This is a genomic window from Weissella cibaria KACC 11862 (assembly GCF_000193635.1).
GTDB classification, from domain to species: Bacteria; Bacillota; Bacilli; order Lactobacillales; family Lactobacillaceae; genus Weissella; species Weissella cibaria.
Map to the genome: position 1 here is coordinate 1 of NZ_AEKT01000029.1, position 57671 is coordinate 57671.

A 57671-nucleotide genomic window follows, 5' to 3' on the forward strand; every position below is an offset into this window, starting at 1 on the left:
TGATCTACAAAGCGGACGACGGGAATCGAACCCGCATTCCCAGCTTGGAAGGCTGGAGCACTAGCCATTGTACTACATCCGCATGAGCGCTTTTTATAACTCGTTGCCTCAACGACATAATTTATAATACACACTCTTATGCAAAACGTCAACCCTTTTGTTCAAGTAAAGTTAAAATTAGTTTTTCCTACTTGTGAACAAACATCGCATCCCCGAATGAGAAGAAACGATATTGCTCTGCGATTGCGTGTCGGTAGGCATTCAGAATGTTTTCACGTCCTGTAAATGCAGCGACTAACATAACCAATGTTGACTTAGGCAAGTGGAAGTTGGTAATAAACGCATCAACAACTGTCCACTTGTACCCTGGCTTGATAAAGATGTCCGTCCAACCAGAATCTTCTCGCAACTCACCATTGAATTTTGAACCAATTGTTTCTAAGGTACGAATTGACGTCGTCCCTGTCGCGATAATACGACCACCGTTTGCTTTAACATCGTTCAACGTTTGTGCTGCCTCAGCTGATAGTTGATAGAATTCTGAGTGCATCTTGTGATCTTCGATATTCTCTTCTTCAACCGGACGGAAAGTTCCTAGCCCAACGTGCAACGTTAACTCAACAAGCTTCACACCCTTGTCGGCAGCCTTTTGCAACAATTCAGGCGTCCAGTGTAACCCAGCCGTTGGTGCGGCCGCTGATCCATTTACCTTTGAGTAAACAGTTTGGTAGCGTTCCTTATCATCCAACTTTTCCTTAATATATGGTGGCAAAGGCATCTCACCTAGTGATTCCAAAATTTCTAGGAAAATACCATCATACTTAAACTCGATCATCCGACCACCGTGTTCAAGTTCTTCCGTCACCACTGCGGTCAATTGTCCATCACCAAACGCAATTTCTTGTCCAACTGGGTACTTTTTAGCAGGCTTCACAAGTGTTTCCCATACCTCCCCATGATCTTGCCGAAGTAGCAACACTTCGACGTGACCACCAGTACCGGGACGTTCGCCATACAAACGCGCTGGCAAAACACGGGAATTGTTCATCACCAAAGCATCACCTGGATTAAGATAATCCAAAATGTCATAGAAATGGCGATCGTGTACTTCACCCGTAACTGCATTTAATTCCAGCAGGCGTGAACCATCACGACGTTCCAATGGTGTCTGAGCAATTAACTCATGTGGTAGGTCATAATCAAAATCTTCAAGTGTGTAATGTTCTTCAGTCATTTATTTCAACCCTTCTTTTCAATATAAGGTAAATCCAAGTGTGCATACGCAGCTTGCGTCACGACACGTCCACGAGGGGTCCGTTGCAGGAAGCCGATTTGCAATAGGTACGGTTCATACATTGACTCAATTGTGTCGACTTCTTCACCAATATTCGCTGCAATTGTATTCACGCCGACTGGACCGCCTTGATAAAATTCAATCATCGTGCGTAAAATTTTGTGATCGACTTCGTCTAGACCGGCTTCATCAACTTTCAGCAAATCTAATGAAAAGTTCACCATATCATCGTCAATATAGTCACGATCCTTAACCATCGCAAAATCACGCACCCGACGCAACAAGCGGTTAGCGACACGCGGCGTGCCCCGTGATCGCCGAGCTAATTCAAACGCCCCGTCTGGTTGAATTTCCGTATCAAATATATCAGCTGAACGCTTAATAATTTCAGCCAACTCATCCGTATTGTAATAGGCCATGTGCTCAACAATACCAAATCGGTCACGCAACGGTTGCGATAACATACCAGCACGCGTTGTTGCGCCAATCAAGGTAAACGGTGGCAACGGGAAGTGAATCGGCCGGGCTGTCGGACCTTCGCCTGCAATGATATCAACATAAAAGTCTTCCATTGCCGAATACAGCATTTCCTCTACCGTTTTCGGCATACGATGAATTTCGTCAATAAACAAGACATCGCCGGGCTGTAATTCATTTAATAATGCTAACAAATCACCCGATTTTTCAATTGCTGGTCCGGAAGTTGTCCGTAACCCGACACCCATCTCATTTGCGATAACCATCGCCAATGTCGTCTTTCCAAGTCCCGGCGGTCCATAGAGTAGCACATGATCCAACGGTTCTTCACGCTGACGAGCTGCTTGAATATAAACCTGTAACCGTTGTTTCAAAGGCTCTTGACCAATGTACTGTCGCAACGTACTAGGACGCAATGATTTCTCAATCGACTCTTCGCCTAATTCCGCACTGGTATCACGCAATATATCATCTGCCATTGGATACCATCCTTTCTATCTCTTACTGCAACAAACGCAATCCAGCACTAACATACTCCGCCGTGGTCATTTGCGCTTCCTTAGTCAACACTTTTTCAACCCGCGTAATGTCCTTCTTCGCATAGCCGAGTGCTTCCAGCGCTAATAAGGCATCCGCTAATTCTGGATTATCGCTCGTTTGCTTTTCAGGCAAAACCAAGTTGATTTCAATATCATTATTAAATGGCAAATCACCCAACTTATTTTGCAAGTCCAACACAATTTGTTGGGCAGTCTTCTTACCAATACCCGGGAATTTCGTTAAGAATGTAATATCGTTATCCGCAATCGCTTGAACAAGCCCCGTATGGTCGGCATTCGCCAAAATTGCTAACGCTGACTTCGGCCCAATCCCCGACACATTTAACAACTTTTGAAACAACAACTTTTCATCGGCTGTCAAAAAGCCATACAACGATTGTTCATTTTCACGAATAATTTGTTCCACATAAACCCGTTCTAACTCATTCATTGGAAAAGCATAGGGGTTCGCCACCAAAACACGGTAGCCAATGCCGCCAACTTCAACGACAATATAATTTGGTGCAACTTCTGTTATAACACCGTTTAAATATTCGTACATTTTCGTCGAACCTCGCTTAATTTCTATTTATTAGTATACCAGAAAATTAGGTTATCTCGAATTCCACGCCAAACCTTACGATGTCTTCAGAATAAGAACAGAAAATTCATATTTAATTCACAACTACTGAATATGATAACTATATCGACTTGATATTAATCAGTTGTTCAACCCACGAACGACTGCAAGTCGATTCGTCACCCACATGGCGATTGATTCAGCTTACCCAAGCGAATCTACTCAATTAATATCTCTTATATAACCTACAACAAAAATGGACCTCGTCTTCGTGACAAGGTCCATTTTTGTTTAGTCAGCGTTGATATCAATAAAGTCCCACTTCTCAAAATCAAATAACCCTTGATCCGTAATTTTAAGACTTGGAATAACAGGTAAGGCCATAAACGATAGTGTTTGAAAAATATCGAACGACACATCACTAATAGCGGCCAGACAAGTGTGCAGTGCCTTTGTTTGGGTCACAATCGTCTCAGCTGATGCTGACGACATCACCCCACCGATATCGAGTGGCAATGACGTAACCGTACCATCATCTGACACGACCACCATGCCACCACCCATCGCGATCAATTCTTCAGCCGCTCGCAACATCAAGTCATCTGTGACCCCCGCAATCACCATATTGTGAGAATCGTTTGAAAAAGTCGTTCCAACCGCGCCGTGACGAAGACCCAACCCCCGAATAATACCGACACCATTTCCCAAATCATGATATCGTTCGGCGACCGTAATTTTAGCAAACTCGGCATTCGCAACAAATTGGCCATGCGCATCACGTGGCACCTCAAGAATTGCATGTGTGGTGTCGATATGACCTGGTTTCACATCAATCACATGGGCACGCCCAGTGTCCAGCGGTAACGCTAAGTCCGATGCCTGCAGTGTGACCGTCATTAGGTTCTCAGCAAATCGATTAGGTGTAATTGGTTCGTCAAATGATTGCCACGCACCGCCAACCATAACTGCCTGTGGCGAAAGCGTTGTTAAATCGGCCGTTAGAAACAAATCCGCCTGGTACCCAGCAGCCAAGGCCCCCACATTCTTTAATTGGTGAGCCTGGGCTGCATATAATGTTGCCAAGGTCAGCGCTTGTGTAAGTGGCATACCATGTGCCACCGCTACACGTACACTATGATCAATCGAGCCATTTTCAACAATATCAACACTTGTCTTATCATCCGTTGCAAAGGAGAAACGCTGTTGATTAGTTGCCGTAATTGCCGGTAGAATCGCAACTTCATCTTGTTCAACCGTCCCTTCACGCACAAGTACATGCATCCCAAGATTGACCCGATCAAGCGCCGAGGCAGCATCCGTTGCTTCGTGATCCGTCGAAATCCCCACGGCCCGATAATCAGCCAGTTGCGTCGCTGTCAAGCCGGCCCCGTGTCCATCGACTGGTTTATGTGCTGCCAAAGCATCGGCAATCTTTTGTTGCATGTCAGCATCATGATTAGCTACCGCCGGATAATCCATCACTTCAGCAAGGCCACCGACAACCGCATCTGCATAAAATGGTCGCAAGTCACTTGCGGTTAATTTAGCCCCCGTGCGTTCGAACGCCGTGGCCGGAACCGAAGACGGCAACATCACGTGATAGTTAAATGGTGTTCGCTTTGCTTCATCAAGCATATATTGCACAGCCGCTGCACCAGCCACATTGGCAATCTCATGCGGATCGATGAACGCACGGGTCACACCATGTTGTAACAACACGGTGGCCAAGGTCGTTGGTGCAAAGGTTGTGCTTTCAACGTGCATATGCGTATCAATCAAACCCGGAATAATAAACTTACCAGCGGCATCAAAAGTAGTTAATGCCTCGTACGCCGTTGTGTCACCCCTAAAAACGATTCGGTCTTGCGCAATCCAAAGCGTTTCGGGTTCAAACGTTTGTGAAAATACATTTAATACCTGACCATTAATAATTTTTAAATCGACTGTCGTCATCTTTTCTTCCTTATATACAATAAAGTGCGGTGTCACCACCGCACGTAACGTCACTTAATTTTTAGCGTAGTTTGGCGCATCTTTTGTCAACTCCACATCGTGTGGGTGACTCTCAGCTAAACCAGCCGCCGTGATTTGCACAAATTGTGCTTCTTCACGAAGTTGATTAATTGTCGCCGCTCCTGTGTAACCCATACCAGAACGCAGACCGCCGGCAATTTGGAAAAGATTATCTGTCAGGTCACCCGTCATGATTTGATCATCAACCATCGTGGCAATCGCCCCAGCCGCAATGGCTTTAACAATATCACCTGAGTAACGAATGCCAGCACCCAAGATGACGGCGGCATCAAATTCGGCGGCCAATTCAGCAAATGCCAGCGTTGTTGTCACTGTATAGACCGGTTGGCCTGGTGTAGGCGCCACAACAAGTGCATCGATGCCTGTCGCCAATACCTGGCGGGCAATCGCTTCATCAGCGACTGGACCGACTAAAATTGTCAACGGCGGCACTTGTTGCGCCAGTAACTTGAGTGATTCAATAGCCAAATCAAGTTGATCATCCAATTCGTAATAGATGACGCTTGCGCCAGCCGCATGTAATGTCACGGCTGTTTCAAACGCGTCAGGCGCATTACGGACCGCCACCCCAATTGTCTTCGCCTCATCGGCAGCTCGTAAATCTTGAACATCTTGTAGTTGCGTTTCCCCCGCTGGCAAAATTGCCAGTGCACCGTTTTCTGAAAATTGTTGTGCAACTTGCTTATCAGTCATCGCCGGTGCCCCAATCACTGGCAATGCCAAGGCAACAGTTGGTGACAGCTGCGTTCCCAATACAACCGAATTTGGTAAGACGTCAGATGCACGAGGCACCAACAACACTTGATCCAAACTTAACCCTGTCGTAACCGTTTCTGTCGTCATTTTGATGTTCCCCCTATTGTTCTGCCACGATGCGTGCGACTTGTGGCAAATGCGTGTAATCGATATCAGCCTTATCATTGTGAAGGTGGCCGGCTGTTGCCGCCTGACGAATTGAATTAACACCTGCAGCGCCAAGACCACGTCGAACATCGACCATCACTTGATTTAGGACATCCGTTAGCGCACCCTTGTATGCCGTACGCGCTTCAATCCCTTCAGGAACCATTTTATTTGCTTCATTAACTTCGCCTTGGAAGTAACGATCTTTTGAACCGTTTTCCATGGCAGCAATTGACCCCATCCCACGGTATGACTTGTATTGATAACCAGTGTGTTCATCAGTAAACACCTCACCTGGTGCTTCAAGCGTGCCGGCCAACATCGACCCCAACATGACCGCATTACCACCTGAAATAAGTGCCTTCACAATGTCGTTGGCATCTTTGATACCACCATCCGCAATAATCGTCTTACCATATTGCTTGGCCACTTCAGCTGCTGCCGCAATGGCTGAAACTTGTGGCACACCCACGCCGGCAACTACGCGGGTCGTGCAAATTGAACCCGGCCCGATACCGACCTTAACCACATCGGCACCAGCGTCGTACAACGCTGCTGCACCGGCTGCCGTCGCAATGTTACCCGCAATAATGTTCAACGCCGGAAAGGCATCGCGGACTTCCCGCACTTTGCGCAGCACCCCTTCAGAATGACCGTGGGCTGAGTCGAGCACAATTGCATCAGCCCCCGCATCAACCAACGCACCCACACGTTTGATCGTATCTGAGGTCACCCCAACCGCACCAGCAACCAGTAGGTGACCATTAAAATCAACTGCTGCTTGTGGGTACCGAGCTGGATCAACAACTGCTTGCTTAACTTTTTGTACCTCAGCTACTTGGTCCGCAATGACCATATTCTTGTGTACCACACCCATACCACCAAGCAAGGCAATTTGGGTTGCCAAACGCGCTTCCGTCACCGTATCCATCGCTGCAGACAAGACTGGCATATGCAACTGTAATGACGGCGTTAAATTGGTTGCCAACGAGACATCATTGGCAGGCACAACCTGTGCGTTCGTTGCTAACACTTGCACGTCCTCAAAGGTCAACCCCATTGGAACAAATTTGTTGGTTACACTAAACTGAGACATAAAACCCTCCAAAATTTTTGTAACAAAAAAGCATTTCTGGATACAGTGATCCACAAATGCTTGCAAAGAGAGTCTCTTATTCAGTCATTTGCGGATTGTCGCCACTTTCGGTAGGCGGTAGAAACTCGCTGGCCATTTTCCAGCAATTAAATCTGCAAGTGCAAAAATGATTTTTGTGTAAAAGTTATTGTTCAATATATTACACGTCTTATGAAGGATTGCAAGTGCTGATGCCGAATAAAATCATTTAACTTGCATTTTAAGTTCGGTTAACAGTTTTACATTAGACAATCCGGGTGCATCTTCCGAAAAATAAGCGTACAATTGTCTCTTGGAATTAAATAACTGTGGAAAAAGGAGACTTCTTTATGACCAAGAAATTAGCCGGTCTCCCAACTTGGCAACGTAACCTATTTGTTTTATGGTTCGGTGTCTTTATGACCGGTATCGGATTTAGTGAAGTCTTGCCATTCTTATCACTCTACGTTGATACGCTTGGTAACTTCAGTAAAAATCAGCTCACCTTTTATAGTGGACTAGCTTTTGCCATCACTTTTTTGATGACAGCGATTGTGTCACCGTTCTGGGGTAAGTTAGCAGATAGCAAAGGACGTAAGTTAATGCTCCTGCGCGCCTCACTTGGTATGGCCATCGTGTTTCTGCTCATGGGACTTGCCCAAAACATTTGGCAATTAGTGTTCCTGCGGGCTTTGCAGGGGTTATTTGGTGGTTTCGTTTCAAACGCGAATGCCATGATTGCAACGCAGACCCCGAAGGAACGTTCAGGGTACGCCCTTGGTATGTTAGTGACTGGGGTAACCGGTGGTCAACTACTTGGCCCATTCATCGGTGGTATCTTAGCATCCGTGGTAAGCTATCGCGTTTCATTTTTTATTACTGGTATTATTTTCTTACTTGTTTTCACCTTAACGTTAACGCTCGTTAAAGAGGAGTTTACACCTATTGAACGCGGTGCTTCACCATCACGCAAAGAAGTTTTCAAACTACTCCCCTTCCCTAAACTGACAGTTGGTTTATTTACCACAACTTTCATTATCCAAACAGTTAATCTGTCAATCAGTCCAATTGTTGCCCTATTTGTACGTGAGTTGAATCACGGGGCTGGTAGTACAACCTTCCTAGCAGGTGTTGTCGCAGCCATGCCTGGTATCGCAACCATGATTGCGGCACCGCGATTTGGTCGTATTGGGGATCGCATCGGTACACACCGTATGATTATGATTGGTTTCGTCCTAGCATTTATCTTTATGCTCCCAACCGGATTTGTCACAACCGTCTGGCAACTTGCCATCATGCGTTTCATGATTGGAATCTCTGATGCCACCATGTTACCAGCGGTTCAAACCATGTTGACGAAATCAACGCCGCGTGAAATTACATCACGTATTTTCGCTTATAACCAGTCATTCCAGTCATTAGGGGCCGTTGCTGGACCAATGCTTGGTACGGTGATTGCAAGTGTGCTAGATTACAACGGGATTTTTATTTTCAGCGCCTTCTTAATTGTGCTGAACGCCATCCTATTCTTTATCCGTACGCGTTTCCTACGCGCCGGTGGCAGTCTAGATGACTAAGTTACTCAAAAAGAGGCTGGGACAGAAGTCTCTGTCTCAGCCTCAAAAGCCGCCAATCTCCCGATTTGAAATCGGAGGATTGGCGGCTTTTAAACGTGTTCCGAAAGGCTGAACCCTTAATATAACGCCATTTGACCCACTCATGCCTCTACGCTACGCTCCAAGGCATAAGCAGGTCAAACAACGTTATCATCGGGTCCAAAGCGCCTTTCGTCTCACTCTCTTTTTGAGTAACTTACATTTTTCGTAAGACGTGATACATCAGCAAAATAGCCAACTGTAACGCACCAAATGACACCACGAAGACCAGACTATGCGTGGTAAACGCCTGGGCAACCTGCGTTAGGACACCATGCATATCCGTGACTAACTCCCAAGAATTTAATCGTAGGAAACGACCCAAATAAATACCAAAGGCCGATAGCAAGGACAAGCCTGCATAAAAAGCCAACGTCTGTAATGATTTTTTCTCACCAAAATACGCGATGGCCACCGCGTGAGCTGACGACATGCCAAACAGCATCCCCATCAAAACACCACTAGCCAGGATTGCATAGTTAAAAAATTGGGTTTCCGTCATTAAACCAGTCCCAATTGATGACAAGTGACTAAAATCAGTCACCATGTACATCGTATTCGGGAAGAAAACCAACCACGCCGCCGTCAATCCCCATTTCAGCCAACGTGTTGATTTTGTTGCGCGAATCCATAACGCCAAATCAAACGGCACAATGGCCAAAAAGACGTTCCAAATTAGAAAATTAAAGTTTGTCGGAAAATACCAAACAACCAGCATGAAAGCCAGTACCAGCACATGGATTTCCAAAATATTCCGCTTCAACACGTTCACCACCTCATGAATTACCTCATGAAAATTATTATACGTCAGCTAGCTTAAATGCGATATAGGGAATTAGTCGCTTACTTCAACGAAGACGTTTGCGCCGTCACCCGTTTATCGTATGGCACTTCGAACAAATCAATTTCACCAACTGTTAGGTCCGCTTGACCCGCCAACAAATCTTGCACTGACGTCTCAAATGCGTCCGTCGCGTCATCAGCCACTGGCACAGTCACTGTTACCCCGGTATCGTACTGCGTATCCAGGATTGTAAACTCATGCTGTTCAAGCCAATACTTGAGCGACTCGTAATTCTTATAGTCGACCCGAATTGACATTTTGTGGCGTTGAATGCGTTCCACTAGTCCCAATTCGGCAATGCCGCCAGCCACCGTACCGGCATACGCGCGGACAAGACCACCAGCCCCTAATTTGATGCCACCGAAATAGCGGGTCACGACCGCCACAATATCATGCACCTCGTTATTTTTAAATACTTCAAGCATCGGCACCCCAGCCGTACCAGCTGGCTCACCATCATCAGAGTAGCGTTGTACTTGGTCGCGCTCCCCCAACATATACGACCAAACATTGTGTGTGGCCTTATTATGCTCTTTGTTAATGCGATCAATAAACGCACGGGCATCCGCTTCCGTTTCAACACGAGCCATGTTAACAATGAAGCGCGACTTTTTAATTGTTTGTTCCCACGTATATTCTGACGCGGCAATGGTAATGTATTGATCCGTATTCACAATATGTTCAGTCTGATTTCCTGCCATAATGATTACCTCGTTATTAAACAATAAAAAGCCAGATGCCGGCATCTGGCTTTTTACTTATCTTACTCTTCGAATTCGAACTGGAAGTCCAAGATTTGAACAGTGTCACCACCACGGGCACCAGCATCACGCAATGCCTCATCAACACCCATAAAGCGCAATTGACGAGCAAAACGCATCATTGATTCCGTGTAGTTGGTATTCGTACGCTTGAACAAGCGCTCGATTTCATCACCGTAAAGTACCCAAACACCATCTTCATCACGATCGATTTCGAATGGTGTCCGTTCCTCAGAGAACTCGTACAAAGCTGACTCCGTATCATCAGGCTCCATGCCCTTAGGAATAAAGGCTGGCGTCTCGTCCAACAAGTCGGCTGTTCGTTGCATGAGTGGCTCCAATCCTTGGCGCGTCAATGATGAAATTGGCATAATTTCAACATCGTCTGGCACATTTGGATCCGCAGCTAACTTCTCTTTGAATGTCGCCAATGTTTCTTCGGCATCAGGCATATCCATCTTCGTTGGGACGATAATCTGTGGTCGTTCCAACAAAGCTGGATCATACTCTGCCAATTCATTGTTGATCTTCAAGAAGTTCTCGTAAGGATCCTCTTCTGGATCGATACCTGACATGTCGATCATATGCAAAATAACACGCGTACGCTCAACGTGACGTAGGAATTGAATTCCCAAACCGACACCTTGTGACGCACCCTCAATCAACCCAGGCAAGTCAGCCATAACAAAGTCACGACCATCTTCCAAACGAACCATCCCCAAGTTAGGGACCAACGTCGTAAAGTGGTACGCTGCAACCTTTGGCTTCGCAGCCGTTACAACTGACAACAACGTTGACTTTCCAACAGATGGGAACCCAACTAGACCAACATCAGCTAGCACCTTCAATTCAAGGGCGATATCCAATTCTTCACCAGGCTCACCGTTTTCGGCGATTTCAGGCGCTGGATTTGTTGACGAGGCAAAACGCATGTTACCACGACCACCACGACCACCTTGGGCAACTACCAAACGTTGACCTTGCTCAGTCAAGTCGCCAATGACACGACCTGTTTCAGCTTCAGTAATCGTCGTTCCTTGGGGTACCTTAATAATCAAATCATCAGATGACTTACCCGTCATCCCCTTAGTGGCACCGTTACCACCAGGAGTTGCCTTAAAGTGGCGCTTGTAACGGAAATCCATCAACGTACGCAACCCTTCATCAACTTCCATTACAACTGATCCACCGTGACCACCGTCACCACCAAATGGACCACCCATATTAATATACTTTTCGTGACGGAAAGAAACGGCACCATCGCCACCCTTACCGGCTTTCACAAAAATTTTAACTTGGTCGACAAACGCCATGGTTTATGACCTCACTTTCTTTTTTAAGCTCTTACTCTATAATAGACCAGCTCACCAGACCGATTCACGCGAACAGGACAAGCTGGCACGCCAAGCACAAATTCCATTGTAACAGGCGTATTTTGTCGCTTATCATTTTACAGTAATTGCGCGGGTTTGACCACCTTTAATCATCAGCATGCTGAATTGCTTGCAACGAAATTTTGATTGCATTAGCCACTTTTTCAGAGACACCCACTTCTCGCAGGTCCGCTATCGAGGCGTTCGCAATCTTATTTAATGAGCCAAACTTAGCCAATAACTTCTGACGTGTCTTTGGACCAACGCCGGCAATTTCATCCAATTTTGAACCCAAAGAACTTTTAGACCGTAATTGTCGGTGGAACGTAATCACAAACCGGTGCACTTCATCCTGAATCCGTTGCAACAAGAAAAAGCCTTGTGACTTTGGATCCAAGTTCACGTGGGGCTCACCCTCTTCACGCAACAAGTCCGCTGTTTTGTGCTGATCGTTTTTCACCATGGCTGCAACCGGAATATCAAGGCCCAATTCGTCCTCAATGACTTCCCGGGCAGCGTTCAACTGAATGACACCCCCGTCCATCAAAATCAAATCTGGCATCTCAGCGTGTTCCTTCAACAAACGGGTATACCGACGCCGAATGACTTCCATCGTTTCAGCCCGTTCATCCGCATGCTCGACTGTCTTGTTTTTGTACTTACGGTACTTATTTTTATTAGGGACACCATCCTCAAAGACGACCATCGCAGATACCATTTCGGCCCCTTGCGTGTGCGAGTGATCGAATGCCTCAATGCGGTGAATTTCAGGGATCCCCAATGCATCCGCAATTTCTTGCATAGCACCACTTGTCTTTGATTCATTCATTTCCATCAAACGGAACTTTTCATCCAACACAATCTTTGCATTCTTCTCAGCCAAATCTAGCAAATCACGTTTTTCGCCACGTTGCGGCGTCCGTACTGGCACGTGCAACACATCCGAAATCATTGCTTTATCAACCCCGGCCGGCACCAAGATTTCTTTTGGCAACACCGCATTTTTCCGATTATAGAACTGCAAAATAAAACTGGTCATTTCTTCTTCAGCTGACTCCACAATTGCAAACGTCCGCTTCTCACGTTTCATCAGTCGCGCTTGACGTACGAAGAAGACCTGAACAGACAACCACCCCTTATCCATATAGAAATTAAACAAGTCTCGTGGTGTACCGTCCTTGGAAATAATCTTTTGTTTCTCAACCGTCGTTTCGATAAACTTCAACTGATCGCGTAAATCAGCCGCCCGTTCGAATTCCAAATTCTCCGAAGCTGTGTTCATCTTCTCATTCAGGACCTTCGTCACTTCTTTTGTATCGCCATCCAAGAAGTGTTGGATCTTTTTAATTTGGTCCAAATACTCTGTAAATGGGACCTGACGATAGCAGGCACCCAAGCATTGTCCCATGTTAGCGTACAAGCAAGGGCGCCCTTGATAACCATTACAACGCCGGAGTGGGTACACCTTTTGCAAGAAGTGTAACGTTTCCTGGGCAGCGTAGACGTTTGGATACGGACCAAAGTACTGCGCACCATCCTCCTTAACATCGTTTGCCAACTCCAATTTTGGATCGGCCTCATGGGTAATTTTAATGTAAGGGTACCCCGTCCCACGCTTCAAACGAATGTTGTAATAAGGTTGGTACTTTTGAATCAAGGTGATTTCAAGGAGCAAGGACTCTTTTTCAGAGCTTGTCACAATAAAATCAAAATCCGCGATATTCTCAACCAACTGCGCCGTTTTACCAGTGTGTTCGCTCTTAAAATACGACCGTACACGATTTTTTAGATTCTTCGCCTTACCAACGTAAATGATTTTGCCGTTGATATCTTTCATTTGATATGAACCCGGCAAATCTGGTAACAAGGCTAACTTTTGTTCAATATGTTCTGACGCCATTCGCTTTTCCTTTCGACAAATATTCCTTTCTTATTATACGCCGACATTCGGTTTAATTTAACCCCAGACATTTGGACAAAAAAACGCACATCCTTGGTTAGGACGTGCGATTAGGTCATTATTTTGTTCGGTAAACGTAAACGCTGATTGCAGCAACCGTCAGTAAAACACCAGCCATGGCAATTAACATATCCGTGTTGCTTGGCGTGGGCATTGCAGCAGTGCTTGCCGCAAACCCTTGTTCCGTCAATCCCCACACGCCAGCAATCGTCGCGACCATCATTAGTGCCATCTTTTGTACAGCCTTCATTATGTTGTTAGTCCTTTTCTTATATAATCATCACTTGCAAGAACTTATCTTACAGGGCGAGTATGATTGAATTATGAATTTGTAACCGTTATCATTTTTGTGAAAAGTCGTTATTTGGCATCCATAAAGTCCCAATTAAGTTAACGTGTTATACTAGAGGTAATATTTTAACTGGGGGTGCTACTATGCCATTGCAAACAAAGCGAACTGATGAACTAAGCAAGCAATTTGATGATTTATTCGTCATGCCTGATGTCAAAGACGACAACAAGGATCGTTTTTTGGGTAAGAAGGACGAAGAACAACTAAAGCGTTAACAAAAAAGGAAGTACGTCAATATTGACGCACTTCCTTTTTTGTTTAATCCTTCGTTTTGACAAACAATCCCTTCAAGCTGCTTAAAGCCGCCTTAGTGATATTACCATCACTGTAAGTCAGCACGTTGCGCTTATAAACACGCAAACCAAACCGGCTTAGGAAAATCAAAACAATTAATTCTAATACCAATGCAATGGCGGCATCCCCCATCGTTGCATATTGCAGTCCCAACCGAGCTGGCATCAAGGTTTGAGAAATAAATGGCACGAATGACAAGACGTTCAAGAACGTATTGTGCGGTTGACCTGACAACGTAAACGTCAAGACGTACCCAATCATGGCGACGTAAGTCATTGGCGCAACAGCTTGTTGCACCTGACTCTGGTCATTAACCATTGCCGCCAGAATCGCCGTCAAAACCATGTACATGAAGATGGCTACCAGAGCAAGCAACAACGACATAATGGCGAAGCCCATATCAACACCGGCCAGTAGGCTCTTAACCATCTTTAAATACTTATAATGTGGCGCAAACACGTTCACAACTAACCCTGCTACCACGTACAAGGCCGCATGAGTAATCGCTAACAAAGCAATTCCGGTTAGCTTACCGAAAAACTGCACCGCTGGTGACGTTGCGGATAGCAAGATTTCCATAATACGTGATGACTTCTCATTCGCTATTTCTTGTGCAATCATGCTGACGTATGACGTCAAGAACACGAAAATCAAAATTCCTAAAGCTGAGGCCAAGGCATAATTAGCTGTATCCGCTGCGGCACCGCCACGGGTTTCACCCTTGTCACTTTGAACTTTCGTGGTCAAAGTTGGTGGCGTCATCAATGTCTGTAGTTCAGTTGGTGACAACTTCATTGCCGACGCTTTCGCCAGCATCGTGTACGTATTCAGTGACGCCTTCATTTTTGTTTCAGAAACAGATTGCCCATCTGCAGAATTCACCAATTCATACTTTTGATTGGCAGTTGCTAAATAGGCATCCAGCTTCCCTTTTGTCAATTCTCGCTTTGCCTGTTTTTCGTCAGTCACATTTTTAACTTTGATGTCAAAGGCATCATCTTTTTTTAAATATGTCGCTAAGGCTGGTTCATTCACTACCCCCACAACAGGTGTCTTATGACTCTGAGTGGCGGTAATAATAAACGAAATACCAGCAATCACTAACAAAATTAGCATTGGTGCTAAGACCAATGACCAAAAGCCGACCGACTTAATCCGCGTTTTATACGTCTGACGGGCGACTAACATTAACTGCTTGGCTGTCATTATGCTTGCCCTCCTTGTACTTCGCGACGGAAAATTTCGTCCAATGTCGGTGGTTGTTGCGCAAAGACTGGCACATACCCATCTTGGGCAACCAACTGAAAGACTTCGCGGCCAACCGCTGCGTCAGTTAATTGCAGATGACGGCCAGGTCCCTGTGGCGTAATACTTTTCACGCCGGCAATCTCACGCAACTCAGCATCCGTAGCCGGTGACTCCAAATAAATTTCAGTTCGCCCAAACGATTCGCGGATTGCATTGGTGTCACCGTGCAACACCGTCTCACCATGACGGAGCATCGTCAGTTGATCAGACAATTTTTCGACACCGCTCATATTGTGTGAACTAAAAATAATCATGGCCCCCTCATGCTTCAGGCGCATAATTTCTTGCATCATCAACTCCGTATTGACCGGGTCCAACCCCGTAAACGGTTCGTCTAAAATCAAAAAATCCGGTTCGAAAATGACTGTCGCAATCAATTGTACTTTTTGTGCATTACCCTTCGATAGTTTTTGCACCTTGTCACTTGGCTTACCCACCACATCAAGACGTTTCATCCAATCGACTAAGGCTGATTTGGCATCAGACCGTTTCATCCCATGTAACTCGGCAAAATACATGACTTGTTCTTCAATCGTCAATTTCTGATATAAGCCACGCTCTTCAGGCAAAAAGCCGATGCGCTGCTTGTCTGTCGCGGTAATGGCATGACCATCCCAGGTCACCGCACCCGAGGTCGGCTCAATAAAATCCAAAATCATGCGAAAAGTCGTCGTCTTACCAGCCCCGTTTTGGCCAATAAGCCCCATGACTTCACCAGGATTCAGACGCATATTCATATCCTGAACCGCAATTTTATCACCAAACTGCTTGTTCAGATGTGTTAATTCAATCATCACTGTCCCCATCCTATATTCTGTTACTGACATTGTACCTAATTTTTATCGCATATGGGCCGTTCTTAATATTTAGTTGAGATTTTCCGAATTTCGGCAACAAAAAAACGTCCACTGTCATCACACAGTAGACGTTTCAAGTTTAACCCCAGTTAATTTCGTCACGTTGGACAAGTTGGAAATCAATATCCGCCATGCGCCCGCGACCGGTTGGGTTTTGACCATGCACTTGCAAGTAGAAACGGGCATCATCATCAGCGCGCATTTCCGTAGCTGGCACAACCACATCGTGATCGTAGTGCAATTGGAACCCATTCAACTCAGGAATAAAAGTATATAAACGACCGACATCAACGTCGAAATCCTTGCGGTACATTGCAACAAGCTCTGTGCCCTGCAATGGCGCTGTTAAATCATAGCGAATCATTGGATTGCCCCCTGATTAATTTTCTTTAGCGCTATTATCACGCGTTTTTACGGAATCGGTCAAGCATTTCGGGTGTAAAACGCAATTCACGTGGCTTAGAACCATTTGCTGGTCCAACCAGTCCACGATCTTCCAACGCATCCACGATACGACCAGCACGATTGTACCCCATGCCAAAGTGACGCTGAATTGATGAAGTTGAGGCACCGCCGGCACGAAGGATAAATTCGAGTACTTCGTCCCATTTTTCATCCAAATCGTCGGCACCATCACCACCATTTTCAAGCGCTTGCACTTCTTCATCGGAAACCGTCATGCTGTCATCGTACTGCGCTTCACCTTGATTCTTAATAAAGTCCGTCAACGCTTCCACGTCTTCATCCGTCAAGAACGCGCCTTGCACACGTTGTGGTCCGTTCGAACCAATTGGCGCGAACAGCATATCACCACGACCTAACAACTTTTCAGCCCCGTTACTATCCAAAATCGTCCGTGAATCAACCCCGGATGACACGGCAAACGCCATACGTGATGGTACGTTCGCTTTGATCAAACCAGTAATGATATCAACGGATGGCCGTTGCGTTGCGACAATCATATGGATTCCCGCTGCACGCCCAAGTTGTGCAATACGCACAATCGCATTTTCGACATCGCCAGACACCGTTGATGTCATCATCAAATCGGCCAATTCGTCGATGATAACAACCAAATAAGGCATCTTTTGCAACACTGTACTTGGGTCGCTCGCATTTTGTTTTTCAACAAACCGATTATACCCATCAATGTTACGAACACCTTCTTCGGCTAACAGCTTGAAACGGCGGTCCATTTCAGCGACCACTTTCTTCAAACCGAGCGACGCCTTCTTTGGATCCGAAATCACCGGTGTAATCAGGTGGGGAATATCATTATAGACTGACAACTCAACCTTCTTGGGGTCCACCAGCATCAAACGGACCTGTGACGGCTTTGCTTGTAGCAAAATTGACGCCAAGATACCGTTAATCGCCACTGACTTACCTGATCCAGTTGAACCGGCGATCAGCAAGTGTGGCATCTTCGTCAAGTCCAACTTCACGACACCACTTGTGACGCCGCGACCAATTGGTACAACCAATGGTTTCTCCGTATCGACACCAGCTTCTTCAACCATGTCCCGGAAACCAACCGTTGCCTGTTGGTCATTCGCCACTTCAATACCAACGACGTTTTTACCTGGAATTGGTGCCTCAATACGCAGTGACTTTGCCGCTAGGGCGAGCGCCAAATCGTCAGCTAAGTTTTGAATCTTCGACACCTTGACACCAACTGCTGGTTTAATTTCATATTGGGTTACCGTTGGTCCCAACACAACCTTTTCAACCGTGGCATTGATGTTAAAGCTCTTCAATGTTTCATGTAAAATACGCGCCTTTTCATTTAGCGCATCACGTTCAGCAGATTGGTCGGTTGACCCAATGTGTTGCAACAACTCAGTGGTTGGTAAGACGTAATCCTTATCATCAATCACCGTCACCAACCCTGACGCATCAACATCTGCCTTGGGTTCTGTGATTGTTGACGGTTCGACGTGCCCGACACCGGCTTGATGCGCTTGTGTCTTTGGTGATGTTGCTTGATTGCTGTGACCCAAGATATCTGCGTGCGTCAATGGCGTTTCTTGTCCCGGTAGTAAGTCGTCATCCGGTAAGTCCGCACCAAAGACAACCGGTGCAATTTCTTCATGTTCTGACTGAATGACCGCATTCGGATCGAAATCAGGGTCAAAACTCATTGACGCCGCTGGTGCATCATCAAGCGATGGTATAGGCACTTGGGTCAAATCAGGTTCAGGCGCTGGCGCAGTTGCACTAGGCGTAACTGGCGCCGGTACCGTTGGTGTCGTTTCATGATGTGGCATAGGGGCCACAATTTCTGGCATCTTGAACTCTGTCGCCGTCGCTTCAGCCTCAGCAGCATCCGCCAACACATCTTGTGGTGACTTTGCTTTCCTCGTTGCCAATTTAACGGGTTGACTAGCATCCGCTTCCGGCACAACACCAGCTAACTTAGCTGCTTTATCACTCTCCGACGCAAACGGGTCATCATTGAAGAAATCATTCATCGCCGTACGCTGTCGATCGCGGAACCCTTCAATTGACTCCGTGACCTTTTCATGTGCTGTCGTCGCCTGCGTTTGCACAAAGTCACCTGTACCTTCAGCTAACTTAAAGAAGTTATCAAAGACCTCGCGCAATGGTAAGTTAAACATCACCACTAAGCCGATAATTAACAACACAATGGCAATTAACCATGAACCAAAATTAGACGATGCTATGTAAGTTGCGCTGTATAACACCGCCCCAATTAAGCCACCACCAACGGGTGTCGTGACAGCATGATTATTGAGATCTTGATTAATCAATGTCTGAATAACCTGCGTATAGTTGTTGTGGACGTTCATCTTGTTGAACAACAAAATTGATCCGACCAACATGATACCTAGATAAAATAGGCCAAAGCCAACATAATGTTGCCACTTAAAACGTCGTGGCCACTGGCCATAGGCAAGCACCACGAGAAATGGCACGAGCAAGACCAGTAGCAAAAATTGGTATGAGCCACCAACAATCAGGCGCACCATATTGGCAATAAACTTACCCACCAAACCAACTTTGGCAATTGCAAGGACGGCCAACAGACTAGCAAACAAGCCTAAGAATTGGGGCCCACGATCCTTCAACCAGGTCATTGTGTCATTACTAGCCTTTTTTCGAGGGGCCGGCTTTTTGCGGGGCCGTGCTTTTGCCTTGGAGGCGGGACGTCTTTTAGTCGTCGCTGCCATCGCAGCCTCCTTTCTTAAGTAAATAATTATTCATTTATTACTTTAACTTGTCGTAATCATATTCGTGCGTCAAATCAAGATTTGGGAAACCTTGTTGGCGCAACGTTTCATAGATAATAATGGCAGCCGTGTTCGACAAGTTCAATGACCGAATATGTTCGTCATTTTGTGGAATACGCAAGGCCTTCTCAGGATGTTGCTTCATGAATGGCTCTGGCAAACCGGTCGTTTCCTTACCAAACAAGAAGTAATAATCGTGATCAGGATTCGTGTAATCTGCCTCGTGATAAGCCCGTGGCGCAAACTTAGAAATCAAGAACAATTCATCCGTGTCCTTAAGCGTTGCCATAAAGGCTGGCAAATTCTCGTGGACCGTAATGTCAACTGTATCCCAGTAGTCCAACCCGGCACGCTTAACGTGCTTATCATCCAACTTAAATCCCAATGGTTCAATCAGGTGTAATTTCGTGTTCGTTCCCGTTGCCGTACGGGCGATGTTTCCAGTATTTGCTGGCATCAATGGCTCAAACAATACAATATGATTCGTGCTCATGATAATCTCCTTTTCTAGGGCGGGTCCTCCCCTCCCCCAATGCGTTATTGCATACAAAAATAAGTATAGCACGGACAAAACCTCGACCGCGCTATACTTAAAAAACCTTATTAATGTCTTTACTGGTTGGTTTCATCTCGAAACAGACCTGAGTTCAATTGCCACCACTTATACAAGCGGTAAATCAGTACTTTAGCAATCGCATAGCCCGGAATACCAAAAACCACCCCGGCCAGGCCAAAAATATTACCCGCCGATAGCAAGATAACCACAACCGTTACTGGATGAACTTTGAGCGAGTTACCAAGCAACTTTGGCGCAATCACTTTTCCTTCCAATGTTTGCTCAATCATAAAGACGATGAACACATAAACCAACATCATTGGCGAAACGAACAGTCCTACAACCACCGCCGGGACCATCGCTAGAAACGATCCCAGAAACGGAATTAAGTTCAACAAACCAGCACTAATGGCGATTAGCCAGCCGTACGGCAAGCCGATAATGGTATAGCCAATTGCAAACATAACCATCACTGCGAACGCCACTGACAATTGCCCCCGAATGTAATTCGAAATTTGCTTGTTAATCTCACCAATGGTATCCAAAAATGAGCCCCGTGCTTTTGGTGGTAAAAACTTAGCCATGTAGTTTGGCATCTGGTGGCCATCCTTTAGCAAATAAAACAAAATCAACGGGAACGTCACAATTGTGATAATGGCTGAAGTCAGTGTCCCAACAACTGAGCTCACACCATGAATGCCTTTTTTCGCATATTCAGCTGAGTAATTTTGGACCCATTTTGAAATATCACTATTCGTCTGATTAAACCACTTATTCACATCAGCAAAGCGCTTGTCAGCCGTTAACTGATCAATCATTTTGACCAAAGCTCGCCAATATTCTGGCCAATGATTGATCAAACCAACGATTTGGTCGCTCAGCCACGGAATAAAGACAGCTAAGCCCCATACAATCAAGACCAACAATACCAAAAACTGCACCGTAATCGTCGCAACACGCGACATTTTATACCGGCGTTCCGCCCAATCCACAATCGGATTCAAGAGATAATAAAACACGCCTGCAATGATGATTGGCGCCCCGACCGCACTGAACAGTGCCACAATCGGTTCAAATATAAAATTAACTTTATCAAACATGTAAATAATCGCTAACAATAGCAATATAATTAGCATACTTGAGATGATTTTATTATTTAATAACCATCGTTGAAAGACAGATTGTTTCGTCTCGCGATTTGTCATCTTTTATCCCCCATATATAAAAAACCAGTACCCCGACTGGTACTGGTTTTATTGTATCAAGCTTAGATGAACAATACACGCACTGATTCAGGAATTTCGAAGTCCTTTTGTGACAACGTTAGCTCGCCTGTTACAGCATCCCGACGGTATACCGTAACATTGTCCGTGTTTTGGTTAGCCGCAACCAAAAAGGCGTCATCTGGGCTCAAAGCGAAATCACGTGGGAAATCTCCTTCAGTTGAAATCCATTGGATATGTGCAACAGAGGCGCCATTATCCTTCACTGCAAAGACTGCGATTGAGTTGTGACCACGGTTTGATGTGTAGACAAACTTACCGTCGTTTGACAAGTAAATCGCCGCACCACCATTGTGCTCTGTCCAATCGGCCGGAATCGTTGCCACAGTTTGCAAATGCGTGAATGAGCCATCCGCATTGTACTTCAAAACTGAAAGTTGTGATGACAGTTCACCTAACAAGTAGGCATATTGACCATCAGGACTGAAACGCAAGTGACGTGGGCCAAAACCAGCCTCCGTCTCATACGTCGCAACTAACGTCAACTTACCGGCATCAGAGACGTCAAACGTCAACACCTTGTCAGCACCCAAATCAACGACCGCGACACGATTGTCCGGCGTTAGATTATTCCAGTGCACGTGTGATGAGCCTTGTTCTGGGCGAGGACCTGACCCTTCAGATTGAAAACTATCCGTCAACGTCAATGAGCCATCAGCGGCAATCGCAAAGACTTCTAACGTTCCCTTGTGGTAGTTACCTGAGTACAACAATTGACGTGCCTCATCAACTGCCACATAAGCAGGTGACGCACCTTCTGCCAAAACTTCTTGGGTCAACGTTGCCGTATCATCCGCGAAGTTAAGGACCGCCAACCCACCTTGATCACCGTTTTTATCAACCGCATACAATGTGTTAGCCTTACTCAAAGCCAAGTAAGTTGGTGATCCAACTTCAGCAACCAACTTGGCATCTTGCAACTCACCAGTCTCCGTGTTCAATGCAGCTTCGTAAATTCCTTTTGAAACACGTCGCGTATAAGTACCAAATAAAATCTTTTCCAATGCCATGGTTGATCTCGCTTTCATTCATTAATAATCTTTTAGTAAACGCTTTCATTGTAACACAAAAGCGACCACACCAACAGATGCAGTCGCTTAATTCTCTTACTTATTTATTGGCAATGACTTCAATTTCAATACGTGCCGCTTTGGGTAACGTTGCCACCGCAACTGCTGAACGCGCTGGTAACACGTCAACGTCCTGAAAGAAACGCGCATAAATATCATTCACCATCGCAAAGTCTGCCATGTCGACTAGGTAAACGTTCACCTTAACAATATCAGCCCGTGTCAACGCAGCTGCCTCTAATAACCCATCAATATTGGCAAAAACCTGGTTAGCTTGGTCAATCGTTGACGCACCCGCAAATTCACCAGTACTTGGTACCAAACCGATTTGACCCGATGCATACAGCGTACCGTTGCTTAAAACAGCTTGTGAGTATGGTCCAATTGCAGCCGGTGCCTGCGTTGTCGTAATGATTCGTTTTGTCATCTTCATTTCCCCAATCTTGTTAATAGCGTCAGTATACGCGCTGTCGACCATCAGCCAATAAAAAAAGGACCTGTCTTTAACACAGATCCTTTATCAGGGTTATGCTTTGAACTTTCGACGTTCTTGGACACGTGAGACAATTACTGAGGCAACAATTGATAACGTTAACAAACCAATAATCACCGATAATGACACCACGTTTGAAATGTGGAAATGCCAGTCCAATGCCTTGGCAGTCTCGTTCAAGACCATCTTGACCCCAATAAAGGCCAAAATAACAGCCAGCGCATACTTAATGTATCGGAACATTGGCAGAATTCCTGACAAAGCAAAGTACAATGAACGCAATCCCATGATAGCAAAGATGTTTGACGTGACCACGATGAACGTGTCTTGTGTCACCGCAAGGACAGCCGGAATTGAGTCAACCGCAAACAATAAGTCGGAAGCTTCAATAAACAACAACGCTAACAAGAATTGGGTAGCATAACGTTTACCATTTTCTTTTACCAAGAAATGTGGTTCCGCAACATCTTCCTTCAAAGGTAGAATTTTACGCAATCCCTTAATAATAAAACTATCATTCAAGTCTTGCGCTTCTTCCTTTTCGAACAGCATCTTCACCCCAGTGACAATCAAGAAGGCACCAAAGATGTACATCAACCACGCGAAGTGATGTAGCAAGGCAGCCCCACCGAAGATAAAAATCACACGCATCACTAAGGCACCGAAAACACCCCAGAACAGCAAACGGTGTTGATACTTCAATTCAATCCCAAAGAAACCAAAGACCAAGATGAAGATAAACAAGTTATCAATACTCAACGACTTTTCCAGCAAGTATGCCGTCACAAAGTCTAGGGCATGATCACCACCCGTAAAGAACCAGAGACCACCGGCAAAAATAAAGGCCAAACCGATCCAAAAGGCGCTCCAAAGCAGTGACTCCTTCATGGTTGGTGCCGCGTTCGTTTTGTGGAAGACTCCCAAATCAAGGGCCAACATGACCAAAACAAAGGCGAAGAAACCAATCCAATAACCTATACTAACTTCCATTTATTTCTCAACTTTCTGATATCTAGCGACGTCACGGCTCAACAATTTGACCCGCAATGACTATAAGTTTATTTTAACTGAATTCTCATTGAAATACTATTACCAACATTTTGGGAAAATATTGCAAATAAGACTGACAGCTATCCGTCTATTAAGGTATGATGAGCCCTAGTTAACCAAAAGGAGTTTGTTCATGAAGTCTACCAAAATCACAAAGCGCCTGCTCATGCTCTTAGGCGTTGTCCTCATCCTATTAGCCGGTTCTGTCGCTTACATGCAAGTATTTGGCCTTTACCGTGCTACTCCAACCGCGCAACGCGCAGCCCATTCAGCCACCGAAACGGCGGACTATTGGGCCTTCAAACCTAAAGCTAATACTGGACAAAAAGATACGGCCATTATTTTTTATCCCGGGGCGTTTGTCCAAAGTGACGCCTATGCCATCTGGGCCAAGGACGTTGCGCAAGCTGGCTACCCCGTTTACGTGTTGAAAACACCGTTATCTTTTTCATTAATCGCCCAAAACAAAGCAGACATTGCTATCAAAAATAGTCATGCCCACCACTTTGTAATTGGTGGCCATTCCTTGGGTGGCGTGGTTGCCAGCGGTTACGTAGCCAAGCATCCAAAGGCTCACATCACTGGTCTATTATTACTTGCCAGTTATCCACAAGAAAAAAACCATTTGGCCAAGCGAACCGATCTTGCCGTTTTGTCACTGACCGCTAGCCAAGATCAGGTATTAAAGCAAGCAAATTATCGCGCAGCTAAAGCCTGGTTGCCAAAAGACACTCGGTATCAAACAATTCGTGGTGGCAATCACGGTGGATTCGGCAGCTATGGGCCCCAAAAACATGATGGTCAGGCGACAATTTCAAACGCCCAACAACAGACAGCTATTGCTGATCGTGTTGTTGCATGGCTAAGCCGTTAGACTGCAAATCAAAAAACACCCTGGACTGTATTAATCCAGGGTGTTTTCATATCATTAATTTGCAGACTTAACATCCAGTTCTAGGAAGTTAGCCACCTTTGTTGCTTCATCTGCAACCGCGTGTAGTGTTGCCAAACGGTTGTTCTTAACTGCTTCGTCTTCAACCATAACCATCGTCTCTTCGAAGTAAGCAGCCACGGCAGGTTGTAAGTTCAACAATGCCGCAAGCTTCGCATCCGTGCCATCAACAGTTGCAACTGGGGCAACCGCTTCAAACAATGCCTTTTCGGCTGCATTCTCGAACAGGGCAACGTCAACAGTCGCATCCGTTGCATTCTTCGTTGTCAAACGCATCACACGAGTCAACGCTTCAACACCCTCACGGAAGTTGGCATCGTTAACGTGGGCAGCCAAGACTTGCGCTGATTCAAACATTTGCGTCGTATCAGCAAAGTTGTTCTTCGTCACCGCGTTGATGATGTCACGACGAACACCCTCATCTTGCAATGCCTTCACAACACGGTCCGTCAAGAAGTTAACGACCGCAGCCACATTGTTTTGCAACTCAGCCATCACTTCTTCTGGCAAACCAAACTTAACTGCATCGGCATTAATGTCAGCAATCAAGTCTGACAAAATACCGTCAATATCCAAATCCCACTTGTTGTCAGCCAAGATGTTCACAACACCTGAAGCGGCACGACGCAAAGCATATGGGTCATTTGAACCTGATGGCACCATACCACCCGCAAAGAATGACAACAAGCTATCCAACTTATCAGCCAAGGCCAATACCTTACCCAAATCTGACGCAGGCAATTCACCATCAGCAGAGATTGGCATGTAGTGCTCACGGATTGCTTGGGCCACGGCAGCGTCTTCACCAAACAAGTTAGCGTACTTCTCACCCATGATACCTTGCAATTCATCAAACTCACCGACCATACCAGTCATCAAGTCAAACTTGTAGATTTCACCAGCACGCGCCAACTTGGCTTGTTGATCATCAGTAAAGGCCAAACGACCAGCAATGATGGCAGCCAAAGCCTTGGCGCGACGTGTGTGGGCGGCAACTGAACCCAACTTAGCGTGGAATGATACCACTTCCAACTTGTAGTTGTAGAAGTCGATATCGTGCTTTTGATCTTCGTGGTAGAAGAACTTAGCGTCTTCCAAACGCGCAACCAGCACCTTTTCGTTACCGGCAATCACATTATCGATGTGTTCAGCGTTTCCGTTACGAACAGAGATAAAGTGTGGCAACAAAGCGCCGTTTGCATCAACAACGTGGAAGAAACGTTGGTGTTCCTTCATTGACGTAATCAATACTTCATCAGGCACTTCCAAGTAACCTTCATCGAAGCCACCAGCAAAGGCTGTCGGATATTCAACGATGTTGTTAACTTCTTCAAGCAAATCTTCGTCAACGACAACGGTCCAGTTGTTATCACTGGCAATCGTTTCGACTTGTGTGCGGATGTTTTGCTTACGTGCTTCGGCATCTGCTTGTACAAAGACTGACGTCAAGGCCTCTTCGTACTGGTCAGCTGATGCAATTTCAACATCATGACCCAAGAAACGGTGTCCACGTGATGAACGACCCGTTGCAACTCCCAAGATATCAAATGGGACAACTTCATCATCCAACAATGCGACCATCCAACGAATTGGACGGACGTATTCAAACGTGTGACGACCCCACTTCATCGTTGTTGAGAACGTCATCGCCTCAATAACTTGCTTGAAGCCCGTCAAAACTTCAGCCGCTGGCTTTCCAGCCTCAAACTTTGTAACGTAGATGTACTCGTTACCGTTAAATTCCTTAAACGTAATGTCATCAGTCGTCAACCCTTGACCGCGGACAAATCCTTGGGCTGCCTTTGAATAGTTACCCTCAGCATCAAGTGCGACCTTCTTAGCAGGCCCCTTAACTTCTTCTTGGAAGTCTTCAGCCTTTTCAGCAACATCAGAAATCAACACTGCTAAACGACGTGGCGTAGAGAAAGGCTTAATTGCCCCGTATGCCAAACGCTCGTCGGCCATAAAGTTTTCGGCACGCTCAACCAATTGGTTAATTGCGGGCGTCACCAAGTGGGCCGGAACTTCTTCCAAACCAATTTCTAGCAAAAAGTTAGCCATCTTAGTTTTCCTCCTCATCTGCAGGCAAGTACTTCGCACGCAAAGCTTCGTCCTTCAACAATGGGAAACCAAGCTTCTTACGCTCATCAATGAAGGCACGCGCAACTGAACGGGCCATGTTACGGATACGTGATAGATATTTTGCACGTTCTGTAACTGACACTGTGCCACGGGCATCCAACAAGTTAAACGTGTGTGATGACTTCAAAATGTAGTCGTAAGCTGGGTGAACCAAGCCCTTTTCCAAAGCCTTCTTAGCTTCAGCTTCGTACTCGTTAAAGTGACGCAACAACATTTCTTGGTCTGATTCTTCAAATGAGTAAACTGAGTGTTCGTACTCTGGCTCCTTAAAGATGTCACCGTACAAAACGCCGTTACCCCATTCCAAATCGTACACCGTTGGGACGTCTTGGATGTATGAAGCCAAACGCTCCAAACCATACGTGATTTCTGATGTTACGGCATCAACTTGGATACCACCAACTTGTTGGAAGTACGTAAATTGCGTGACTTCCATACCGTCCAACCAGATTTCCCAACCGATACCAGCGGCACCCATTGATGGGTTTTCCCAGTTATCTTCAACGAAACGAATATCGTGTTCCAATGGATCAATGCCCAAGGCCTTCAAAGAATCCAAGTACAATTCTTGAATGTTGTCGGGTGATGGCTTCATAACCACTTGGAATTGGTGGTGTTGGTACAAACGGTTTGGGTTATCACCGTAACGTCCATCGGCAGGACGACGTGATGGCTCCACGTAAGCCGCGTTCCATGGCTCAGGACCATTGGCACGTAGGAACGTGTAAGGGCTCATCGTACCCGCACCCTTTTCTGTATCGTAAGCTTCCATCAGCATTGCGCCTTGGTCAGCCCAGAACTTTTGCAACGTCAAAATAATGTCTTGCACACTCATTTTTGCGCTCATATTGACAAATTCCTTTCTCGTGGTTGGCTTCGAGCAAATAAAAAGCCCTACACCAATCACCATAAAAAATGATTGATGTAGGGACGATAATTCGCGGTTCCACCCTACTTCTAGGAAAACTCCTAGCAGCTTCATTGGATTAAATTGTGCTCCAGCAGTGCCCCTTACGCTAATCAGATCACCCTCACATCACCGGTGACTTGCTGGACTGATTTCACGGAATTCTTCTGCTTTCATCGCTTATTACAACTAATAAGTTTATCACTCAGCCGTTGAATGTCAACGAAATTAATCTCAATATTCAGTTGTCTTTGACCACAAGTACATGCCATAAAACGCATTGAACGTTTTCACGATCATCAAAACAAACATCCCTAATGCGCCTGACCCACCGGCCTGGATTTGATTCCACCATAATAACAGGCCAACCGCATCAACTAACAACCAGACAACCCACTGCGAGAGGTAGCCATACGTTGCCAAAATTTGTGCCAACATCCCCAGCGGTAATTGTGAGGAGTCGAGGTAGACTTGATTACCATGTGCCGTTTTGGCAACGGCTAGAACGACACCATAAACCACAACTGCCCCTGCGACAAGGCATCCCATCATTTTAGGGCCGATACGCTTCGCTTGCATCTGACTACTGTCTTGTTGTTGGGCTAGCTGCTTGTACCAGGCAACCATCCCCACAAACTGCATCACAAAAAAGAAGCCTTGATTGAGAATGTCACCGACCAAATGGTTGTGAATGGACATTAATAACCAGATGCCATTGGTCAGGAGCCCCCAGAAAAAGTTCGTTAACCGGCCACTCGCTAACATGATTAAGTAAAAAGCCAATACCAACCCGGTAATTAAACTCGTCCATCCTGATGATGAATAATCACCTGTATAGACGAAGGCCCAAATCGTAACAGCCATAATAATGACCAGATACACCCGTTGAAACCGATTCATCAAGGCTAAATCACGCTTAATATTGGTTGGTGACGTCGCTTCACGCAAAGCTTGTTTAAGATACTGCATTTCTCTACTCCCTCGTTAAACACTAACGAATAGATTACCACATTAACATTCGCTTGTGCGCTATGTCACGTACTTGTAAATATCGGGCATAATAAAAAGCGATATCCCCCAAAAGGGACATCGCTTTCTAACTGATTCATACCGTACTTACTTGCCAAGGAATCCTGACAACTTATCCTTAACGTCATCCATATCAACGTTATCTAAGATGTCCGCCTTGTCGCCTAGCAAGTCACCGGCCTTTTCCTTCAATTCGTTCAAGTCAGCGCCTTCCAAAAGATCACCAGCTTGGTCCTTCAACTTATCCAAATCAAAATCCATGTCAATTCTCCGTTCGCTTCTTTACTATACACTTATTATAAGTGATATTAGCGCTACCTGTCATCTATTTTGACTCGTCAATTGGCTTTTGTTGGCCGCGTTGGGCGAGACGTTGTGACCAGCCGTCTAGTTGTTGAATAAAACTTTTGGCACGTAAATGTACGCCGACTTGGTCATCATAAATCTTATCCATCACGCGTGCCATATCATGCTTAGTCTCTTCTTTTAGCGACAACGAACCTAACTGTTTTAGGTCAATTTTGTTAAGTTGTGATAGCACACGCACAGAACGTGGATTAGCATTCATACGTTGTTCATCTTGATCCCAGTGCAACTGGCACAGTGTCCCGTTTAGCTTCTCGGAGAAATCAAGTGGTAAATCACGTCGACCACAAACAACACATTCACCCCAAGTCGGTTCAAGACCGAATGCCGGCAACAATTTGATTTCAAAAAAATTGGCAATGCCTTGTGGATCCAGACCTCTCTCAATTTTTTCAATCGCCAAGCGGGCCCATTCATACCACTTACCAATCGGCTGATTATCGACAAATGCCGCGTCAATCAACCCTAAGATGTAAGTCATGTAGGCATTCTTTGTGACGTCCATCATCAATTCACGTGATTGGTGGCTCTCTTTAACAGCGTTAATAAAACTCAAACCGGTTGGATTTAAAGTTCCTTCAAACGTGGCGACCGTTAACGGTTGGACATCCGCTGCGAATTGGTACCGCTTTGACTTGCCATTTTTAATGTAAAACATCCGCTTGCCACCCTGCTTGGTCAGCATCTTAACCATCAGATCCTTTTCCTTGCGGTCTTGCTGGTACATCACAATTGCATCAAATACTTCTGCCATACCCATCCCCTAGTAAAAAAGAGACTAGGTAGTCTCTTTCTCGCCAAATTAAATATCTGAATCTTCCTTGTAACCGTAAGTTTGAAGTGCTTGTGGCTTATCACGCCAACGTTCTTCAACCTTAACCCATGTCTCCAAGAAAATCTTATCACCAAGCAAACGTTCGATATCCTTACGTGCCCGCACACCGATTTCCTTGATCATTGCCCCTTGCTTACCAATGACAATGTTCTTTTGCGTTGGTCGTTCAACAACAATCGTCGCTTGCACATGCAAGTGATTTTCATCTTGACGCTCAATTTTATCAATCACCACCGCAACTGAGTGTGGCACTTCTTGACGTGTCAATTGCAAGACCTTTTCACGAATCAACTCACTCATGATAAATCGTTCTGGGTGATCCGTGATTTGATCAGCTGGGTAATATTGTGGACCTTCTGCCATCTTATCCATCGCAAAATCCAACAATTCAGGCACGCCATCCCCCTTCAAAGCTGAAATTGGGAAGATTTCGGCAAACTCCATTTGTTGGCGGTAATCATCAATAATCGTCAACAAATCTGCTGGGTTCACCAAGTCAATCTTATTAATGATCAAATAAACTGGCGTCTTCGTGTCCTTTAAGCGATTAATAATGAAATCATCCCCGGCCCCACGTGGTTCGTCGGCATTCACCAAGAACCAAACCATGTCTGCTTCACGTAAAGCTGACATGGCTGTCTTCACCATAAAATCACCTAGTGAGTTATGAGGCTTATGGATACCTGGTGTATCCATAAAGACGATTTGACCCTCATCGGTGGTGTAAATTCCTTGGATCTTGTTACGGGTTGTTTGTGCCTTAGGTGACATGATGGCAATCTTTTCACCAATCATCTTGTTCAAAAGCGTTGACTTACCAACGTTTGGACGACCAACCAAGGCCACGAAACCTGACTTAAATCCTTGTTCACTCATGTATAAAATCTCTGTTCTTTCTGTATAATCCACGTGTTACCACGCACAACTTTATCCCAGCAACATCTGCAAATTCGGCAAGATGTAAGGCTGGAAAATCAACACACCCACGACAATTGCGAAGGCAACGGCTGCCAAAACAGCCCCAGAAGCCACATCTTTTGCGACTTTCGCCAATGGGTGGTAACTTTCACCGACAATCAAATCAACGATTGCTTCCACCATTGTATTAACGAACTCGGCCATAATCACGGTAAAAACAGCCACCGTAATCCACAGCCAGTCCGACCGTCCTAGCTTAACATATATCCCGACAAGTAAGACGACAATTGCCGCAAAAATATGAAAGCGCATATTTCGTTCGCGAACAAGTAACTGGCCAATTCCTTCGAGGGCATGGCCTAGCGCTTGTAGAAAGTGCGTATTCTTTTCAATTTGTGGCGCCGGTTCGGTCGCCTTTTTCTTATCGTGTAAGTCCATAGCTATCCAAAATCTCGCGTTGTAAATCAAACATAATCTTTTCGTCTTCATCACTACGCATGTGATCATAACCGTTTAAGTGCAAGAAACCATGAACGACCAAAAAGCCAAGCTCACGTTCGTATGAGTGCTCCAAGTATTCGGCTTGTTCACCAATCTTATCCACAGACACGATAATATCACCGATATTTTTGGCCAAATCTTCAGCCATATCCTCATCCATCATCAGTGGCATATCGTCACCGTCTTCTTCAATTGCAAAAGAAATGACGTCTGTTGGCTTATCAAGCCCGCGATACTCACGGTTATAACGTTGAATCTCATCATTGTTAACAAAAGTGACTGACATCTCTGTATCATCTGGCAACTTCATATACTTACCAGCGTAATCTAGCACCTTTTCAACAAGTTCAATTTGCTCTGCCGGTACTCCGGGCTTTGATTGGTCAATAATCGCCAAATCCATAATCTTTAATCCTTCTTCTCTGTTTGCTTATTTTTTGCGGCATCAAATGCGTCATAGGCGTTAATGATCGCCCCAACGACTGGGTGACGTACAACGTCATCCGCGGCAAATTCAATAAATGTAATATGTGAGACATTTGCCAACACTTGCTTGGCTTGAATCAGGCCTGACCGTACCTTTGTTGGCAAGTCAATCTGTGACACGTCACCATTCACAATCATATGCGAGCCAAAACCAAGGCGGGTCAAAAACATCTTCATTTGCTGTGGTGTTGTGTTCTGTGCCTCATCTAAAATAATAAAGGCGTTGTCCAAGGTACGACCACGCATGTAGGCAAGTGGTGCAATTTCAATCGTCCCACGATCCATCAGACGTTCTGTATGTTCCGCGCCAATAATGGCATGCAGCGCATCATAAATTGGTCGCAAGTAAGGATCGACCTTTTCTTTCAAATCACCGGGCAAGAACCCTAAGTTTTCACCAGCTTCAACGGCAGGACGTGTGATAATGATTTTCTCAACATCCCCACGCTTCAGTGCTGCCACTGCCATGACGACGGCCAAATACGTCTTGCCAGTTCCGGCAGGTCCGATACCAAACGTAATGTCGTTATTACGAATCGCTTGAATGTAACGGCGCTGACCGTAATTCTTCACACGAACCGGGTGCCCCTTCGCATCTCGGATCAAAGTCTCAGTGTACATATCGCCAAAGTATTCTAGCGTACCACGTTCAGACATCTTCATCGCTGAAACGATGTCAGTTGCGTTTAGCTTAACACCTTTTTTGATTAAATTCGTCAATTCAACAACGATTGCCTCAGCTGCATCAACGGACTCTGCTTCACCTTTGATGGTCAACTGATCACCAAAGACTGACAAAGACACCCCAACGCCCTCTTCAATCAACTTCAAATTGCTGTCTTGTGGTCCAACCAAGCCAATTTCTTGCTCGGCATTTTCAAAACGATAAATTTTTTCAACTTGTGCTGCCAAAAATGGATTCCCTCTAATTCGCAATATTTTTTATTACAGTACTATTATACCGCAAACATATATGTATCGGGGCATCACCCCGCATTGTGACATAATTAGCCCAACAATGATTGCACCGTTGTGTTAACCAACTTACCGTCAGCCTTACCCTTAACCTTAGGCATCAAGGCACCCATCACCTTACCCAAGTCCGCCTTTGATGACGCACCAACTTCAGCAATCGTTTCCTTAACAATGGCAACGACTTCTTCCTCAGACATTTGTGCAGGCATGTAGCGCTTCAACACATCGATTTGACCTTGGATTTCTTCAGCCAAGTCTGCCCGATCAGCATCCTTGTATGATTCCATCTCTTCGACACGTTGCTTCATTTCGCGTGACAAAACTGCCAATTCTTCATCAGCCGTCAAATCGTGACCCAACTTGATTTGTTCATTTGATACAGACGCCTTAACCATACGGACAACACCAAGCGTTACCTTATCCTTGGCCTTCATCGCTTCCTTCATATCTGACGTCAATTGTTCTAGCAAACTCATGATTATTTTCCTCCAAATAATGTTGTTTGACTTATTTTATGATTATAAAACAAAACCGGACCACCAATAAGGTAGCCCGGCAAGAGTCGAATTAACGGCTCTTCTTGTTCTTGCGCTTACGAGCGGCCTCAGCCTTCAACTTACGTTGTACTGATGGCTTGATGTAGAACTCACGCTTACGGTACTCTTGCAAGGTACCATCCTTTGATACACCACGCTTGAAGCGACGGAGAGCATCATCAAGAGACTCATTCTTACGAACAACAGTCTTTGCCATAATGTTTACCCTCCCTTCCCGTGTGAAGTTTCCAACTTTTATATATGTCGCACACTTTTGTTCTTTAATAGTTTACCAGAATAGGCGCTGTTGTCAACGCTTTGTCGATAATTAGATTTTTTAACCAATTGTTTACAATTTTGGCTCGTAAAAACGGCCAAACGTGCGGTCGATACGCCACAATGATGCCCAAGCTTGTGGGTCGACATCATAAATTGCATCGCGTAGGTCATACTGTTCATACATTGAAATGACTGTAAACAAAACTTCCTTATGGTGGTGATTATAGCCACCTTCGGCATGGTGGACAATGGTGATGCCGCGACGAATATCTCGCTGAATCGCTTCAATCACCAAATCAGGCTTTTCCGTTACAATCATAACCTGCATTTTTTGTTGACGTGTGTAGACCAAATCGATAACGCGCGCGTTAACCACTAGGCCGATCCCGGTATACAATGCATATTGTGGACCAAATAAGAAACCTGACGCCAACAGAATAAAGAAGTTAAAGGTCAAATTGACCGCGCCCATCTTCATGCCAGTTTTGCGACGAACCAAAATCCCGATGATATCCAGACCACCCGTTGATAAGCCATTACGCAAAGCTAAGCCAGTTCCGAACCCATTAACGGCCCCACCAAAGATTGCCATTACAAGTGGGTCATGCGTCCACAATTGTTCTGGCTGACTCACCAAGCGCATCGCGACGGCCGCCAAAACCAGCGCAACGGCCGTAAACATCGCAAAACGCTTACCAATTTTACGATAAGCCGTAATCATCAGTGGCACATTAATCAGCAACAACAACACACCGACAGGCACCTTCCAGCCGACGAATCGTTCTAAGAGGGTATTTAATAACTGGGCTAAACCAGTAAATCCGGATGAATAAATATGTCCGGGCGTCCAGAAAAAATTAAGGGCTACGGCAGACGCAACGGCATATACCATTGCGCTACCAATCCGACTTGAATACTGATGACGATTAAAATACTGTTCTATCTGGTCCATTTTCTCGCTTCTTTCGATTTGTACTTTATGATTTTATCACTTAATTGCAAATCTGCGCCGGATAAACAAAAAAACTTATAAACCAATTGGTCCATAAGTTCCGTCTGCTTTACCGTATTTTCTTAACCAAAATCATGCCTGCTAGCGAAATCAGCATGCCTAACCCAACGACTGTCAAGATTGACTGACGCTTCATCCCAGTCTCAGGTAAGGTTGCTGCTTGATTCGACAGCGCATCAGTCACAGTTGTTGCTGGGGTGTCAGTCCCCAAACTTTGAACCGTTTCATCAGCAACGGGAATACCGTCACCAGACTGAGCCGTTTCTGACTTGTCATCAGTTTGTGCTGCCGGTTGTTCCGGCCCAACGGTCGTCTCATTGTCCGTAGTTGGTCCAATCTTAGCATCGTCCCCATCTGAATCGGTTACTGGTGGCTGTTGCGTTGCATCAGTCTCTTCATCATCAGCTTGCTTAGGCAATGATGTGGCCGGCTGTGTATCAGGTTGACTCCCATCCGTCTGACCGTTAACCGTGATGTCACCGGTATCTGGTGTTGACGGTGCGCTAATATCACCGGTGTCCGTTCCGGATGGTGCACTGATATCACCTGTGTCTGTGCCTGTCGGTGCACTAATGTCTCCCGTGTCTACACCAGATGGCGCGCTAATGTCACCCGTATCTGTGCCAGATGGTGCGCTAATGTCACCCGTATCTGTGCCAGATGGTGCGCTAATGTCGCCTGTGTCTGTGTCAGATGGCGCGCTGATTGCACCTGTATCTGTGCCTGTCGGTGCACTAATATCACCTGTATCCGTACCTGACGGTGGTGCAATTAGGCCCACATCAGGAATTTGAATAGCATCCGCCGGCAAAACTTCCGGCGTTGCGATTGGATCAGCCGGCAAGACATGCGGTGGTTCTGGCTGGCTCGGCGCCGGCGTATCAGTGTGCTGGATGCCAACCCACAAACTCGAGTTAGAATACCAAGATTCCGTTTGATTCGCATTCGTACCGTTGACAAATAACACCGCAAATTGCATGTTATACGCGGAATTCGCGCCCTGACCAAAACGCACATACAGCATTGTGGTTGCCGCCGTCGTTAAATCACGTGATGACTTAAATAACACATACCCATCATACTGTTCATGATTTGGCCCAGTAATTGTACCGGGATGCCAATCGGCCTCGCCCGCCACACGACCATTAAGCGCAAAGTTAGATTTTGAAACGACCTCTGCTCGCAACGTGGCGTCTCCCATATCCAACTTACCGACGTCTTCATTGGTAAACAAAGGCGTATTCCAGCTTACGTCAACCTCTTGTTTACCATTCACCCACAGTGGTTGTGTATGCGTCTCTGTCTGACTTGTTGTAAATAATTGATCAGCGGATGCGGTTATGTTGCCTGCCAGTAGCAGACCTAGCGTAACCCCCGCTAAAGCGATTAAATGTCGCCATTTAAACATAATAAACACCCCAAATTTTTCTCTGTTTCGTGAGGCTAACCTCCTCACCACTTATTAAAGTATAGTTTCATTTTGTGAATAAAATATGAAAGTCTGATTTTTTTGTATCCCATTTTTGAAACAAAAAAACGCCCAGAACGAAAAGTCCCGAGCGTTTTGTGTCGTCATTATTCTTCAGACATGTTAGGCGCTTCAATGTCTGCGTAAACAGGTGCCGTCAAACCAAGATCATCAACGATTTGGGCTTGCGCAACCGGTGTTGGCGCCTCAGTCATTGGTTCAGTGGCCTTTGAGTTCTTAGGGAACGCAATGACTTCACGAATATTGTCACGACCAGCCAATAGCATGGCGAGACGGTCAAGCCCCAAGGCGATACCACCCATTGGTGGGAAGCCATATTCCATTCCTTCAAGCAAGAAGCCAAAGGCATCGTGGGCCGCTTCCTTGGTGAAGCCAAGGGCTGACAACATCTTCTCCTGAATGTCCATACGGTGAATACGAATTGAACCTGAACCCAATTCATAACCATTCAACACAAGATCGTATGATTGCGCGTGTGCTTGGTGCGCACCATCTGTCGTCTCCAACAATGGCAAATCTTCTTCATTTGGCATTGTGAATGGGTGGTGAGCTGCAATCCAGCGATCTTCTTCGGCTTGGTGCTCGAACAATGGCCAATTAACAACCCACGCGAAGGCCCACTTGGTGTCATCAATCAAGCCCATTTCCTTAGCAGTCATGCGACGCAAAGCATCCAATGTTGCTGAAACAACATTTGCTGAATCTGCAGCGAACAAAATCAAATCACCCGCCTGCGCTTCAGTTTGTGCTAACAACGCATCGCCCTTGGCTGTCAAGAACTTGGCGATTGGTCCCGTAATGCCTTCATCAGTAATCTTCAACCAAGCCAATCCCTTCGCACCGAAACGTTCGATGTATTGGGCCATCTTGTCGATATCCTTACGTGAGTAGTTGTCGGCCCCACCAGGCACAACAATTGCCTTAACTTGACCACCATTCTTGACCGCGTTTGCAAAGACACCAAATTCTGAGTCAGCCATCAGGTCTGACAAATCTTGCAATTCCATGCCAAAACGCATGTCAGGCTTGTCAGTTCCGAAACGGGCCATGGCATCAGCATAGTCCAATACTGGAATTTCAGTCGTGTTCAGCTCGACATCAACCGTCTTCTTCATGATTGCGGCAACCCATTCGTTAACCAAAGCCATGATTTCGTCTTGCGTCATAAATGACGTTTCAACGTCAAGTTGGGTAAATTCTGGTTGACGGTCACCACGCAAGTCCTCATCACGGAAGGCACGCGCAACTTGATAGTAACGGTCGAAGCCTGCGCCCATCAACAATTGCTTAAACAATTGTGGTGATTGTGGCAAAGCATAGAATGAACCAGGATACACACGTGAAGGTACCAGGTAATCACGCGCACCTTCTGGCGTTGACTTGGCCAAATATGGCGTTTCAATATCGATGAACCCATTGGCATCCAAGAATTCGTGCGTGGCCGCCGTAATCTTTGAGCGGATACGCAAGTTCTTTTGCATCTCAGGACGACGCAAATCCAAGTAACGATACTTCAAACGCAATTCGTCAGAAACGTTGATGTCATCTTCAATATAGAATGGTGTTGTCTTCGCTTCAGACAAAATGGTTGCCTTGGCCACTTGAACTTCAATCTTACCTGACTTCAAGTGGTCGTTAACAGCGCCTTCTGCACGTGAACGAACCACCCCTTCAATTTCAATCACAAACTCTGAACGCATCTTTTCGGCAACCGCCAATGCATCAGCGTTAATCTCTTCTGAAAAGGCCAATTGTACGATTCCTTCGCGGTCACGCAAATCAACGAAAATCAAGCCACCCAAATCACGGCGCTTCTGCACCCATCCTTGCAACGTGACGGTTTGATCAAGGTAAGCTTCATCAATCAAGCCTGCATAGTTTGTACGCTTCATATCTCTTAATCCTCTTCTGTAACTTCTTCGTCTTCAATAAATTCTGGCAAACCAGTGTATAATTCGGCCAATTTCACCGTAATTTCCTTACCAGTCGTCATGTTCTTCAAATTAGCTGATTGTTCAGCCAACTCACGCTCACCAATCGTAATCATAAAGCGGGCACCAAGTCGATCAGCCGACTTGAATTGGCCCTTTAACTTACGATCTTGGTAGTCACGCTCAGCACTGTAGCCAAATGACCGAACCGCTTGGACCATTTGCATGGCAACCACATCAGTCCCGTCACCCGTGTTGGCAACGTACACATCAAGCGGTGCTTGTTCAGGCAACGTTGCCCCTTCTGATTCAAGCAGCAACATCAAACGTTCCAAACCGATTCCGAAGCCGACCCCTGGCATCTCTGGTCCGCCGAACTCTTCGACCAATCCGTTGTAACGACCACCACCGGTAATCGTTGTCCAACCATGACCCAATGCTTCAGATTGTGTCATCACTTCGAAAATCGTGTGGTTGTAATAATCCAAGCCACGGACCACGTTGGCATCCACTTCATAATCAATTCCCATTGCCTCAAGGTATGTTTGCACCTTATCCCAGTGGGCTTGGGCTGATTCTGTCAAATAATCCAAAATCGATGGGGCGTCCGCAACAATTGCTTGATCCTTGGCATCCTTAGAATCCAATACACGCAAAGGGTTCTTCTCCAAACGCGTTTGTGAATCAGCAGAAAGCTCATCAAAATGAGGCGTCAAGAAATTGATCAACGCTTGGCGATAGTTCTCACGAGACGCTTTATCACCCAATGAGTTAATCTTAACCTTCAAGTTCGTCACACCCAACGTTTGGAAGAAATCAACGGCCATTGCAATCACTTCAGCATCTAGTGCTGGTGAGTCTGACCCCAATGCTTCCACTCCAATCTGGTGGAATTGACGCATGCGACCTGCCTGTGGACGTTCATAACGGAACATTGGTCCGATATAAAACATCTTGTATGGCTTTTGATGTTCAGGTCCAAATAACTTATTTTCAACAAACGCCCGCACAACACCCGCGGTTCCTTCCGGACGCAAGGCAACGTGACGATCACCCTTGTCGTGGAAATCATACATTTCCTTCGTCACCACGTCAGATGTATCGCCAGCTGAACGTGCAAAGACATCAAAACTTTCAAAGATTGGTGTTCGTACTTCTGAATATTGGTAGTCACCAAACAACACACGCGCTGTTTCTTCAACGTAGTGCCACTTAAGTGATTCACCGGGCAACAAATCTGCTGTTCCCTTTGGCTTTTGGAATGATTGCTTAGCCATATCGTAATTCCTCTCAATTAATCCGATGGTGCAAAAACGGAAAAGGCGCCCTCGACGACACACTCGTATCGTCAAGGGCGCCTTTTAAGCGCGGTACCACCTTGAATTTGGTCTCATGCCGTAACGTGGCAACACGCGCATTGCTGCGACCTAAAAAGTGTCCCCTTATCCTAACAATGACAGGCTCTCACCACACCCTGCTCGCTAAACATGTCCAAAATAAGTTTGCTTTCTCATCGGTTCTATCTATGAAAAACATTATCTTATAGAAAGTAGTCAACGTCAAGTTACTGGGCATTTTTCGCCCGTTGATCAAGATAATTTTCCAAACCGATTGGAATTGCCTTGGCAATTTTTTCCTGCGTTTTCACGGACTTAATCTGTTTGAAGTCCGTGTCTGAGTTAATGTACCCATTTTCAAGCAATACCGCGGGTACTGTATTATCTCGAATAACCAAGAAATCACCAAAGTCAACACCCTTATTAGTGAGCGGCATAGTCGGCGCCATAGCTTTATTCAAGGCTGTCGCAAGTTGCTTAGAGCCATTTGTTTTATGGTAATAATAAGCTGTGTACCCGCTCGCTTCGTTCGCTTCTGGGGATGAATCAAAGTGGAATGAAATAAATAAATCAGCATGATTCTTTTCAGCCACTTGCGGAATTTTTGACAGATACACAATTTTATCCGAATCACGCGTCATAATCACCCGTGCCCCCGATTGGCGCAATGTCTTAGCCACCCGCCGTGCCAATTGGAGCGTATAAGTCTTCTCAAATTTGCCAGTATTTGATATCGCACCAGAATCCGATCCACCATGACCAGGGTCCAAAACGATTGTTGATTCCGATAACGGCGTAATCTTGTCTAAGGGTTCATTCCGTTCCAACAGCCAGCCTGCTACCCACCCAGTCGACTCATCTTCACGGCGCACCTCGTACCAACCATCATCCTTGGCTAAAATTTGTAAATGTTCACCTTGTTTCAACACTGATATCGGCGTACCGGCAACTCCTTTCTTCTCTCGAATCGTAATATTCGGGATTTGTACTGTAATTTGTTGTTTATATAGCATCACTGTAGTAACTGCGACTGCGACACCAAGCATCCCCACAGTAATGGCTAGTGGAATCCAAAATTTCACGAGCCACGCCAACAACAACCGGCCAATTTTTCGCATGCGACAATACCCTCTCAAGTTCTGTTTCGTATCTGTTTAGTTTAGCACAGCGGTAATAAGTTCAATGGCTACTGCAAGAAAAAAACGGCCCCCACTTTGCGGTGAGTGCCGTTAATCACTGGTAAGCTTAACCAAATTAGAAAGTCTTACCTTCCCATTCGTTCGCTGGCAAGGCATCGAAGTCGTATGTTGCAACATCTGCAACGTCTGTAATAACAGCGTGAGCAGGAACTGACATCATCAAGTTGATGCCCCCATCCTTCTCTTTCACTAAAATTACGGGCTTCTTTGCCGCTTCTGAGTAACCAATCTCCCAGGCAGTCCCTGGATCAACGTGTTCACCCTCGTAGTCGATTACCGCAATGACAACTTCGGCTGGATCAAGATGATCCTTGTCGCCCTTGTAAATTGCTTTTGCCCATTCCTTTGAACCAAATTCAAATTCATCGTGTTGTTCAGTACGTGGACTGAAGAATTCAGAAACCGTTGGATTTGCTGCAAGTGCTTTTTCCATCCGTTCAATACGATCAATTTGGTCATCGTCAAAAAATGGACCGGCTAAGTAAACGCGCTTCATAATTTTCCCTCTTAACTAATTACAGATTTTTTTGTGTTACCCAATTAGTTTAACCGACAAATGCCGAACAATCAACCTTTCATCGACGGCAAATCCCGCTTATTCATGAACGGTTGCAAAGCTGTCTTGGCAACTCGTTGTTGCGTATGAAGCAATGCGGCATTTTCACGAGTCAATTCCGGAATAAACAAAACTTCCATTTCATAATCGGTTGCGTCACAGCGAATCACTTTACCAATAAACGGACAGTTAATCGCTGCTGAAGCATCACAATGGGCTATATCACCAATCTGTAGTTCATGTCGCTGCATAGGCACTCCCCCTGACTAGTCGTTTGCGATTAGTGTACCCAGTGCGTTTGATGAACCCTCGCACAATTATTGATTTTTTCGCGTTAATTAGTGTGCTAAATACACGCGTTGTTGATCTTTCAAACCGGCCAATACAAACTTGGCTGCATCCTTGGTGATATCAAATTCACGATCAGTTGCGCCGTGCAAACCGGCCATGAAGTTTTCCTCATAGTCTGGAATCGTCATGTATTCACGTGAATCAAACAAGTGATCCATTTGGCCGGTCACTAACCCATCACGGAAGTTAGGTTGCAATTCAACTGAATAAAACTCACCTTCTGCACCAGAACCGTAAGAGAAGATGCCCAAACGATCACCCGCCGTTAAAGTCGTTGAATTTTCTAACAGTGAATACAAACTCAAGTAAACTGAACCCGTATATAAGTTACCAATGCGCTTATTGTAAACACGACTGGCTTCAAATTCCGTCAACAATAATGCTTGTTTTGCTTCATCTGCTTCAGGTAAGATATCGCGCAAGGCCTTTAACCCCATCTTAGTGAATGGCAAGTGGAATGCAAATGCCTTGAAGTCATCGATAGCTAAACCTGTCTTTTCCTTATAACGAGCCCATAAATCACGGAAGAATTCACGGTAAACTTCAGCTGAATATTTACCATCAACCAATGCTTCTTCGGCGTAAACTGGGCGCCAGAAGTCCATCACATCACGCGACATGAATTGGTTGTCTCGATTAATCGTTAAAATACGTGGATTCTCAGTCACCAACATGGCAACTGCGCCAGCCCCTTGGGTGACTTCACCTGGGGTGTGGAGGCCGTAACGGGCAATATCTGATGCCATGACCAGCACCTTAGCACCTGGGTGCAAGGCAACATAATCCCGTGCTTGCATCAAACCGTAAGTACCGGCATAGCACGCTTGCTTCATTTCAATCGTGCGGGCGTATGGACTCAACCCTAACAATCGTTGTGCATAAACCGCTGCCGACTTTGAGTTGTCAATGCCTGATTCAGTCGCAAAAATAATGGTGTCAATTTCTTCACGTTCAGTAGGTGTCAAGATTTGGTCTGCGGCATTGACTGCCATCGTCACGACGTCTTGCGTTGGTGGCACAACCGCTTGTTGCGTCTGACCAATTCCAATCAAGTACTTACCAGGTTCTTCATTACGAGCGTTTGCCAACTCAGTCATATCAATATATTGATGTGGTGAGAAGAAGCTCATCTTATCAATTCCAATTTGTGCCATTTTTTAATCCTTTACTGCTTCTGTCACACGTCGCATAATTTCACGAGCCACTGCAATTTTCGTTTGCAAAGGCAAGGTCTCTGGTTGTGCATCTCGTGTCAAAATTGTCACTTGATTCGTATCATAACCAAAACCAACTTCGGCCTTTGAGACATCATTTGCAATCAGCATATCCGCGTTCTTTTTTGTTAGCTTTTGTTGCGCATAATTAATTAAATCCTGCGTCTCAGCGGCAAACCCAACCAAGTACTGATGGGTTTTATTCGCACCAAGCGTCGCTAGAATGTCCGGGTTTTCAACCAACTCCAAGGTCAACCCCGGATTGGCCGCATCTTTTTTCATCTTCTGATCGGCCGGTGTTGCCACACGATAATCTGAGACTGCTGCCGCCATAATGACAGCATCTGCCGTCTCAAATCGTTCAGTCATCGCTGCCAGCAATTCACGGGCAGACTGAATGTGAACTGTTTGCACACCTGCTGGAGCTGGCAAATCGGATGACGTCACAAGTGTCACGTTAGCCCCTTGCTCGGCTGCGGCTTGTGCAATCGCATACCCCATCTTCCCTGACGACCGATTCGTAATAAAGCGAACCGGATCAATTGGTTCAACGGTCCCACCAGCTGAGACAATGATCTGCTTGCCCGTTAGTCGACCCGTTCGCTGATGCAGCGCTAATTCTGCCAAGGCTAATATCTCATCCGGTTCTGGCAAACGACCCTTACCGGCATAACCTTCAGCTAGAAGACCTTCAGCTGGTTCCAGTACAATCACCCCATCGTCACGCAACGTCGCTAAATTACGTTGCGTTGCCGGATTTTCATACATATTGACGTTCATCGCCGGCGCCACAATAACTGGGGTATGCCGAGCTAATAGAACTGACGTTGCGGCATCGTCACCAATGCCAGCCGCCATTTTTGCCAAGATATTAGCCGTCGCAGGGACCACGAAAATATAATCAGCCCAATCTGCCAAACTCACATGCGCAATGACGCTGTCATTGTGCGCATCGAACAAATCGGTCACAACCGGCTGCTGCGTCAAGGCTTCAAACGTCTTTGGCGTCACAAATTCAGTTGCGGCCTGTGTCATCACAACGCGAACGACCGCCCCCGCCTTCATCAACAAGCGGGCAAAAATCGCTGACTTATAGGCTGCGACACCACCGCTGACAACTAACACAATCTTTTTATCGGTAAACATGCCGTGCTGCTCCTTCTAGCGTTTTACTTAAAAATAACCACATTAAGTTTACCATGAATAGAAATCTTACGGATTACATAAGTAGAAAACGAGAACTATCGTCTCCGACAGTCCTCGTTTCACTTCTCAATTAATTTTCCTCAGCCTCACGCTTACGGCGCGCTGCGAACAACATAAACAGATTACTTGCAAACAAGAAGACCCCGATTGCGGTTAAGTAACTCATCGTGTCTTGACCAGTGTCCGGCAGCACCCGGTTAGCTGTACCGGCAGCCAACGTCCGACCGGTAGCTGTATATGGCAACACACCTGCCCCCGTATATGGCAAGTAACCACTCGGGATAGCCGTGTAGCCTGCCTGGACCGCTGCAGGTAACGTGGTCATCGTCGGTTGATACGTCGCCCCCAGCGTGGCCAGTTCAGCATTTTGTTGCGCTTGGCGCGCCTGCGGACCACTCACAATCCCATTGTTTTGACCGATAGCATCGGCCAGCGCCTTAGTCGCTGCAACAACATCAGCGGTCGTTGCTTCGCCACGAGACGCTTTCGCTTGCACATCCGCCAAGTGATTCCAAGCATCCTTAATCGTGTCGGCCATATCAGCCGGCACGCTATTCTTTAAGGCCGTCGCATCCTGGTTAGCCGTGTCACGGGCTGCCTGAGCGTTGTTAAACGCGGTCTGCAAATCTTGCATGGCGTTCAAAATGTCCTGAGTTAATGCTTTGGGATCATCCTGATCTGCCGCAGCCATAACCGCTTGCAGTCGTTGCATCATTTCTTGCACCGCAGGTTCATTGCGTACCGGACTATTTTGCACCTGTGTTAGCAAATCGGTTGCTTGACTTTGGGCTTGTTGACGAGCTGGCTTCGCCTTATCCAAAGCCGTTTGTAATACTTGCATGGCGCTCTTAATGTCGCCTTCAGCCGCATTACCGGCCAATAAGACTCGCAATTGCTTACTTGCATCAGCTACGGCACCTTCATGTGACACCGGCTTCGTTTGCCCTAATAAAGTATCCGCAGCCGTCCGCACATCATCAACGGCTTGCATCGCCACCTTTAAGGCATCCGTCGCTGCCTTAATATCAGCAGTTAACGCATCCTGATTATCAGCGGCCGCTAATTGTTGCAAATTAGCAAGTTTTGTCACCGCAGCTTGGACGGCTGGATCATTCTGACCAGTCTTTGTTGCCGCCTGACGCATCGCATCCGCCGCTTGATTAGCCGCATCACGATCGGCTTTGGCTGCTTGCGTTGCCGTCTTTACAGCGTTAACTGCCTTCGCCAAATCAGCCGTTGGTGTTGCTGGATCGGCCAACGCCTGCTGCAAGTGTTTGATTGCCGCTGCCACTGCCGATTCGTATGAAACTGGTTTAGCTTGTGCTATCGCGTCGTTAGCCGCATCACGGGCACTGTTCACCGCGTCTAACGCTTGCTGTAATGCTTGCGTCGCGGCCACAATATCCTGAGTCAACGCCTCTGGCGAATCCGTCGCCGCGGCTGCTTGAACTTTTTGCAACTTGGCCAACGCGGCGACCACCGCCGGATCACCACTACCCGCCGACTGTTGTGCCTGATCGGCCAACTTGTCAGCCGCTTGGTTAGCCGCATCACGGGCAGTATTCGCATCAGCGACCGCTTGGTTCAGCGCCTTTGTGGCGTCCTCAATGGCCGTCTTTGTTGCCGTTGGATCGGCCAACAAACTCTGCAGCTTATCTGCGGTGTCCTTGACTGCCGTTTCATTTGAAACTGGCGCTGTTTTACTTAGTGCATCCTGGGCTGCCGTTTTCGCATCTGTTAATGCAGCTGAGGCATCAGCAAATGTGGCCCGCAAGCTATCCATCGCAGCGTGCTTTTCAGCAGCGGTTGCATCTGGATCGGCCAGCGTTGTCTGCATTGTCGCCAGCGCTGATTCAACCGTCGCATTATCACTGTATGGTGTTGCCGCTTCAGTCAACGCTTTTCCGCCAGCCTCGAACACATCATCAGTTGCTGTTTTAATATCGGCGTATGGTGTATCTGGATTTTTTAACGCGTCATTCAAGGCTTTCACCGCGTCAGTCAACGCAGTCTGCGTATCCTCGGAAATAGCTTTACTGTCTGCAATCTCTGGATGAATGGTTGTCCCATCCGTTGTGGTCGCCTGCTGTGCTTCAGCAGCGTCAGCCCGGGCGTCAGCTTGGTATTGGGCAACATCGGTCATTGCCTGACGCAACGCATCCGTTGCTGCGATAATATCAGCCGTCAAACTAGCGCTTGAATCAGCCGCCGCCCGTTTACGAATCGCATTTAAATTCGCAATCGCATTCTCAATTTGTGGTTCGTTCTGCAATGAACTATTCTCGGCGTCCGCAATCGCTGTCGCCGCGTCGTCATTTGCTGTATTTCGCGTGCCAGTATCTGTCTGAACTGCACTTTGTAAGTCAGTGACAGCAGCTGTAATTTCAGCGGCCGTGGCCTTTGGATCTTGCAGAACGTTCTGTAACGCGTTAATTTCCGACGCAACCGCTGTTTCATTTGAAACTGGGGCCGTCTCTGACAATACTGTAGCAGCCGTGGCTCGTGCCGTTTCTTGGGCCGCGTCTTCATCCGCGACCGCTTGTTGCAAGGCGGCTGTCGCAGTCGCAATATCAGCAGTTAAGGCATCTGGCGAATCACTCGCCGCCGTCGCCATCACATCCTTCAAATTTTGAATGGCGGTTTGAACCGCTGGCGCTGCTGACTGGTCGCCATTCGTAGCTGTTGTAATTGCCTTGTTCGCCTCATTGTTTGTCGTCGTCCGGTCAGTCTTTGCTGCCGTTACCGCTGTCGCTAACTCGGTCATCGCATTCTTTAAATCTTGTTCCGTTGAAGTTGGATCATCAATTAATGTCTGCAAATTGGTACGAGCCGTCGCGACATCTGCCTCATTCGTCACGGGGCCAGTTTGTTGCAAGGCTGCCGTTGCCAGATCAGCCGCTTCTGCTCGTGACTTAGCCGCATCAACCTGAGCTTGCTTGACCGCACTAATAGCTGCTTCAATATCCGCAGTCAACGCATCCGGCGAATCACTGGCGGCCGTAGCCATCACTTGTTGCAGATTCTGAATAGCTGTCACCACGCGATCATCCCCGCTTTGATCAGAGTTTTGCGCACTCGTGACGGCATCTGATCCCGCCGTCATCGCATCATCCCGGACCGCACGCGTCGCCGTCGCTGTGTCACGGTACTGATCAATTGCTGTCTGTAAATCAGCGGCCGTGGCAAGTGGATTATCAATCACTTGTTGCAAGGCAACCTTGGCATCCGCCGTAGCTTGCTCATAGGTCACTGGCTGCGTTTCACTGTCATCTGCCAAGATTGCGGTCGCTTCGGAACGTTTCGTTTCTTGTGCTTGCTCCGCCGCTGTTACCGCAGCTTTCAAATCTGAAATACGATCCAAAATATCCTGCGTCACGGCATCTGGCGAATCACTCGCCGCTGTTTTCACGGCGTCCTGCAACGCTTGTACAGCATCACGCACAGTGGCATCATTAGCCGCTGTTGAATTTTGCGCACTCGCAATTTCACTCGCTGCCGCCGTATTTGCCGCTGTACGAACCTTCGTATCATCCGATACTGCTTGCGACAGCGCCTTGGTAGCCGCTTGAATATCGGCCGTTGTCGCACTATCATCCGCTAACAAGGTTTGCAGTTTTGTCATCGCATCCTGTGTGGCAGATTCATGCGAAACTGGTTTCGTCTGTGCAAGGGCATTGTCAGCTGCCAAACGTGCTTCCTGTTGGTCACCCGCCGCATCCGTCACGGCATCTTGCAAGGCCGTAATCGCATCCAAAATGTCTTGTGTCAGCGCACCAGCATCATCTGTTGCCGCTTGATTTTGCAAGGCGGTTAAGTTAGCAATGGCAGCTTGTACACCCGGTTCATTTGCTTGCGCTGTTCCAGCCGCCGTTAATTTCGCACTATCCGCCTTGGTGTTGGCGGCTTCACGATCACTGTTGGCCGCGTCGACCGCGTTTTCCAACGCGTTGGTGGCATCTTCAATTTCCTTAACCGTCGCACCAGTATCAGCTAGCACCTTGTCGAGTGCTGTCTGTGCCGCTTTCACACCACTTTCATTTGAAACTGGCGCCGTGTCAACCGCTGCAGCTGCATCACGAGCCGTCTGCTGATCTGCCTTGGCTTGTGCAATCGCATCCGTTAATGCTTTCGTGGCGTCGGCAATTTCAGCCGTTGTGCCCGCGTCATTCGCTGCATTTGCTTGGGCTTGTTGTAGCGCATTTTGCGCCGCAATCACTGCTGGTTCGTCAGCTTGATCAGAATTTGACGCCGTCGTCAACGCATCATCAGCTGCCTCATTCGTGGTATCACGTTTTGCTTTTTCGTCATTAACTGCATCTTCCAAAGCCTGTTGGGCAGCATTAATTTCAGCCACCGTGGCGGTTGGATCACCAACTACCTTGGCCAACTCGTTCTTGGCATCGACCACACTCTGCTCTGACGAAACCGGTGCCGTATCAACCGCATTCGCAGCATCACGGGCATCTTGTTGGGCCTGTGCGGCATCTTGGACCGCTTGCTTAACCGCCGCTGTCGCCGCAATAATATCAGCTGTCAGCGCATTAGGATCATCATTAGCTGCCTGGGTGAGCAAATCTTGCAAATGCGAAATCGCCGCCGTGACGCCTGGTTCTTCAGCCTGATTTGTCGCTTGCGCATCTGTAATCGCTGTTTGAGCAGCATCATTCGCAGCATCACGCTCACTTTCAGCAGCTGCAACAGCCGCAGTAATTGCCTGGCCAGCAGCGACAATGTCAGCCGTCGAGACGTCACCACCATCTGCTGCCTCCGCAACCAAATCCGCCAACTTTTGAGTCGCTGCGACAACCTCGGGTTCATTCGTGACAGGATTAGTGGCAATCGCTTGCGCATCTGCAATTGCTTGGTCTTGCGCACTTTTAGCAGCCGCCAGTGCATTTTCTAGCGCCGTTTGGGCGGCCGTAATATCAGCTGATGTCGCGCCATCGGCCGCTGCTTGATCACGAACATCTTGCAAGTCTTGCATGGCTTGTTGCACAGCCTGTTCATCGGCATAACCAGAATTCGTGGCAGTCGTTAATGCGTCGGCGGCTGCCTCATCCACGACTTGTCGATCGTCTCGGACATCATCAATCGCATTTTTAAAGTCATTAATCGCATCGGTGATATCAGCAGCGGTTGCCGTCGGATCATCAAGGACCGCTTGTAAGGTCGCCTTGGCGGAAGCGGTATCATCTTCCAAACTCACCGGTGTGGTATTGTCTGCTGTCATTGCATCAGTTGCTTGTTCCACCGCCGCTGCACGATCACTCTGAGCCTGACTAATCGCATCAGCTAACTTGATCATCGCGTCCGCAATATCCTGCGTCAAGGCAATATGCCCTAAATCAGTGTTCGTTGCTTCATTGGTTGCATCGGATACAACCTGCTGTAACGTTGCGATTGCGTCTTTAACCCCTTGGTCATTGGCGTTATCGCCGGCTTCTGCGGCTGTAACCGCATTATTCGCGGCTGTCACTTGTGTATCACGTGCCTCTTTGGCTGAAGCAACAACATCCGTCAAAGCCGTTGTTTTTGCTTCGATTTCAGCGGCCGTGGCATTTTCATTGTCTAAAATCTCTTTCAGTGACTTGGCAGCCGCTAATACATTCGCTTCATTTGACACAGGTGTCATAGCAGCCAAGGCGGCAGCGGCAGCAGCTCTAGCTGTTTCTTGGGCCTTCTCAGCCGTTGTCACCGCCGTATTCAACTCAGCCACGGCATCTAAAATCGCCTGCGTCGTGCCTGAATTCCCGTCGGCAGCCGCAATCGCTTGGGCCAACTTATCTTGCGCGTCAATGACCGCTTGGTCTTGCGCAGCAGCTGAAGTGGCCGCGGCATTATTCGCCGTAGCAGCCGTATCCTTGGCGGCGTCTCGATCCGTCACGGCGTCTGCCACCGCCTGTTTCAATGCATCACGCGCGGTGGCAATCTCAGCTGCTGTCGCGTCTGGGTTACTCAACACCGTATCCAAGTCACTTTGGGCCGTCTTGACGTCTGGTTCTTGACTCACTGGATTAGTTACAATTGCTTGGGCTGAAGCCACCGCAACCGCTTTCTCTAGGGCCGTTGTGGCATCAACAATTGCCTGCGTTGTGCCCGTGTTCGCCGCGGCATTTGCTTGGGCGGTTTGCACAGCCGTAATGGCCTGGGCAACGGCATCATCTGCCGCCACATCCTGGGTCGTTGCATTTGTAATTGCCGCCGCAGCGTTGCTATTTGCTGTCTCACGCGCGGTTTTTGCATCAGCCAAGGCTTGATTTAACGCGTCTTGGGCAGCTTGCACATCGGCCGTCGTTTTCGTCGCATCACGTGATGTTGACTCAAGCGCTGCCGCAGCGGATTCCACCGCTGATTCTTGGTCATACGGTGACGTTTCAGTCACCACGACCGTCACCTGCTTGGTCGTTTGAAGCCCGGACTCATCCGTTGCGGTAATCGTAACCGTATAAGTCCCTGGTTCATCCTTAACAACTGAGTCATAATTCGACGTCACCTTAACATCACCAGCCATTTGATTATCACTGGTTTGCGCATTTACACCAGCCAAGAAATCAGCCGCCGTGACACCCGCACCGGTTGTGACATTAAAGGTGTCTTTACCAGTTGTGATGGTCGGTGCTTGGGTATCGGTATAGACCACCGAAAACAATTGTGGCGTGCCATCAGTTTGATCTGTGCTATTAGGCGTCGTATCGTAATTTGGCGTCGCTGCCAAGGCGGCTGCCAATGTTGGGTAGGTCTGCTTATCCGGTCCAGTCACCGTGTAGGTATAACCAGTTTTAGCTAACGACTGATCAGTTGCGGTAAAGCCAATCTCGCTTGTTGCACCCCCGTTCTTCGTTTCAACATCCGTTACTGTCCCATTGATATTCTGGGTCAGTTTGGCAGTTTGCGTAATTGGGGCAAACACAATTTGTGACGTTTGATCCACCGACGTATTGGCATCAAACGTCCCATAGACAGACGCTGTTAAGTTACCCGTACTTAAATTCAATTGCACACCGCTCGCTAATTGAGAAGCCGCTGTGTCAATCCGATAACCCATCGGGGCGTAAATATATCCACCAGTTGGCGTGGATGTTCCGGTTGTTAATGACGCATCAGTCTGACCAACGATTTGCTGGACGTTCCGAGAATCCGTCGGCCCGCCGCTGTAGGTGAATGTCGCAGTTTGCTTGTCGGCCGTGTAATCAACCTTAAAGTTTTGCATGGCACTATCTGTTGTGGTGCTACCGTTAGCGGTCGCATCAAATTTACCATTATCAACCAAAGCCGCCTGCATCGTGTCGTACGTTTTACCATTCGGTCCCGTGACTTTATAGGTATACCCCGCCACTTTCAGACTATCATCTGTAATCGTAATGGCATCACCAGTCTTACCAGTTGCTGCCGTGGCGGTGCCATTTTTAACAGTATTATTAGCATTCAACCCCGCTTTCGTCACAGTGGCCGCTTGGTATGATTTGGCATACACGACCCCCAACGTATAGTTATAACTGTTGGCATCATTAACCTTTGCACTCACCGTATTTGCCTTTGTCGCATAGTAACCTGGAATCGTTGGGGCGTTATAGGTCACCGACTCACCTGTTACGGTCGGTGATAGACCGGTGATCCCAATTGATTGTCCATCCCCGACGGTTACTTTAGTCGCCGCCAACAAGTCTGCACCGGATTCATCTTTATAGGTCACATTTACCGGAATCGGTTCACGTGATCCTTTGACATCCATGGTTGCTTCCCATTTCGTCCACGACCCCGTCCCACCAGTTGTATTCACACCAACCGATAGATACGGCATTGTACTTTTATCAATTTGGACGAAGACTGATTTCCCAGCCATCGTCAAAGTCAAAATTCCGCGACCACTATCCCCCGCGTCGGCATCATAGGTCAACGTATACGGCGTTCCTTTACCTTGGGTCGTCGCGTCTGACGTCACCGTTCCTTTACCCGGTTGCCAAGCTGATGCGTAATTAGTATTTAGTGTCACGACACCTGCCGAAGCGTTGGTTTGACGTAACACCATCGCTGGATAAGTACCATTTGGGTCACCAAAATATGAATCACCCGCTTTATTCATGTCCCAGCCCAAAGCCGTGGCGTTTTTAATACCGCCTAAATTGCCATAACCGTAAATTCCAAGACCAGACCCCGGTGCACCGTTATTTCCCAGCGTGCTTGGTAATTGTGGCGCAACGAAAATACCGACGAAATCACCTTGCCAAAAGTCACCTTCTGCATAAATGTTACCTGTGACCGTGAAATCTTCCCCTGTGTCCAAGGCCGTGTTATAAACTAATTTACCGGATTGATCAGACCCCGTCGTCATCGTCCACCACGAGGTTGTCCCCTTTTGAACCACACGCCCAGCTTGTGCACTGCTACCCTGCGTCCCAAATCCCGTAAAATTGGTCGTCCCTGAGGATGAATTTGCCCCCGTTGCTCGTGGTAAATCTACATTCGCATCCGTAATATCGTTAATTGTTTTCGAAACTTCCGCAGCTTCAACACTGGTTGTTGCCATATGCAAGACTGACTCAAAAAAGCGGTCGACGTGATTCGTCACCGTTTCCGTTTGCGGCGCCGCGGCAATGCCACCTAACATCGCCAGCGTCGCCGCCCCGCGAATTAACCATTTCTTACCCCCACCATCTTCAGCCATCTTTCGCAGACGTGCATCTGCCACAATATTTTCTTTCATAATTTTATCCCCATCACATTAGTTCTTGCGCTATACCGCCAGTATAAAAAACGTTTGTGCGCTTACTCGGACAAAGTAACGATAGACATGGTAGCTTTCACCGAATGAATTGTGACAATTGTTACAAAATTTAGAAATCTTTCCCAAACATTCTATTTGGGAATTGTGACTTTTGTTGTTAAAATATAAGTGTTCAAATATGGACATCAGGCAGTGCGAATAAAGGTTAAAAACCCACGAACTTTTCCTAGTTCGTGGGTTTTTAATTCATTTCTTATTGTTGCTTCGTTTGCTTTTGACGTCGTATTAACAATCACAGTAGCCAACCAATGAATGCAAGCAGGCCACCGATAATGATCAAAGCAAGCTTTAACCAAATTGGCCAATGATTCACGGCATCTTTCTGACTCGTAATTGCTGCCATCGCGTTCACCCGAACCCGGTTGGTGAACGTCCACCGCCCTTTGTCTGTTGTCACCTGTGTTTCGACGCGATAACGCCCTGGTTGCAACTGTCCCACCGACGTGCGATGGTCGTAGCGACTACTAGGGGCGAATTGCAAGTCGCGCCGGGTCTCACTCATCACTAACTGTTTGCCCCGATAAATGCGGGTTTGGATTGTCATTCCTTGGTGGAAAATTGGCGATTGATTACGTAGTCGTAGGACTAAATCCGTTTGACCATCACGCCGTTTCATCGTCATCCCGTCCGCACGCATATGGGCCGCAACATGTTTTTCATTATTTCGTACCAGCAAAGCAACCGTGTATGAGTATTCTTGCTTGATTTGCATCCCCGCCGGATTCCTTTGCTGATCATTCGCTAACTCATAAAACGTCAAGCCGCCAGCCTTCACACCTGGAAAAGCCGTACCCGGCATCTCAATGGCAACTGAAACAAATTGCGAACTCTTTGGTTGTAGTGTAACGGCATCTGCTACCTGAACCAAGCGTGCCCATTGTTCATCCTGACTCGTCTCATAATCCACAACGCCATTGGCATTCGTAGTCGCCGTCGCTGTGCGAACCCCTACTTTTACTCGCCGATCAGTTGGGTTCGTTAGTTGGACCCGAACCTGCGTCTTTTGACGAGGCGCTAAAATCAAATCAAAATAGCCAGCCGTCGCATGTCGTTGATACTCAGACGTTTCGATTTGGACACCAAACGACAATTCATTCGCTGACATTTTTTCACTTGCACTAAATACAACACCGATAATCAGTGCAACGACGACCTGGAACCATTTTAATTTGTGCATCTTTATTCTCCTGTTGGTGCTGCTAACAACTTATACACAATCGTGCTGTTATAATTTCCTGATAATTTCTTCATCTGACCTGGCACATGCAATGACACCTCACCCAATGAAATTGCGGTCGTGCCATAACCATCTCCTGGTTTTGCATATGCCAAACGCATAAACGCTTGATTCAAAGCCATTTTTTCTTTGGCTGTCAAAACAGTTGTGTCGGTTACCGCACTCTTACTAGTTACGCGGTCAATTTGGAGTTTAGCGCCTTTCAATTCGGCCCCCTTTTCATGGACAAAGGGGGTTTTTTGGCGAACTTGCAAGTCCCAGCCATCCAATTGGCCTCGTTGGTCAGTTACCTGAACGTGATTTGCTACCGCTCGGCCAGCAAAAACATCTTGTTTGGCCGTATAGGTTCGATCGACCAGGCTCATTTTTTGCGTATCAAATTGCCAACGTGACGCATAATCTAACGTTAGTGGCATTGGTGTTGCCCCTAAATTCGCTGGGGCGTGCGGATCTGTTTCGCGCGGCGCTTCCGGGTCAACGTGGCCAATTTCCGCCGGTGTTTCTGTCCCCGCAAAACCAACCAACGCTTGCGTTTCAACCTCAATATTTTCCGCTGCAAAACCAACACCCGCAGTTGTTAGCCCTGTACAAATAGCCAAAATTCCCAAACCAAGTTGTTTCTTCATCTTTTTGCTCCTTTTAATTTGTTGGTCCCGCGACCAAATTTAATGACACCTGTGCTTGATACGATCCCACTCGTACTAAGTCATAAGCCTCAAATTGTAATGTTGCCCCTAAATCTTGCATACCAGTACCACGACCTAACAACACGTTTTGATAATCCCCTGTCAAAATGACCTCATTAAATCGCAACGCGGTTGGTAATTGATGCCCGGTACCAATGTGTGTCAACGGCTGCTTTAAACGTGCTTGCACAACCCAAGATTTCAAGTTACTCCCCAGTAGCGTGATAATTCCTGAGCGTGGTTGTGCGGCGATTGCTAAAGTTTCACCGTATATTTTTTGATGGTCGTTCCCAAAATTTGCAGCTTCAACCATCATTTTGACTGGTTCAGGTGCTGATTTTGGTGAACTGGCCGTTAATTCTATCTCTGATATTTGTGCTAGCCAATCGCTAGCCGGCCGCCCAATTTGTGCATCAGTGATCCCTTTACCACGACCTTTAATGCGGAATTGCGAGACGTCGGTGTGCTGAAATTCCCCAATTTCAATACCACGACCTCGTAAATTGATTTGTTGTAAATCAATCATCGCTAGTCCCCGTTGGAAAATTGGTTGGCCAGCGCGATTGGTCAATTGCACCGTTGCCGGCCGTACAAATTTCAATAAGGTTGGTTTTTGGAGCGCAATCAGGGACGGTCCCTGACCGCTCACGTAAAAATTACTGTCTGGCATAACCTGAACCCCGCCCCGGCCAGTCCCATCAGCTGCCTTTTCAAGCACCGGAATTTGCCCAGTACTCGTCAAGCGAAGCGTCCCTTGATCCGTTATCCGCCACATCGCGTCATCACCAGCACCCCAATAGATGCCTGGCCCGATTGTATTCACGTCAACATGACCGCCTTGTATGGTTATCCGTTTAAAATCACTCGCAATCGGCGCACAAATACGATTCGTCGCTGTGCGATTCATGACCGAAATGGCCAAAACGGCCTCTGGCGCAACTAAGACTTCACCCTGTTGACTAGTCGTCCGGAATACATGGGCGTTCAATTGACCAAACGCTTCAACGAACGCCCCCGTCGCCAGTACAATGCGGTTGGCCGTAAACATATCACCACCCATCCCGTGCAACGCTAACTGACCCTGAATTAAAATGTCGTTAGCTTCGAACATTGTGCCATTCTGGCCCGGCGTAATCGATACATTGCTGTCCGCTGTTGTGACAATTTGATCAGCCCGCACAAGCGGTTGGTCACCAGGCCCCGTTAGCCAAAAATCATGACTCAGCGTAACCGTTGCCGTACTATGCAACATCTTCCGTTGCTGCGTCTGGCCAATTGGCGTCAATGATAATTCATGTCCGTCGCCAACAATAGTGACCGACTGTCGCCGCGTGGCAAGTGCCGTCGTCGTATCATTAAGCACATCGCCATCTAGCCGAATAACTTGATTCGGTCTATCTTGATTCCATGCCGTTTCAAATTCACGCATGGTTGCAACGCCACCTTCATCTGCTGCCACATACTGCACAACTGACAGCACACTCCATATTGTTATCACCACCTTATATAGCCAATTTAAAGTCATTCTCACGTCCCCCTCGTTTGCGTTTGGTTTCGTTGACATGCTTAACTTTATCGGATGTTAATTGTCCGCTCCACGTCATATTTTTCAGAAACGTTTAAAAAAATCTCGCTTACGAGCGGTAGCCTTAGCGGTTACTGAAAGTACGCACAAAAATAAAATGCCAACTTAATGACAGTTAGTATGAACCCTGTCATCAAGTTGGCATTACGTAGGCTAATCTGTCGCCGTCATCCGGTGGACAGTTAAGTCGGTTGCTTTTTCAAGAAATTTATTAAATTCGTTTTCATCTGGATAATGCGACCAAATAAACGGTGTTGCATTTTTCAAACCAGCGATTTCAATATCTGAGATATAAAAATCAGCCTGTGGCACGGCTTCGTGACTAACGACAATATTCACCAATGGGGTCTGCTCCAGCCGACTAACAATTAACGCCTCCAAACTCGGGAGATTATTCATATCAACAATCACCTTAATTTTCGGCAACAATTTCTTAGTCGCTACTGTTTGAATCATAGCCGTTAAATACTCTTCAAACAAAACATTCAGTAACGCTTGTTCAGGAATGCCAAGTGCCACGGCTAGCTTAGCGACGACCGTTAGAATGATTTGAGTCTGGATTGGGAATCGGCGTTTCGCCCGAACGACATCTGGCATCGGTCGAAATCCTAAATGACTAAAATACAATAACCGTACATGCGTCGGTGAGAGTAACGCCATCATTTGGCTTAACGTCTCAGAATCAAGCGCCTGGTGCATGACCGTTTTAAATTCTCGTTGCATTGTTGTCGTGAAGGGCTGCAATTTCCGTGTCGCCGTCTCAGTCAGCAAAGCATCCGGAATCGGGCCTAAAAAACCAGCAACATACATCGAGGCAATGGCGTACTCTGCTTCTCGTGCTAACACCGCATCTGGTAAATCAACAAAATGACGCATCATCATAACCAATCCCGCATGGATCTGATGATGCTGTTCATCCCAGTTTATAAGTGGCACAAAGAGCGGTGGCATTTCGGTTGCCATAATGGCGTGGTGATTAACCAGCCGTGAGTACCAAATAGCGAACTGCATTCGAATGGCTTGTTTCGTCGTTTCCCGTTCTGGCAATTGGTATAACGCTAAAATTTCAGTGACTGCTGCTTCCGCTCTAATCCGCATCTCCGCCGGAA

48 protein-coding genes, 1 tRNA gene and 1 riboswitch (1 of these 50 running past the window's edge) are annotated in these 57671 nt (G+C 46.8%); of the genes, 3 read left to right on the forward strand and 46 right to left on the reverse strand.

The window, feature by feature from the left end; genetic code table 11:
- Positions 1-10: 10 nt before the first annotated feature.
- The 7 genes from ESE_RS0106170 to ESE_RS0106200 all read right to left on the reverse strand — a co-directional run bounded on the left by ESE_RS0106170 (position 11) and on the right by ESE_RS0106200 (position 6923).
- Positions 11-82, reverse strand: a tRNA-Gly gene (locus tag ESE_RS0106170).
- Between the two features lie 105 nt (positions 83-187).
- Entirely contained in the window at positions 188-1234 is a 1047-nt protein-coding gene (queA, locus tag ESE_RS0106175; protein WP_010372892.1) for a tRNA preQ1(34) S-adenosylmethionine ribosyltransferase-isomerase QueA, read from the reverse strand.
- Positions 1235-1239: 5 nt separating this feature from the next.
- Positions 1240-2250 (reverse strand): Holliday junction branch migration DNA helicase RuvB, encoded by a 1011-nt coding sequence (gene ruvB, locus ESE_RS0106180; RefSeq protein ID WP_010372896.1) that lies wholly within the window; start codon positions 2248-2250, stop codon positions 1240-1242.
- A 22-nt stretch (positions 2251-2272) separates the two neighbouring features.
- Positions 2273-2872, reverse strand: a complete 600-nt coding sequence (gene ruvA / locus ESE_RS0106185) for a Holliday junction branch migration protein RuvA (protein ID WP_010372898.1) — start codon at positions 2870-2872, stop codon at positions 2273-2275.
- A gap of 309 nt (positions 2873-3181) precedes the next feature.
- Entirely contained in the window at positions 3182-4843 is a 1662-nt protein-coding gene (ade, locus tag ESE_RS0106190) for an adenine deaminase (protein WP_010372900.1), read from the reverse strand.
- A gap of 54 nt (positions 4844-4897) precedes the next feature.
- The gene (locus ESE_RS0106195) at positions 4898-5767 is read right to left on the reverse strand and encodes an IMP dehydrogenase (RefSeq protein ID WP_010372902.1); all 870 of its coding nucleotides are present in this window, start codon (positions 5765-5767) and stop codon (positions 4898-4900) included.
- A 13-nt stretch (positions 5768-5780) separates the two neighbouring features.
- A complete protein-coding gene (locus tag ESE_RS0106200; RefSeq protein ID WP_010372904.1) occupies positions 5781-6923 on the reverse strand; it encodes an IMP dehydrogenase in 1143 nt (380 codons plus the stop codon).
- A 75-nt stretch (positions 6924-6998) separates the two neighbouring features.
- Positions 6999-7097, reverse strand: a riboswitch (purine riboswitch).
- A 194-nt stretch (positions 7098-7291) separates the two neighbouring features.
- Between ESE_RS0106200 and ESE_RS0106205 the strand changes: the two genes are divergently transcribed.
- Positions 7292-8518, forward strand: coding sequence for a multidrug efflux MFS transporter (locus ESE_RS0106205; protein ID WP_010372907.1), 1227 nt, complete (start codon positions 7292-7294; stop codon positions 8516-8518).
- A 235-nt stretch (positions 8519-8753) separates the two neighbouring features.
- Here ESE_RS0106205 and ESE_RS0106215 read toward each other — a convergent pair whose 3' ends face one another.
- From ESE_RS0106215 to ESE_RS0106235, 5 genes are all read right to left on the reverse strand, one after another.
- The gene (locus tag ESE_RS0106215) at positions 8754-9362 is read right to left on the reverse strand and encodes a DUF1361 domain-containing protein (protein WP_223822972.1); all 609 of its coding nucleotides are present in this window, start codon (positions 9360-9362) and stop codon (positions 8754-8756) included.
- A 77-nt stretch (positions 9363-9439) separates the two neighbouring features.
- A complete protein-coding gene (locus ESE_RS0106220) occupies positions 9440-10141 on the reverse strand; it encodes a YigZ family protein (RefSeq protein ID WP_010372912.1) in 702 nt (233 codons plus the stop codon).
- Positions 10142-10203: 62 nt separating this feature from the next.
- On the reverse strand, positions 10204-11514 hold the full coding sequence (gene obgE / locus ESE_RS0106225) for a GTPase ObgE (RefSeq protein WP_010372915.1): 1311 nt from the start codon (positions 11512-11514) through the stop codon (positions 10204-10206).
- 166 nt (positions 11515-11680) lie between these two features.
- On the reverse strand, positions 11681-13474 hold the full coding sequence (gene uvrC, locus ESE_RS0106230) for an excinuclease ABC subunit UvrC (RefSeq protein WP_010372917.1): 1794 nt from the start codon (positions 13472-13474) through the stop codon (positions 11681-11683).
- Positions 13475-13592: 118 nt separating this feature from the next.
- A complete protein-coding gene (locus tag ESE_RS0106235; protein WP_010372919.1) occupies positions 13593-13784 on the reverse strand; it encodes a hypothetical protein in 192 nt (63 codons plus the stop codon).
- 185 nt (positions 13785-13969) lie between these two features.
- On the opposite strand from ESE_RS0106235, the gene ESE_RS12550 reads away from it, so the two are divergent.
- Positions 13970-14101 carry a hypothetical protein gene (locus ESE_RS12550; protein WP_010372921.1) on the forward strand — a complete coding sequence of 44 codons (132 nt, stop codon included), beginning with the start codon at positions 13970-13972 and terminating at the stop codon, positions 14099-14101.
- 43 nt (positions 14102-14144) lie between these two features.
- Here ESE_RS12550 and ESE_RS0106245 read toward each other — a convergent pair whose 3' ends face one another.
- The 9 genes from ESE_RS0106245 to ESE_RS0106285 all read right to left on the reverse strand — a co-directional run bounded on the left by ESE_RS0106245 (position 14145) and on the right by ESE_RS0106285 (position 23988).
- Complete coding sequence (locus tag ESE_RS0106245; protein WP_010372923.1) at positions 14145-15386, reverse strand: ABC transporter permease; 1242 nt, start codon at positions 15384-15386, stop codon at positions 14145-14147.
- Positions 15386-16282 (reverse strand): ABC transporter ATP-binding protein, encoded by an 897-nt coding sequence (locus tag ESE_RS0106250; protein WP_010372926.1) that lies wholly within the window; start codon positions 16280-16282, stop codon positions 15386-15388. Before ESE_RS0106250 ends, ESE_RS0106245 begins: the two co-directional genes overlap by 1 nt.
- A gap of 142 nt (positions 16283-16424) precedes the next feature.
- Positions 16425-16709 carry a hypothetical protein gene (locus ESE_RS0106255; protein WP_010372929.1) on the reverse strand — a complete coding sequence of 95 codons (285 nt, stop codon included), beginning with the start codon at positions 16707-16709 and terminating at the stop codon, positions 16425-16427.
- A 37-nt stretch (positions 16710-16746) separates the two neighbouring features.
- Positions 16747-19536, reverse strand: coding sequence for an FtsK/SpoIIIE family DNA translocase (locus ESE_RS0106260; protein ID WP_010372933.1), 2790 nt, complete (start codon positions 19534-19536; stop codon positions 16747-16749).
- Between the two features lie 37 nt (positions 19537-19573).
- On the reverse strand, positions 19574-20089 hold the full coding sequence (locus ESE_RS0106265) for a tRNA (cytidine(34)-2'-O)-methyltransferase (protein ID WP_010372936.1): 516 nt from the start codon (positions 20087-20089) through the stop codon (positions 19574-19576).
- 119 nt (positions 20090-20208) lie between these two features.
- Positions 20209-21357, reverse strand: a complete 1149-nt coding sequence (locus tag ESE_RS0106270; protein WP_010372941.1) for an AI-2E family transporter — start codon at positions 21355-21357, stop codon at positions 20209-20211.
- A 62-nt stretch (positions 21358-21419) separates the two neighbouring features.
- Positions 21420-22445, reverse strand: coding sequence for a lactonase family protein (locus ESE_RS0106275; RefSeq protein ID WP_010372944.1), 1026 nt, complete (start codon positions 22443-22445; stop codon positions 21420-21422).
- 100 nt (positions 22446-22545) lie between these two features.
- Positions 22546-22932 carry a Rid family detoxifying hydrolase gene (locus tag ESE_RS0106280; RefSeq protein ID WP_010372947.1) on the reverse strand — a complete coding sequence of 129 codons (387 nt, stop codon included), beginning with the start codon at positions 22930-22932 and terminating at the stop codon, positions 22546-22548.
- Between the two features lie 99 nt (positions 22933-23031).
- Positions 23032-23988: a TerC family protein gene (locus ESE_RS0106285; protein WP_010372950.1), complete on the reverse strand. Its 957-nt coding sequence runs from the start codon at positions 23986-23988 to the stop codon at positions 23032-23034.
- Positions 23989-24181: 193 nt separating this feature from the next.
- Between ESE_RS0106285 and ESE_RS0106290 the strand changes: the two genes are divergently transcribed.
- Complete coding sequence (locus ESE_RS0106290; RefSeq protein ID WP_010372953.1) at positions 24182-24922, forward strand: alpha/beta hydrolase; 741 nt, start codon at positions 24182-24184, stop codon at positions 24920-24922.
- Between the two features lie 54 nt (positions 24923-24976).
- Here the strand turns inward: ESE_RS0106290 and glyS are convergent, their stop codons facing one another.
- The 25 genes from glyS to ESE_RS0106415 form a co-directional block, all read right to left on the reverse strand.
- Positions 24977-27061: a glycine--tRNA ligase subunit beta gene (glyS, locus tag ESE_RS0106295; RefSeq protein WP_010372956.1), complete on the reverse strand. Its 2085-nt coding sequence runs from the start codon at positions 27059-27061 to the stop codon at positions 24977-24979.
- Position 27062: 1 nt separating this feature from the next.
- Positions 27063-27989, reverse strand: a complete 927-nt coding sequence (glyQ, locus tag ESE_RS0106300; RefSeq protein WP_003610409.1) for a glycine--tRNA ligase subunit alpha — start codon at positions 27987-27989, stop codon at positions 27063-27065.
- A 294-nt stretch (positions 27990-28283) separates the two neighbouring features.
- Positions 28284-29018, reverse strand: a complete 735-nt coding sequence (gene pnuC / locus ESE_RS0106305) for a nicotinamide riboside transporter PnuC (protein ID WP_010372962.1) — start codon at positions 29016-29018, stop codon at positions 28284-28286.
- Positions 29019-29165: 147 nt separating this feature from the next.
- Positions 29166-29339, reverse strand: coding sequence for a hypothetical protein (locus ESE_RS12360; protein WP_010372965.1), 174 nt, complete (start codon positions 29337-29339; stop codon positions 29166-29168).
- Positions 29340-29403: 64 nt separating this feature from the next.
- Entirely contained in the window at positions 29404-30198 is a 795-nt protein-coding gene (gene recO, locus ESE_RS0106315; protein WP_010372968.1) for a DNA repair protein RecO, read from the reverse strand.
- Positions 30199-30246: 48 nt separating this feature from the next.
- The gene (gene era, locus ESE_RS0106320) at positions 30247-31155 is read right to left on the reverse strand and encodes a GTPase Era (RefSeq protein WP_010372971.1); all 909 of its coding nucleotides are present in this window, start codon (positions 31153-31155) and stop codon (positions 30247-30249) included.
- 51 nt (positions 31156-31206) lie between these two features.
- The gene (locus ESE_RS0106325; protein ID WP_010372974.1) at positions 31207-31635 is read right to left on the reverse strand and encodes a diacylglycerol kinase family protein; all 429 of its coding nucleotides are present in this window, start codon (positions 31633-31635) and stop codon (positions 31207-31209) included.
- On the reverse strand, positions 31619-32101 hold the full coding sequence (gene ybeY / locus ESE_RS0106330) for an rRNA maturation RNase YbeY (protein WP_010372976.1): 483 nt from the start codon (positions 32099-32101) through the stop codon (positions 31619-31621). Before ybeY ends, ESE_RS0106325 begins: the two co-directional genes overlap by 17 nt.
- Positions 32102-32106: 5 nt before the next feature.
- On the reverse strand, positions 32107-33096 hold the full coding sequence (locus tag ESE_RS0106335) for a PhoH family protein (RefSeq protein ID WP_010372981.1): 990 nt from the start codon (positions 33094-33096) through the stop codon (positions 32107-32109).
- A 95-nt stretch (positions 33097-33191) separates the two neighbouring features.
- Positions 33192-33635, reverse strand: a complete 444-nt coding sequence (locus ESE_RS0106340; RefSeq protein ID WP_010372984.1) for a GatB/YqeY domain-containing protein — start codon at positions 33633-33635, stop codon at positions 33192-33194.
- 91 nt (positions 33636-33726) lie between these two features.
- Entirely contained in the window at positions 33727-33912 is a 186-nt protein-coding gene (gene rpsU, locus ESE_RS0106345) for a 30S ribosomal protein S21 (protein ID WP_003610426.1), read from the reverse strand.
- A gap of 132 nt (positions 33913-34044) precedes the next feature.
- A complete protein-coding gene (locus tag ESE_RS0106350) occupies positions 34045-34926 on the reverse strand; it encodes a YitT family protein (protein ID WP_010372988.1) in 882 nt (293 codons plus the stop codon).
- Between the two features lie 109 nt (positions 34927-35035).
- Entirely contained in the window at positions 35036-36394 is a 1359-nt protein-coding gene (locus ESE_RS0106355) for an LPXTG cell wall anchor domain-containing protein (RefSeq protein ID WP_010372990.1), read from the reverse strand.
- Positions 36395-36561: 167 nt separating this feature from the next.
- A complete protein-coding gene (aspS, locus tag ESE_RS0106360) occupies positions 36562-38367 on the reverse strand; it encodes an aspartate--tRNA ligase (RefSeq protein WP_010372992.1) in 1806 nt (601 codons plus the stop codon).
- A gap of 5 nt (positions 38368-38372) precedes the next feature.
- Positions 38373-39683 (reverse strand): histidine--tRNA ligase, encoded by a 1311-nt coding sequence (gene hisS, locus ESE_RS0106365; protein ID WP_010372993.1) that lies wholly within the window; start codon positions 39681-39683, stop codon positions 38373-38375.
- A gap of 287 nt (positions 39684-39970) precedes the next feature.
- Positions 39971-40861 carry an N-acetylmuramoyl-L-alanine amidase family protein gene (locus ESE_RS0106370; RefSeq protein ID WP_010372996.1) on the reverse strand — a complete coding sequence of 297 codons (891 nt, stop codon included), beginning with the start codon at positions 40859-40861 and terminating at the stop codon, positions 39971-39973.
- 136 nt (positions 40862-40997) lie between these two features.
- Complete coding sequence (locus ESE_RS0106375) at positions 40998-41438, reverse strand: nucleoside 2-deoxyribosyltransferase (RefSeq protein WP_010372998.1); 441 nt, start codon at positions 41436-41438, stop codon at positions 40998-41000.
- Positions 41439-41509: 71 nt separating this feature from the next.
- Complete coding sequence (locus tag ESE_RS0106380) at positions 41510-41749, reverse strand: hypothetical protein (RefSeq protein WP_010373000.1); 240 nt, start codon at positions 41747-41749, stop codon at positions 41510-41512.
- An 87-nt stretch (positions 41750-41836) separates the two neighbouring features.
- On the reverse strand, positions 41837-43003 hold the full coding sequence (locus ESE_RS0106385) for a hydroxymethylglutaryl-CoA synthase (protein ID WP_010373002.1): 1167 nt from the start codon (positions 43001-43003) through the stop codon (positions 41837-41839).
- Positions 43004-43006: 3 nt separating this feature from the next.
- Entirely contained in the window at positions 43007-44209 is a 1203-nt protein-coding gene (gene coaBC, locus ESE_RS0106390; RefSeq protein ID WP_010373004.1) for a bifunctional phosphopantothenoylcysteine decarboxylase/phosphopantothenate--cysteine ligase CoaBC, read from the reverse strand.
- Between the two features lie 130 nt (positions 44210-44339).
- The gene (locus tag ESE_RS0106395; RefSeq protein ID WP_029237471.1) at positions 44340-52973 is read right to left on the reverse strand and encodes a hypothetical protein; all 8634 of its coding nucleotides are present in this window, start codon (positions 52971-52973) and stop codon (positions 44340-44342) included.
- A gap of 313 nt (positions 52974-53286) precedes the next feature.
- The gene (locus ESE_RS0106400; RefSeq protein WP_010373006.1) at positions 53287-54231 is read right to left on the reverse strand and encodes a DUF916 domain-containing protein; all 945 of its coding nucleotides are present in this window, start codon (positions 54229-54231) and stop codon (positions 53287-53289) included.
- A 2-nt stretch (positions 54232-54233) separates the two neighbouring features.
- Positions 54234-54917: a WxL domain-containing protein gene (locus ESE_RS0106405; RefSeq protein WP_010373009.1), complete on the reverse strand. Its 684-nt coding sequence runs from the start codon at positions 54915-54917 to the stop codon at positions 54234-54236.
- Positions 54918-54930: 13 nt separating this feature from the next.
- Complete coding sequence (locus tag ESE_RS0106410; protein WP_010373011.1) at positions 54931-56502, reverse strand: hypothetical protein; 1572 nt, start codon at positions 56500-56502, stop codon at positions 54931-54933.
- Between the two features lie 213 nt (positions 56503-56715).
- A protein-coding gene (locus ESE_RS0106415; protein ID WP_010373015.1) for a helix-turn-helix domain-containing protein crosses the window boundary here: on the reverse strand, positions 56716-57671 show its 3' portion. 535 nt of this gene lie beyond the right edge of the window; only the last 956 of its 1491 coding nucleotides appear in the window; the start codon falls outside the window, past its right edge; its stop codon occupies positions 56716-56718.

What these genes read in the sequence shown, in the direction of transcription:
- queA (WP_010372892.1), bottom strand. Translation starts at nt 1,234, where the DNA reads ATGACTGAAGAACATTACACACTTGAAGATTTTGATTATGACCTACCA.
- ruvB (WP_010372896.1), bottom strand. Translation starts at nt 2,250, where the DNA reads ATGGCAGATGATATATTGCGTGATACCAGTGCGGAATTAGGCGAAGAG.
- ruvA (WP_010372898.1), bottom strand. Translation starts at nt 2,872, where the DNA reads ATGTACGAATATTTAAACGGTGTTATAACAGAAGTTGCACCAAATTAT.
- ade (WP_010372900.1), bottom strand. Translation starts at nt 4,843, where the DNA reads ATGACGACAGTCGATTTAAAAATTATTAATGGTCAGGTATTAAATGTA.
- ESE_RS0106195 (WP_010372902.1), bottom strand. Translation starts at nt 5,767, where the DNA reads ATGACGACAGAAACGGTTACGACAGGGTTAAGTTTGGATCAAGTGTTG.
- ESE_RS0106200 (WP_010372904.1), bottom strand. Translation starts at nt 6,923, where the DNA reads ATGTCTCAGTTTAGTGTAACCAACAAATTTGTTCCAATGGGGTTGACC.
- ESE_RS0106205 (WP_010372907.1), top strand. Translation starts at nt 7,292, where the DNA reads ATGACCAAGAAATTAGCCGGTCTCCCAACTTGGCAACGTAACCTATTT.
- ESE_RS0106220 (WP_010372912.1), bottom strand. Translation starts at nt 10,141, where the DNA reads ATGGCAGGAAATCAGACTGAACATATTGTGAATACGGATCAATACATT.
- obgE (WP_010372915.1), bottom strand. Translation starts at nt 11,514, where the DNA reads ATGGCGTTTGTCGACCAAGTTAAAATTTTTGTGAAAGCCGGTAAGGGT.
- uvrC (WP_010372917.1), bottom strand. Translation starts at nt 13,474, where the DNA reads ATGGCGTCAGAACATATTGAACAAAAGTTAGCCTTGTTACCAGATTTG.
- ESE_RS0106235 (WP_010372919.1), bottom strand. Translation starts at nt 13,784, where the DNA reads ATGAAGGCTGTACAAAAGATGGCACTAATGATGGTCGCGACGATTGCT.
- ESE_RS12550 (WP_010372921.1), top strand. Translation starts at nt 13,970, where the DNA reads ATGCCATTGCAAACAAAGCGAACTGATGAACTAAGCAAGCAATTTGAT.
- ESE_RS0106245 (WP_010372923.1), bottom strand. Translation starts at nt 15,386, where the DNA reads ATGACAGCCAAGCAGTTAATGTTAGTCGCCCGTCAGACGTATAAAACG.
- ESE_RS0106250 (WP_010372926.1), bottom strand. Translation starts at nt 16,282, where the DNA reads ATGATTGAATTAACACATCTGAACAAGCAGTTTGGTGATAAAATTGCG.
- ESE_RS0106255 (WP_010372929.1), bottom strand. Translation starts at nt 16,709, where the DNA reads ATGATTCGCTATGATTTAACAGCGCCATTGCAGGGCACAGAGCTTGTT.
- ESE_RS0106260 (WP_010372933.1), bottom strand. Translation starts at nt 19,536, where the DNA reads ATGGCAGCGACGACTAAAAGACGTCCCGCCTCCAAGGCAAAAGCACGG.
- ESE_RS0106265 (WP_010372936.1), bottom strand. Translation starts at nt 20,089, where the DNA reads ATGAGCACGAATCATATTGTATTGTTTGAGCCATTGATGCCAGCAAAT.
- ESE_RS0106270 (WP_010372941.1), bottom strand. Translation starts at nt 21,357, where the DNA reads ATGACAAATCGCGAGACGAAACAATCTGTCTTTCAACGATGGTTATTA.
- ESE_RS0106275 (WP_010372944.1), bottom strand. Translation starts at nt 22,445, where the DNA reads ATGGCATTGGAAAAGATTTTATTTGGTACTTATACGCGACGTGTTTCA.
- ESE_RS0106280 (WP_010372947.1), bottom strand. Translation starts at nt 22,932, where the DNA reads ATGACAAAACGAATCATTACGACAACGCAGGCACCGGCTGCAATTGGA.
- ESE_RS0106285 (WP_010372950.1), bottom strand. Translation starts at nt 23,988, where the DNA reads ATGGAAGTTAGTATAGGTTATTGGATTGGTTTCTTCGCCTTTGTTTTG.
- ESE_RS0106290 (WP_010372953.1), top strand. Translation starts at nt 24,182, where the DNA reads ATGAAGTCTACCAAAATCACAAAGCGCCTGCTCATGCTCTTAGGCGTT.
- glyS (WP_010372956.1), bottom strand. Translation starts at nt 27,061, where the DNA reads ATGGCTAACTTTTTGCTAGAAATTGGTTTGGAAGAAGTTCCGGCCCAC.
- glyQ (WP_003610409.1), bottom strand. Translation starts at nt 27,989, where the DNA reads ATGAGCGCAAAAATGAGTGTGCAAGACATTATTTTGACGTTGCAAAAG.
- pnuC (WP_010372962.1), bottom strand. Translation starts at nt 29,018, where the DNA reads ATGCAGTATCTTAAACAAGCTTTGCGTGAAGCGACGTCACCAACCAAT.
- ESE_RS12360 (WP_010372965.1), bottom strand. Translation starts at nt 29,339, where the DNA reads ATGGATTTTGATTTGGATAAGTTGAAGGACCAAGCTGGTGATCTTTTG.
- recO (WP_010372968.1), bottom strand. Translation starts at nt 30,198, where the DNA reads ATGGCAGAAGTATTTGATGCAATTGTGATGTACCAGCAAGACCGCAAG.
- era (WP_010372971.1), bottom strand. Translation starts at nt 31,155, where the DNA reads ATGAGTGAACAAGGATTTAAGTCAGGTTTCGTGGCCTTGGTTGGTCGT.
- ESE_RS0106325 (WP_010372974.1), bottom strand. Translation starts at nt 31,635, where the DNA reads ATGGACTTACACGATAAGAAAAAGGCGACCGAACCGGCGCCACAAATT.
- ybeY (WP_010372976.1), bottom strand. Translation starts at nt 32,101, where the DNA reads ATGGATTTGGCGATTATTGACCAATCAAAGCCCGGAGTACCGGCAGAG.
- ESE_RS0106340 (WP_010372984.1), bottom strand. Translation starts at nt 33,635, where the DNA reads ATGAGTTTGCTAGAACAATTGACGTCAGATATGAAGGAAGCGATGAAG.
- rpsU (WP_003610426.1), bottom strand. Translation starts at nt 33,912, where the DNA reads ATGGCAAAGACTGTTGTTCGTAAGAATGAGTCTCTTGATGATGCTCTC.
- ESE_RS0106350 (WP_010372988.1), bottom strand. Translation starts at nt 34,926, where the DNA reads ATGGACCAGATAGAACAGTATTTTAATCGTCATCAGTATTCAAGTCGG.
- ESE_RS0106355 (WP_010372990.1), bottom strand. Translation starts at nt 36,394, where the DNA reads ATGTTTAAATGGCGACATTTAATCGCTTTAGCGGGGGTTACGCTAGGT.
- aspS (WP_010372992.1), bottom strand. Translation starts at nt 38,367, where the DNA reads ATGAAGCGTACAAACTATGCAGGCTTGATTGATGAAGCTTACCTTGAT.
- hisS (WP_010372993.1), bottom strand. Translation starts at nt 39,683, where the DNA reads ATGGCTAAGCAATCATTCCAAAAGCCAAAGGGAACAGCAGATTTGTTG.
- ESE_RS0106370 (WP_010372996.1), bottom strand. Translation starts at nt 40,861, where the DNA reads ATGCGAAAAATTGGCCGGTTGTTGTTGGCGTGGCTCGTGAAATTTTGG.
- ESE_RS0106375 (WP_010372998.1), bottom strand. Translation starts at nt 41,438, where the DNA reads ATGAAGCGCGTTTACTTAGCCGGTCCATTTTTTGACGATGACCAAATT.
- ESE_RS0106380 (WP_010373000.1), bottom strand. Translation starts at nt 41,749, where the DNA reads ATGCAGCGACATGAACTACAGATTGGTGATATAGCCCATTGTGATGCT.
- ESE_RS0106385 (WP_010373002.1), bottom strand. Translation starts at nt 43,003, where the DNA reads ATGGCACAAATTGGAATTGATAAGATGAGCTTCTTCTCACCACATCAA.
- coaBC (WP_010373004.1), bottom strand. Translation starts at nt 44,209, where the DNA reads ATGTTTACCGATAAAAAGATTGTGTTAGTTGTCAGCGGTGGTGTCGCA.
- ESE_RS0106395 (WP_029237471.1), bottom strand. Translation starts at nt 52,973, where the DNA reads ATGAAAGAAAATATTGTGGCAGATGCACGTCTGCGAAAGATGGCTGAA.
- ESE_RS0106400 (WP_010373006.1), bottom strand. Translation starts at nt 54,231, where the DNA reads ATGCACAAATTAAAATGGTTCCAGGTCGTCGTTGCACTGATTATCGGT.
- ESE_RS0106405 (WP_010373009.1), bottom strand. Translation starts at nt 54,917, where the DNA reads ATGAAGAAACAACTTGGTTTGGGAATTTTGGCTATTTGTACAGGGCTA.
- ESE_RS0106410 (WP_010373011.1), bottom strand. Translation starts at nt 56,502, where the DNA reads ATGACTTTAAATTGGCTATATAAGGTGGTGATAACAATATGGAGTGTG.